The organism is Flavobacterium frigoris (genome assembly GCF_900111075.1).
GTDB classification, from domain to species: Bacteria; Bacteroidota; Bacteroidia; order Flavobacteriales; family Flavobacteriaceae; genus Flavobacterium; species Flavobacterium frigoris.
Genome location: NZ_FOFZ01000007.1, coordinates 1 through 56,651, shown reverse-complemented (window position 1 = coordinate 56,651; position 56,651 = coordinate 1). Strand labels below are relative to the sequence as shown.

Annotated in this window: 64 protein-coding genes, 1 pseudogene and 1 CRISPR repeat array (1 of these 66 running past the window's edge); of the genes and pseudogenes, 22 read left to right on the top strand and 43 right to left on the bottom strand. The window is 34.2% G+C overall.

The genetic code is table 11. The annotated features are described in order from the left end of the window. The 8 genes from BMW63_RS10660 to BMW63_RS10630 all read right to left on the bottom strand — a co-directional run. Nucleotides 1–526 carry the 5' portion of a DUF6046 domain-containing protein gene (locus BMW63_RS10660; RefSeq protein ID WP_074723457.1) on the bottom strand. The gene continues 167 nt to the left of window position 1, outside the view, so only the first 526 of its 693 coding nucleotides appear in the window; it begins with the start codon at nt 524–526; its stop codon lies beyond the left edge, outside the window. Continuing rightward, nucleotides 526–651 (bottom strand): hypothetical protein, encoded by a 126-nt coding sequence (locus BMW63_RS18555; protein ID WP_262488759.1) that lies wholly within the window; start codon nt 649–651, stop codon nt 526–528. Before BMW63_RS18555 ends, BMW63_RS10660 begins: the two co-directional genes overlap by 1 nt. A gap of 59 nt (nt 652–710) precedes the next feature. After that, nucleotides 711–1,031 (bottom strand): hypothetical protein, encoded by a 321-nt coding sequence (locus BMW63_RS10655; protein ID WP_074723456.1) that lies wholly within the window; start codon nt 1,029–1,031, stop codon nt 711–713. 84 nt (nt 1,032–1,115) lie between these two features. Continuing rightward, nucleotides 1,116–1,532 (bottom strand): hypothetical protein, encoded by a 417-nt coding sequence (locus BMW63_RS10650; protein WP_074723455.1) that lies wholly within the window; start codon nt 1,530–1,532, stop codon nt 1,116–1,118. Next, the gene (locus BMW63_RS10645) at nt 1,532–2,776 is read right to left on the bottom strand and encodes a DUF2586 family protein (protein WP_074723454.1); all 1,245 of its coding nucleotides are present in this window, start codon (nt 2,774–2,776) and stop codon (nt 1,532–1,534) included. Before BMW63_RS10645 ends, BMW63_RS10650 begins: the two co-directional genes overlap by 1 nt. Before the next feature lie 20 nt (nt 2,777–2,796). Further along, nucleotides 2,797–3,213: a hypothetical protein gene (locus tag BMW63_RS10640; protein WP_074723453.1), complete on the bottom strand. Its 417-nt coding sequence runs from the start codon at nt 3,211–3,213 to the stop codon at nt 2,797–2,799. A gap of 10 nt (nt 3,214–3,223) precedes the next feature. Next, the gene (locus BMW63_RS10635) at nt 3,224–4,312 is read right to left on the bottom strand and encodes a hypothetical protein (RefSeq protein ID WP_083380445.1); all 1,089 of its coding nucleotides are present in this window, start codon (nt 4,310–4,312) and stop codon (nt 3,224–3,226) included. Between the two features lie 58 nt (nt 4,313–4,370). Next, nucleotides 4,371–5,498 (bottom strand): Clp protease ClpP, encoded by a 1,128-nt coding sequence (locus tag BMW63_RS10630; RefSeq protein ID WP_074723452.1) that lies wholly within the window; start codon nt 5,496–5,498, stop codon nt 4,371–4,373. A gap of 127 nt (nt 5,499–5,625) precedes the next feature. On the opposite strand from BMW63_RS10630, the gene BMW63_RS10625 reads away from it, so the two are divergent. From BMW63_RS10625 to BMW63_RS10590, 8 genes are all read left to right on the top strand, one after another. Continuing rightward, on the top strand, nt 5,626–6,069 hold the full coding sequence (locus tag BMW63_RS10625) for a transposase (protein ID WP_074723451.1): 444 nt from the start codon (nt 5,626–5,628) through the stop codon (nt 6,067–6,069). After that, nucleotides 6,070–7,638, top strand: a complete 1,569-nt coding sequence (locus BMW63_RS10620; RefSeq protein WP_074723450.1) for a hypothetical protein — start codon at nt 6,070–6,072, stop codon at nt 7,636–7,638. Beyond that, complete coding sequence (locus BMW63_RS10615) at nt 7,639–8,076, top strand: phage protein Gp36 family protein (RefSeq protein WP_074723449.1); 438 nt, start codon at nt 7,639–7,641, stop codon at nt 8,074–8,076. 55 nt (nt 8,077–8,131) lie between these two features. Beyond that, on the top strand, nt 8,132–9,490 hold the full coding sequence (locus BMW63_RS10610) for a phage portal protein family protein (protein WP_074723448.1): 1,359 nt from the start codon (nt 8,132–8,134) through the stop codon (nt 9,488–9,490). After that, nucleotides 9,423–10,751 (top strand): PBECR2 nuclease fold domain-containing protein, encoded by a 1,329-nt coding sequence (locus BMW63_RS10605; RefSeq protein ID WP_074723447.1) that lies wholly within the window; start codon nt 9,423–9,425, stop codon nt 10,749–10,751. Before BMW63_RS10610 ends, BMW63_RS10605 begins: the two co-directional genes overlap by 68 nt. Nucleotides 10,752–10,860: 109 nt before the next feature. After that, complete coding sequence (locus BMW63_RS10600; RefSeq protein ID WP_074723446.1) at nt 10,861–12,615, top strand: phage tail tape measure protein; 1,755 nt, start codon at nt 10,861–10,863, stop codon at nt 12,613–12,615. 38 nt (nt 12,616–12,653) lie between these two features. Further along, the gene (locus tag BMW63_RS10595) at nt 12,654–13,133 is read left to right on the top strand and encodes a phage virion morphogenesis family protein (protein WP_175460279.1); all 480 of its coding nucleotides are present in this window, start codon (nt 12,654–12,656) and stop codon (nt 13,131–13,133) included. Nucleotides 13,134–13,149: 16 nt separating this feature from the next. Next, nucleotides 13,150–13,668, top strand: a complete 519-nt coding sequence (locus tag BMW63_RS10590; RefSeq protein ID WP_074723444.1) for a hypothetical protein — start codon at nt 13,150–13,152, stop codon at nt 13,666–13,668. Here the strand turns inward: BMW63_RS10590 and BMW63_RS10585 are convergent. From BMW63_RS10585 to BMW63_RS10500, 18 genes are all read right to left on the bottom strand, one after another. Further along, complete coding sequence (locus BMW63_RS10585; protein ID WP_074723443.1) at nt 13,665–14,612, bottom strand: hypothetical protein; 948 nt, start codon at nt 14,610–14,612, stop codon at nt 13,665–13,667. The genes BMW63_RS10590 and BMW63_RS10585 overlap by 4 nt on opposite strands. Before the next feature lie 69 nt (nt 14,613–14,681). Continuing rightward, the gene (locus BMW63_RS10580) at nt 14,682–14,915 is read right to left on the bottom strand and encodes a hypothetical protein (RefSeq protein WP_074723442.1); all 234 of its coding nucleotides are present in this window, start codon (nt 14,913–14,915) and stop codon (nt 14,682–14,684) included. A 32-nt stretch (nt 14,916–14,947) separates the two neighbouring features. Next, nucleotides 14,948–15,352 (bottom strand): hypothetical protein, encoded by a 405-nt coding sequence (locus BMW63_RS10575; RefSeq protein WP_074723441.1) that lies wholly within the window; start codon nt 15,350–15,352, stop codon nt 14,948–14,950. Between the two features lie 15 nt (nt 15,353–15,367). Next, nucleotides 15,368–15,640 carry a hypothetical protein gene (locus tag BMW63_RS10570; RefSeq protein ID WP_139174229.1) on the bottom strand — a complete coding sequence of 91 codons (273 nt, stop codon included), beginning with the start codon at nt 15,638–15,640 and terminating at the stop codon, nt 15,368–15,370. A 168-nt stretch (nt 15,641–15,808) separates the two neighbouring features. Beyond that, nucleotides 15,809–16,045 carry a hypothetical protein gene (locus BMW63_RS10560; protein WP_074723438.1) on the bottom strand — a complete coding sequence of 79 codons (237 nt, stop codon included), beginning with the start codon at nt 16,043–16,045 and terminating at the stop codon, nt 15,809–15,811. Beyond that, entirely contained in the window at nt 16,035–16,463 is a 429-nt protein-coding gene (locus BMW63_RS10555; RefSeq protein ID WP_074723437.1) for a hypothetical protein, read from the bottom strand. Before BMW63_RS10555 ends, BMW63_RS10560 begins: the two co-directional genes overlap by 11 nt. Beyond that, nucleotides 16,436–16,771 (bottom strand): DUF4406 domain-containing protein, encoded by a 336-nt coding sequence (locus tag BMW63_RS10550; RefSeq protein ID WP_074723436.1) that lies wholly within the window; start codon nt 16,769–16,771, stop codon nt 16,436–16,438. Before BMW63_RS10550 ends, BMW63_RS10555 begins: the two co-directional genes overlap by 28 nt. A gap of 136 nt (nt 16,772–16,907) precedes the next feature. Then, the gene (locus tag BMW63_RS10545; protein ID WP_074723435.1) at nt 16,908–17,240 is read right to left on the bottom strand and encodes a hypothetical protein; all 333 of its coding nucleotides are present in this window, start codon (nt 17,238–17,240) and stop codon (nt 16,908–16,910) included. A gap of 1 nt (nt 17,241) precedes the next feature. Next, nucleotides 17,242–17,487, bottom strand: coding sequence for a DUF3850 domain-containing protein (locus BMW63_RS10540; RefSeq protein WP_074723434.1), 246 nt, complete (start codon nt 17,485–17,487; stop codon nt 17,242–17,244). Nucleotides 17,488–17,788: 301 nt separating this feature from the next. Then, nucleotides 17,789–18,202: a hypothetical protein gene (locus BMW63_RS10530; protein WP_074723432.1), complete on the bottom strand. Its 414-nt coding sequence runs from the start codon at nt 18,200–18,202 to the stop codon at nt 17,789–17,791. 1 nt (nt 18,203) lies between these two features. Then, complete coding sequence (locus BMW63_RS10525; RefSeq protein WP_074723431.1) at nt 18,204–18,821, bottom strand: AAA family ATPase; 618 nt, start codon at nt 18,819–18,821, stop codon at nt 18,204–18,206. Nucleotides 18,822–18,891: 70 nt separating this feature from the next. Beyond that, complete coding sequence (locus BMW63_RS10520; RefSeq protein WP_074723430.1) at nt 18,892–19,131, bottom strand: hypothetical protein; 240 nt, start codon at nt 19,129–19,131, stop codon at nt 18,892–18,894. Further along, nucleotides 19,128–19,772 (bottom strand): DUF3164 family protein, encoded by a 645-nt coding sequence (locus BMW63_RS10515; protein WP_074723429.1) that lies wholly within the window; start codon nt 19,770–19,772, stop codon nt 19,128–19,130. The genes BMW63_RS10520 and BMW63_RS10515 overlap by 4 nt, the downstream gene beginning before the upstream one ends. A 4-nt stretch (nt 19,773–19,776) precedes the next feature. Then, on the bottom strand, nt 19,777–19,950 hold the full coding sequence (locus BMW63_RS18145) for a hypothetical protein (protein ID WP_175460278.1): 174 nt from the start codon (nt 19,948–19,950) through the stop codon (nt 19,777–19,779). Between the two features lie 2 nt (nt 19,951–19,952). Continuing rightward, complete coding sequence (locus BMW63_RS18140; protein WP_175460277.1) at nt 19,953–20,096, bottom strand: hypothetical protein; 144 nt, start codon at nt 20,094–20,096, stop codon at nt 19,953–19,955. Continuing rightward, nucleotides 20,090–21,016: an AAA family ATPase gene (locus tag BMW63_RS10510; RefSeq protein WP_074723428.1), complete on the bottom strand. Its 927-nt coding sequence runs from the start codon at nt 21,014–21,016 to the stop codon at nt 20,090–20,092. Before BMW63_RS10510 ends, BMW63_RS18140 begins: the two co-directional genes overlap by 7 nt. A gap of 10 nt (nt 21,017–21,026) precedes the next feature. Further along, nucleotides 21,027–23,189: a DDE-type integrase/transposase/recombinase gene (locus BMW63_RS10505; RefSeq protein WP_074723427.1), complete on the bottom strand. Its 2,163-nt coding sequence runs from the start codon at nt 23,187–23,189 to the stop codon at nt 21,027–21,029. A gap of 10 nt (nt 23,190–23,199) precedes the next feature. Next, the gene (locus tag BMW63_RS10500; RefSeq protein ID WP_074723426.1) at nt 23,200–23,379 is read right to left on the bottom strand and encodes a hypothetical protein; all 180 of its coding nucleotides are present in this window, start codon (nt 23,377–23,379) and stop codon (nt 23,200–23,202) included. A 118-nt stretch (nt 23,380–23,497) separates the two neighbouring features. Here BMW63_RS10500 and BMW63_RS10495 point away from each other — a divergent pair, with 118 nt between their 5' ends. Then, nucleotides 23,498–24,223: a LexA family transcriptional regulator gene (locus BMW63_RS10495; RefSeq protein ID WP_074723425.1), complete on the top strand. Its 726-nt coding sequence runs from the start codon at nt 23,498–23,500 to the stop codon at nt 24,221–24,223. A gap of 235 nt (nt 24,224–24,458) precedes the next feature. Here the strand turns inward: BMW63_RS10495 and BMW63_RS10490 are convergent, their stop codons facing one another. The 6 genes from BMW63_RS10490 to BMW63_RS10465 all read right to left on the bottom strand — a co-directional run bounded on the left by BMW63_RS10490 (nt 24,459) and on the right by BMW63_RS10465 (nt 27,901). After that, nucleotides 24,459–24,836, bottom strand: a complete 378-nt coding sequence (locus tag BMW63_RS10490; protein ID WP_074723424.1) for a hypothetical protein — start codon at nt 24,834–24,836, stop codon at nt 24,459–24,461. Then, entirely contained in the window at nt 24,833–25,336 is a 504-nt protein-coding gene (locus tag BMW63_RS10485) for a hypothetical protein (RefSeq protein ID WP_016989523.1), read from the bottom strand. Before BMW63_RS10485 ends, BMW63_RS10490 begins: the two co-directional genes overlap by 4 nt. Nucleotides 25,337–25,492: 156 nt before the next feature. Further along, entirely contained in the window at nt 25,493–25,837 is a 345-nt protein-coding gene (locus BMW63_RS10480) for a hypothetical protein (RefSeq protein ID WP_074723423.1), read from the bottom strand. Between the two features lie 33 nt (nt 25,838–25,870). Beyond that, a complete protein-coding gene (locus tag BMW63_RS10475) occupies nt 25,871–26,212 on the bottom strand; it encodes a hypothetical protein (protein ID WP_074723590.1) in 342 nt (113 codons plus the stop codon). Next, the gene (locus BMW63_RS10470; RefSeq protein ID WP_074723422.1) at nt 26,199–27,038 is read right to left on the bottom strand and encodes a hypothetical protein; all 840 of its coding nucleotides are present in this window, start codon (nt 27,036–27,038) and stop codon (nt 26,199–26,201) included. Before BMW63_RS10470 ends, BMW63_RS10475 begins: the two co-directional genes overlap by 14 nt. An 11-nt stretch (nt 27,039–27,049) precedes the next feature. Beyond that, nucleotides 27,050–27,901 (bottom strand): hypothetical protein, encoded by an 852-nt coding sequence (locus BMW63_RS10465; protein ID WP_074723421.1) that lies wholly within the window; start codon nt 27,899–27,901, stop codon nt 27,050–27,052. Between the two features lie 171 nt (nt 27,902–28,072). Between BMW63_RS10465 and BMW63_RS10460 the strand changes: the two genes are divergently transcribed. The 4 genes from BMW63_RS10460 to BMW63_RS10445 all read left to right on the top strand — a co-directional run bounded on the left by BMW63_RS10460 (nt 28,073) and on the right by BMW63_RS10445 (nt 31,198). Then, nucleotides 28,073–28,477 (top strand): helix-turn-helix domain-containing protein, encoded by a 405-nt coding sequence (locus BMW63_RS10460; RefSeq protein ID WP_016989518.1) that lies wholly within the window; start codon nt 28,073–28,075, stop codon nt 28,475–28,477. 131 nt (nt 28,478–28,608) lie between these two features. After that, entirely contained in the window at nt 28,609–28,866 is a 258-nt protein-coding gene (locus BMW63_RS10455) for a hypothetical protein (RefSeq protein ID WP_074723420.1), read from the top strand. Between the two features lie 677 nt (nt 28,867–29,543). After that, the gene (locus BMW63_RS10450; protein ID WP_083380441.1) at nt 29,544–29,939 is read left to right on the top strand and encodes a plasmid mobilization protein; all 396 of its coding nucleotides are present in this window, start codon (nt 29,544–29,546) and stop codon (nt 29,937–29,939) included. Then, nucleotides 29,924–31,198 (top strand): relaxase/mobilization nuclease domain-containing protein, encoded by a 1,275-nt coding sequence (locus BMW63_RS10445; RefSeq protein WP_074723419.1) that lies wholly within the window; start codon nt 29,924–29,926, stop codon nt 31,196–31,198. The genes BMW63_RS10450 and BMW63_RS10445 overlap by 16 nt, the downstream gene beginning before the upstream one ends. A gap of 117 nt (nt 31,199–31,315) precedes the next feature. On the opposite strand, the gene BMW63_RS10440 is transcribed toward BMW63_RS10445, so the two are convergent. The 5 genes from BMW63_RS10440 to cas9 all read right to left on the bottom strand — a co-directional run bounded on the left by BMW63_RS10440 (nt 31,316) and on the right by cas9 (nt 41,418). Further along, nucleotides 31,316–32,338 (bottom strand): nucleotidyl transferase AbiEii/AbiGii toxin family protein, encoded by a 1,023-nt coding sequence (locus tag BMW63_RS10440; RefSeq protein WP_074723418.1) that lies wholly within the window; start codon nt 32,336–32,338, stop codon nt 31,316–31,318. Then, entirely contained in the window at nt 32,335–32,958 is a 624-nt protein-coding gene (locus BMW63_RS10435; RefSeq protein ID WP_245744939.1) for a DUF6088 family protein, read from the bottom strand. Before BMW63_RS10435 ends, BMW63_RS10440 begins: the two co-directional genes overlap by 4 nt. A 169-nt stretch (nt 32,959–33,127) precedes the next feature. Beyond that, nucleotides 33,128–35,657: a CRISPR direct-repeat array (repeat unit 50 nt; unit sequence GTTGTGAATTCCTTTCAAATTTTTGTAGATTTATAAAATATGGTTCCAAC). A 220-nt stretch (nt 35,658–35,877) separates the two neighbouring features. Next, nucleotides 35,878–36,216, bottom strand: coding sequence for a CRISPR-associated endonuclease Cas2 (gene cas2, locus BMW63_RS10430; protein ID WP_074723416.1), 339 nt, complete (start codon nt 36,214–36,216; stop codon nt 35,878–35,880). Further along, nucleotides 36,213–37,103, bottom strand: coding sequence for a type II CRISPR-associated endonuclease Cas1 (gene cas1 / locus BMW63_RS10425; RefSeq protein ID WP_074723415.1), 891 nt, complete (start codon nt 37,101–37,103; stop codon nt 36,213–36,215). The genes cas2 and cas1 overlap by 4 nt, the downstream gene beginning before the upstream one ends. A 4-nt stretch (nt 37,104–37,107) precedes the next feature. After that, nucleotides 37,108–41,418, bottom strand: a complete 4,311-nt coding sequence (gene cas9 / locus BMW63_RS10420; RefSeq protein WP_083380439.1) for a type II CRISPR RNA-guided endonuclease Cas9 — start codon at nt 41,416–41,418, stop codon at nt 37,108–37,110. A gap of 1,814 nt (nt 41,419–43,232) precedes the next feature. Between cas9 and BMW63_RS10415 the strand changes: the two genes are divergently transcribed. Continuing rightward, entirely contained in the window at nt 43,233–43,577 is a 345-nt protein-coding gene (locus tag BMW63_RS10415; protein WP_074723414.1) for a hypothetical protein, read from the top strand. 71 nt (nt 43,578–43,648) lie between these two features. On the opposite strand, the gene BMW63_RS10410 is transcribed toward BMW63_RS10415, so the two are convergent. After that, complete coding sequence (locus BMW63_RS10410) at nt 43,649–44,104, bottom strand: DUF4442 domain-containing protein (RefSeq protein WP_074723413.1); 456 nt, start codon at nt 44,102–44,104, stop codon at nt 43,649–43,651. Nucleotides 44,105–44,308: 204 nt separating this feature from the next. Here BMW63_RS10410 and BMW63_RS10405 point away from each other — a divergent pair, with 204 nt between their 5' ends. The 5 genes from BMW63_RS10405 to BMW63_RS10385 all read left to right on the top strand — a co-directional run bounded on the left by BMW63_RS10405 (nt 44,309) and on the right by BMW63_RS10385 (nt 48,703). Next, entirely contained in the window at nt 44,309–44,764 is a 456-nt protein-coding gene (locus BMW63_RS10405; RefSeq protein ID WP_074723412.1) for a DUF4870 domain-containing protein, read from the top strand. A 226-nt stretch (nt 44,765–44,990) separates the two neighbouring features. Then, a complete protein-coding gene (locus BMW63_RS10400; protein ID WP_074723411.1) occupies nt 44,991–45,320 on the top strand; it encodes a PadR family transcriptional regulator in 330 nt (109 codons plus the stop codon). A gap of 5 nt (nt 45,321–45,325) precedes the next feature. Continuing rightward, nucleotides 45,326–47,041 (top strand): PspC domain-containing protein, encoded by a 1,716-nt coding sequence (locus BMW63_RS10395; protein WP_074723410.1) that lies wholly within the window; start codon nt 45,326–45,328, stop codon nt 47,039–47,041. A gap of 2 nt (nt 47,042–47,043) precedes the next feature. After that, nucleotides 47,044–47,784, top strand: coding sequence for a head GIN domain-containing protein (locus BMW63_RS10390; protein WP_074723409.1), 741 nt, complete (start codon nt 47,044–47,046; stop codon nt 47,782–47,784). Nucleotides 47,785–47,869: 85 nt separating this feature from the next. Beyond that, entirely contained in the window at nt 47,870–48,703 is an 834-nt protein-coding gene (locus BMW63_RS10385) for a GIN domain-containing protein (RefSeq protein WP_074723587.1), read from the top strand. 170 nt (nt 48,704–48,873) lie between these two features. Here the strand turns inward: BMW63_RS10385 and trxB are convergent, their stop codons facing one another. The 5 genes from trxB to aceB all read right to left on the bottom strand — a co-directional run bounded on the left by trxB (nt 48,874) and on the right by aceB (nt 55,172). Then, a complete protein-coding gene (trxB, locus tag BMW63_RS10380) occupies nt 48,874–49,821 on the bottom strand; it encodes a thioredoxin-disulfide reductase (RefSeq protein ID WP_074723408.1) in 948 nt (315 codons plus the stop codon). A 283-nt stretch (nt 49,822–50,104) separates the two neighbouring features. Further along, nucleotides 50,105–51,277, bottom strand: a complete 1,173-nt coding sequence (locus BMW63_RS10375) for a pyridoxal-phosphate-dependent aminotransferase family protein (protein WP_074723407.1) — start codon at nt 51,275–51,277, stop codon at nt 50,105–50,107. A 12-nt stretch (nt 51,278–51,289) separates the two neighbouring features. After that, the gene (rraA, locus tag BMW63_RS10370) at nt 51,290–51,769 is read right to left on the bottom strand and encodes a ribonuclease E activity regulator RraA (RefSeq protein ID WP_074723406.1); all 480 of its coding nucleotides are present in this window, start codon (nt 51,767–51,769) and stop codon (nt 51,290–51,292) included. 93 nt (nt 51,770–51,862) lie between these two features. After that, nucleotides 51,863–53,488, bottom strand: coding sequence for an isocitrate lyase (locus BMW63_RS10365; protein WP_074723405.1), 1,626 nt, complete (start codon nt 53,486–53,488; stop codon nt 51,863–51,865). Between the two features lie 85 nt (nt 53,489–53,573). Then, nucleotides 53,574–55,172: a malate synthase A gene (gene aceB / locus BMW63_RS10360; protein ID WP_074723404.1), complete on the bottom strand. Its 1,599-nt coding sequence runs from the start codon at nt 55,170–55,172 to the stop codon at nt 53,574–53,576. Nucleotides 55,173–55,812: 640 nt separating this feature from the next. On the opposite strand from aceB, the gene BMW63_RS18445 reads away from it, so the two are divergent. The 3 genes and pseudogenes from BMW63_RS18445 (at nt 55,813) to BMW63_RS10350 (ending at nt 56,620) form a co-directional block, all read left to right on the top strand. Continuing rightward, a complete protein-coding gene (locus BMW63_RS18445; protein WP_245744937.1) occupies nt 55,813–55,968 on the top strand; it encodes a hypothetical protein in 156 nt (51 codons plus the stop codon). A gap of 12 nt (nt 55,969–55,980) precedes the next feature. Next, a pseudogene (locus BMW63_RS18725) lies at nt 55,981–56,172 on the top strand (ISAon1 family transposase N-terminal region protein); the annotation flags it as partial. Nucleotides 56,173–56,317: 145 nt separating this feature from the next. Beyond that, on the top strand, nt 56,318–56,620 hold the full coding sequence (locus tag BMW63_RS10350) for a transposase (RefSeq protein WP_074723403.1): 303 nt from the start codon (nt 56,318–56,320) through the stop codon (nt 56,618–56,620). Nucleotides 56,621–56,651 lie beyond the last annotated feature (31 nt).

Genomic DNA, 56,651 nt, shown 5'->3' with positions numbered 1-56,651 from the left:
TGTCAATATCCAATTCTTCAAACTGAGTTCCTATGACCTTGACTACCCCGTTATACTTCCAGTTCTGGTTCAATCTTCTAATTTCATCGGTTGGATACACCCTTTTTTCTAAATCAATCAACAGTCCGTTTATGGTAATATCCCAAGGTTTAGTTCCCCATCGCTCAACGATTATTGGATCATCATCATTTACCTCGGTTTCAATCAAAGATTTCTCTTGAGAAAAACTCATTAACAAAGGCGGTGCAAAAAGACTTCCTTTATCGCCATGCAATACAGTAAAAAATTCCAAAGTATCTACTTCAGGTACTTCCATTTTAACGTATTCAAAATCGCTTGACAGTTGTGGATAGACATTAAAACCGTAATCGTTTTGGGCTGTTTTATCTACAAAAACACGGTCGATTGCTTTTCCTGCTGCCATCATTCCGAAAGCGGCCGCATAACGTGCGGCCAAATCGATGGTGATGTTTTTAGGGAATTCCGTTACATCATTAAAAACTTTACTGTAAGCGTCTATGGCCATTATTCTGCTGTTTTTGGAGCTACTAATCCTTTTTTAATCAACCATTTTACTTGAGCCCATTTATTAATCCAAATGTCATCTGTTAACTTTTCAGGAAATGGAATATGAAGAAAATGACTGATCATCGCATCCATTTTAAAAACAATATCAAATTCGTCTTCATCAATCAGTCCTGGACAATCTTCTAGTACTTTCCCAAACGCACTTCACCAATTGGCATAATTTCAGCAATTGCCGCTACAGCCCCCATAAATAAATGACGGGATGCCATCACCTGATCAACATCAGTATGCAAGCAGTTTTTCACTAAAATCTCTTGAGCTTTCTTTGGATTCACTTGTGAATACTTCATGTATTCGCCTAGAACCACACGATCAGGAACACTTACAATAACTTCTATCTCGACGCCTTTTACTTCATCTTTTAGGAACGCACGTTGTAAGTATTCTACACCGCCTACTTTGTCAATTACGTCTTGACTTACTTCTTTTTTAGCTTTAGCCATTATATTTTTGTGTTTAAATTTGATTTAAAAAAACCCTCCCGAAAGAGGGTTTTCAGAGAAAAATGAAAGAGAGAAATGTATTTTTTAATTTGCGACGTTCAAATCGACTTTAAGAGCGAACAGCGGGTATTCCATCTTTAACCCCATTTCGCCAGTAACTTCGCGACCTTCCTTCATGAATTTAACCAATAGCTTATCCGTTATGATAACATTGTATTCATTAGTAAAAGTGATAATTACATCAAAAGGCTTAATGTTTAAAATTCCTCCTTTGGCTGCCATTTCAAGTGGCGTGATGTCATGCATCATGATTCCTATCGATGCGTTAGGAGTAATTTTTCCCTTACTCCAACTCGTTGCATTAGAGCCAAGCGTCCAGTTCAATTGATGCTCCTGTTCGTTTCCGTAAGTAGCTGATGTCACTTCAAGAGGTACACCATTAATAAAAACAGTACAATCAGCACTATCGTAGGCTTTTCCGTTTCGGGTTATTTTTGCCATTATTGGGTAGATTTCAAGTTAATAGTTCCGTTCAAATAACCCAGTACGCCAGTTGGCTGTACATTGAAGGCTACTTTTAATTCTTTAGCAACTAGAAGATCACTATCAGGGTCAATGGTCGTTTTACCGCCCGAAATTTCGACAGCGTTCTCCATATCATTAAAGATATTGTCGCCAATCGTTTCTAGTGAAACACGCACGCCAGTAGGTAATTTTCCTAAATCGTCAACTGGATAGGTCTTTTTGATTTTGGGTAAATAAGCCGTTCTTAATTGCCTAGCGCAATCATCCATCACACGACCGTAAGCAATAGTATGCTCGTTTAAGTTGCCTTCATCATCAATGATAATTGGGGCGCAAACGTGATCGTTGTTAATGCGAATTCCAGCTAGTCCAGCATAAGACAATCCAAATACATAGCCTTTGTCTTCAAAAGTTTGTAATTGTTCGAATATTTCTTTGTTTTTTTGATGGCTCGATAGTCCAGGAATCATCCAAGCGGATTTTTTTGCATCCATCAAATTAAAGGCTTCATTGTCCCCTATATTTTGATTAATGGCAGCAGCTGCGCAAACACCTAAAACGGTTCCCACATCGGCAAACTTTTGAGCGATACCCGTCTTAGTATCGGCATATTGCCAGTCTTGACCAATTACCATGGTTACCTTTGTAGCAGCTACATTTTCGATTTCTCTCAAGTGAGGCACTACAGAGCTCAAACCACCCAATTGATAACCTTCTAAAAAGATATGTGTTGGCATAAACTGATTGTAAGCCAATTCGGCCATTCCTTGAGCAAATGAAATTGCATCAACAACATCAGGAACTAAGCCATCCACTGGTACACCTGCAACGGTTGGATTTAAAGCCACAGCCAATTGACGCACTTTAAAATCAGAATCAATCAACAAACGTTTTAATTTATCGTTTGTCGTGTCTTGACAAATAGAAACCAAAGTTTCTGTTTGCGGCACGGCCATGAAGTTTAACAAAACGCCTTCGCCAGCATTACGATAAAACTCACGTACATGACGATACACGTTTACATTGTTATCCTTATCAAAGGCTTCAGTAATGCCTTTTTGAGCAGCATCAAACAATCCATAAAATTGAACCGTTTCTTTAAAAGCTAAAAGAGGAATGACAGGAGAACTCACAATGATAGCCGAAACCCGTCTATCATTGTTGAGCCTATTGGCACCTACTTTGCCTTTTTTAATATCTGCAGCATTTAAATTTGCCATTGTTTAAATCGGTTTTAAATTTACTTTTTGTCTTCGGTGTCTTCGTTTCCGTTGGTTCCTTCTTGAGTGCCTTCAGCAGTTTTTACTTCTTGAGAAGTACTAACTTCAATTTTAGCCACCAATTCAGCTGTTCTACCGTCATAAGCGATTTTAACCGTCTTACGTTCATCAGTTTCAAAAGGCTTTAATTCTTCTAGTGATTCTGCTTTTAGAATAAATGCAATGGCATCAGTAGCAGTCATAGGCTTAACTGCTTTATCATCTTCAGTAACTTCTTCAGTACGTTCAAATTTGGTCAATTTCTGACCTGCTTTCAAACTCAAAGTACCAATGTTCTCCGAAGTGAAAAATTCGCCTTTAGGATTTGCCCAAAGGACATCGTGTGTAGTAGAAGCAAACAACGTTGCCGCTGTTTGCTTGTTTGTATCTTTACTCATCTTCTTAGAATTAAGCGTTAGCAGTTACTAAAGCACCAATTGCACGGGCTTTCTTTGGAGATACTAAATAATAGTGACGGTAGTTTACGGCCGCAGCTTGATTTTGAGTATCAGGCTCATCGTAGTACATTTTGGTAGAACCTTCAGCTCTAAACATATCAGGAGCATAAAACACTACTGAAGCTACGTTGTGAATCGCTGGATTAAACACCGCACCAAAAGAAACTTTAGTGTTATCCGCTGCCAAATAGAAAGGCATGGCGTGGTACAAATACACTTTGAAACCGTGGAATAATGGTCTTAATTGACCAGTAGCGATGTTTAAGTAATCTTTGTAGAAGTCTTTTACTTCTTTCACAATACCTGTGTTATGAAGCGTATTCAAAACCAAAATACGGCTACCATCATCAGGTACACCAGCAGCCGATAATGCACCACCTAAATCGATGATATCGTTTACCGTTGCTAATTTTTTACCCGCTACAGTGGCTCCTGTAGTTCCCAGAACTGGAGTAGCTACAGTATGCGATTGTGGAGCTAATGCATGAGTCGCTTTTGCAAATTTCTTTGCCAAAATAGCGTTCTTGTGCTTTTTGTTGACTACAGCAATTTTAACGTACGTAATAGCATAAAGCTCATCATCTGTTACTTTAGTAGCTACAGTCGTAAATTTGTCCAACTGGAAAGCAATATCGCCATTTTCCAATGTAGAGTAACCAATTGGATAGGTTGTATTATTAATTAATACCTCAGGATCTGCGCCAATATCGACTAAGTGAATGACTTGATTTTCTCCGCTAGAAGAAGATGTAACGTGTCTACTTTCGTCTGGAATTTCGTTTAAAAACGAAGCTTCAATTTCGGGTTGAAAGGATTCGACTAATTCGCCAGTCCAAATCTCACGATAGACACCTGCATAAAGTAAACCTTTTACTTTGTTTGGAAAAAGGAACTGTAAGCCAGTACCTAAAGTAAAAATAATCATCGCTACAGCAAAAGCATTTAAGTCGGCTATAAAGCTGATTAATACAGCTGCAATGATGGCTAAACAGATATTACAAAGAATAGCTGGAATTGAAATTTTACGTGTTTTTTTCATAATTATTTATAAGATTGATTTATTCTAACCCGCCAAGGTTGTTTCTAAATGTGTGTTTTTACTTCTTGTATTTTGCGTCATACAATGCCTGCCATCCTTCTGGGTTTTCTCTTAGCAAAGCTTCTAATCCTTTAGAGTCTTCTTTTTGCCATTGATCCCAAGCCCAAGCTTCACGACCTGTAGCAGAACCACTACCAGTACCACCAGCATTTTGCATTTGTGCCTTAATAGGATTACGAGCAGGAATAGCAGATAGTACCGTTTTCAAAGCTTCAATCCCTGAAGTCGTTCCAATAGCTTCATAAGTCGCTTGGTTTGCAGGGGTAATTTTTCCCTCCTTTTTAGCTTGATCCAGTTCCGCAGTAATAGCCGCTTTGCCTTGGTCAGCTAATGCCGTTTCGGCTGTAATTCTTTTAGCAATTTCGGCATCAAGTTTACCTTGTGTTACAGTCGCTTGTGCTTCAAAATGTTTTTTTACAGCTTCAATAACTGCTGTGTCTGAACTTTGCTCATTTACACCTTGCAAGGAAAGAGCTTGAATAATTGGTAGTTTCATATTGTGATCTAAATTTATTTGTTGGGAATTTTTAGGATTGAGTAAAGCCGTGAATTGATAATACATTCCTTGAGCTCCTATTTCTTGTGGATTATAACTGGCACTTATGGTTTCGCTTTCGGCTTCCACAATTTCAGAAATCAAACCTTCCTTTAATGCTTCTTCAGCATCAAACCAGTTATCGCCTACCATCCATTTGGCGATGTAGGCTTTTGATTTATTAAGCCCTTTAGAAAAAGAATTGATTAAGTTAGTTTCAATCGAACGCAAAAGTTTAGCGTTGTTCTCATGATCTAAAGCACCACCATAGGTACTGCCAGATGGAGCGTGAATCATCATAAATCCATTTCTAACCATTTTCGGTTTTTTGTCTGTACGGGATTGACTGATTACTGCTGCCATCGAAGCGGCGATACCAATGATTATAAAATCAATTTCTTTTTTGCTGTTTTGGATTGCATTATAAATCAAATTACCATCGAAAACTGAACCGCCATAGCTGTGCATCTTTACAGTTATCTGACTGTATTTTGCTTCTAATTCAGAGAATAGCGAAATGAACTCCATTCCGTTTCTGTCCCAAATTTCACCGTAGGCTGTGATCGTATTATCCTGTACTTGAAATATCATTTTTAAAACTTTGAAGCAAAGATGTGATGATTGTGTTTCTTAAAAAACATTGTTCGCAAGGGTTGCAACATTTTTAGTTTACACCTTGATTTATAAGGACTTTTGCTATTTAATACCAAAAATTTACATGTCGAAAATGCTAACAAATCAGGCTAAAAAAGTAATGTCCGAAAGAATGTTTGTAGAGGACGGGATGACTGCAAAAGCGATTGCCGAACAGTTAGACGTATCCGAACAAACATTAAGTAAATGGAGAAAAGGCAAGGAAGGCGAAAAGGCATGGGATGATAAACGTGCCGAAATGCTCGCTTCACCCCACAAGATTAAAGAGATCCTATTAAAAGAATTAATCCTTGTAGCAGGCGGCGAAAAATCTAATGTAGATGCAGACGCACTTGCAAAAATTAATAAAGTAATAGAAAGCCTTTCTGATAAAATAAGCGTGCAAGTAGTCTTTTCAGTATTTAAAGAGTTTGACAACTGGATGGCTGACCAAGACCCTAAGACAGCGGTACTATTTACCGAATGGCACAAACAGTTCTTGTTATACAAAATCAATCTCGAGAGTTAAATGACAGCAGCGTTTGAAAAAATATTAAAGCAATACGAAGAGCACTGTAGAAAAGTAAAGCAAGCTACTACCGTAAACATAAATGAAAGCCCAGGCGATAAATTAAGACGCATCAAGGAGCTGGAAAAAGATTATGTGACGTGGTTTGAATATTACTTTCCTATGTACGCAAAATCTAAATGCGCACCATATCATATTGAAATGGCCGATTTGATAATCTCCAATAAAATCATTGATATCTTATTGGAAATATACAGATCAGGAGCAAAGTCCGTACATGCTGATATGGGAATCCCTTTGTACCTATATTACACAGGAGATTTGTTTTTTATGCTCTTAATAGGGCAAACAGTCGATAAAGGAAAGAAACTAATATCAGATGTTCAAGCACAATTGCAGTACAACCAAAGGCTTCTAAACGATTATGGTACCCGATATAAATATGGCGATTGGTCTGAAGGCGATTTTAGCACTATAGACGGAGTAAAATTTGTTAGTCGTGGTTTTCGTCAATCGGTTCGTGGATTAAGAGAACAATCTGAACGCCCTGATTATATCGTGATTGATGATGTTGACAGTATTGAATTATGCAACAATGAGAAACGTTCTCGCAAGGCTTATGATTGGGTTTGGGAAGATTTAAAAGGAACATTTGACGAAGGTTCGAAGCGCAAACGTTTTGTTTGCGCTAATAACAACTTTCATAAAAACACCATCATTAACCAACTCAAACAGGAGTTTGAACGGATTAATGAAAAAGCTAAAGCAGTAAAAAGAAAGTTCAAACACTTTATCATAACGGCCAAAGCGGTTAAGGATTTAAACACATTTGAACCAACATGGCCAGAAAAAACTAATGCTGAATACTGGCGAATTAAGTTTGAAGAAACCCCGTACCGTTCCTTTATGCGGGAGTACATGCACGTGCATATTCAGGATGGCGAAATTTTCAAACCTGAATACATGCAGTACAAAGAAATGCCCACACTAGACAAATATGACGCTTTGTGTTTCTATGGCGATTTAAGTTATAAAGATGCAGGAGATTACAAAGGAATGGGATTGGTTGGAAAAATTGGTAGAGAGTTTCATTTAATATTTTGCTACCTCAGGAAGTCCAGCCGAAAAGCATTAGCCGAATGGCTGTATGATTTAGTCGAAGACCATAAGCTGCTTGATTATAACATCACTTATCAAATCGAAGGATTGTTTGCCATGGATGACTTTGTCAATGATTTTGATACTGAAGGCGATGAGCGTGGATGGTACATTCCTGTAACAGCCGATAAAAAAAGTAAGATTGACAAGTTTGATCGTATTGAAAGCATGGCGGGTTATTTTGAACGAATGAATATGTTTTTTAATGCCAAATACCGAGGTAATAATGACTTTCAAACGATGGAAGATCAATTGTACGCTTTTGAAAAAGGAAGTGGTGCTAATGATGACGGACCCGATTTTTTACAATCAGGAGTATCCAAAGTCAATAAAATCACATTTGTTACCAAATTCGAACCAAAAACCAAAAGCCGAAAGGAATTATTAAGCGAAAAGAAAAACAGATTTTAAATGAGCCGATTTATAAAAGACACCGATTACGCTGTTTTGATTCGTAATGAAATCAAAAACATCTTACTAGAAAACTACAGCGAAACTAAACTTTTGAGTGCCGAACTAATGGCGATAGCTCAAATTAAAAACTATTTAGCTGGACGGTATAATGTAGCTACTATTTTCACACCATCGGACGGGGTAACGGACGACCGTAACGCATTTATTGTTATGATCACTATTGATTGTGCCTTATACCATTTGTATTGCTCTATAGCTCCAAACAAGATTCCAGAACACCGCTCTAATCGGTATCAAGATGCTTTGGACTGGTTAAAGGGAATGCTAGAACCAAACAAAACAGCCGATTTGCCATTACTCACAAACGATAGTGGCGAAACTAAAGGAACGGTTAGAATAAGCAGTAACAACAAATCAAGCAATAACAAATGGTAGTGTTACCGATTTAAAACACGTTTAAACTCAATTCTAAGGCACTATTTTATATTATATGAAAAGGAATTCAATAAACAAACTAAGAAACGCACAGGGGCGTAATTTTGCCCCAGTAGCCAAAACAGAGACACAACCACTACGATCAGGCAAGAAAAATGCAGACGGTATCATTATGCAGATTGCAAAAGCCTACAAAGATAGAAGTCGAAAGGAAATACAAACGTGGCGTTTAGCATTAATGGCTATCGATCACATTGAAACACCACGCTATAACAGATACTTTGATTTGGTAGAGGATTTGCGTACCGATGGTACTTATAAAACGCAATCCCTTTTGCGTAAATCGGCTACTTTATCAGTCGACTTTCAAATACGTAACGGAAAGACTGGAGAACTCAATGAATTAGCTTCAAAACTATTTCAACAACAATGGTTTTACAGGTATCTAGGTACTGATCTGGAATCAAAAATTGAAGGCACTAGAATTCTTGAGTTTTTAAGCTTTGATGGTCACAATATCAAATTTGATGTTATCCCACCTCGTAACACTGTACCGTCTCAAAAGCGCATCTACCCTGACTTAGGTAAGGACAAAGTATTTATTCAGTATGATGACCCTATTCATAAACCTTGGGTTATTGAATTAAACCCTGACAATCCGTTAGGGATCATCAATGATATTATTCCCAATTTGATTTGGAAGCGGAATGTATCCCAATCGTGGGCGGAATTTTGTGAAAAGTTTGGCATGCCAATGGTGTCAGCAACTACTAACAACAACAATTCCGATCATATTGATAAGGTAGAAAAGCAACTACTATCACTTGCTGAAGCTTCGGTGGGTGTGTTTCCTGAAGGAACGACCATCAAGTTTGATGAAGCCAACCGCACCGATGCTTATATGGTCTATTCTAAATTCATTGAGCAAAACAGTAATGAAATTGCTGGGGTTTTGGTTGGATCTAATACGCTAGGTTCTGACGCTGCCAACCGTTCCCAAACCGAAGTACACGAGCGTTCCTTAGACTATAAAATTAGTCAAGCTGATAGAAGGGATATCGCATTTACAGTTAATGATCAACTTTTGCCCTTACTTCAAATACAAGGTTATAGTTATATATCTGACGATGATATTTTTGAATGGATTGAATCCAAAGAAGAAATTGATCTTGTACAATTTTGGACTATTACTCAAGGAATAATGAATCAATATGAAGTAGAACAGGATTGGCTTTCTGAAACTTTTAATATTCCGATTGTGGGTAAAATACAACAATCGCCCACGCAAATTGTAGCACAATTAGAAGCATCAAAAACAATAGAAGCACTACTAAAACGCACTAAAAATGGAACTACCAAGCAAGAAGAAAACAATCCAACCCCTGAATCTTGGAAAAGACCAGACTATTCATAAATGTTGTGGTTCTAGCGCACCTACAGCATCGGCCAGCAATAAAATTCTAGATGAATTAACCAATAAGTTAATCAATGCAATTTGGAATAAAGAAGAAACAATTGGTACTGAAGGGAAGTTAATAGTTGCTGAAGCTCTCGAATTGACCAAAGGTTTAAAATCAGGTTACGGCATAACTACAGGCTATAACACACCTGACACATTAGCCATGCAGTTGATGGAATACAATTTGTTTGAGTTCTCTGATTCTAAAACAGAGGCACGTTTGGCAGCCATGACAGACTTGTTAATTGACCAGGAGAAAAACGAAATTAGATCTGAATCTGATTTTAAGAAACTGGCCAATGAAAGAGTAAAGGATTTAAATCAAAACTACTTAACAACCGAATACAATCTTTCAGTTGCTGTGGGGCAAAATTCGGCAGCTTACCACCGCTTTTTAGCCGAAAAGGATACAGTTACTTCTTTCGTTCAATATGAAACGGCAGGAGACTCGAAAGTAAGAAGCGAACACGCCAAGCTTGATGGTAAAATATTTAATTTAAGTGATCGTGAAGCCATGAAACTGTTTCCGCCAAATGGTCATGGTTGTCGTTGTGAATTCAAGCAATACAACCGTACACCAAAGCCTGAGCAAGTAATGAGCGGGAAACTAGCTCAGGAGATGTTAAATACAGATGATGCCAAATGGTCAAAAAGTCAATTCAATATCAATCGTGGTGATCTAAAGCAGGTTTTTACTAAATCACAATTTTATAGCGACATCAAAGGATTGCCTAAAAAGGTCAACGAAATGACTTTCGATAAGTATGATTTAAAACCGTGGGATTCGTTTAAATCGAATTTAAACAAACTTTCAATTGACAAAACCATTACTGGAGACAACGCTAAAGAACTCTTTAAAACCGTGAATGATGAAAAATTTATGCGGTTTAAAGATTACTATGGTCGAAAAATGATTGTAACCCAAAAGAACTTTGATTTTCATACCAAAGGCAAGTATTTAAAGGAAAGCGAACAAAGACATCAATTGTTTCCGCATATCAAAGACATTTTAAACAATCCTGATGAAGTGTGGTACAATGAGCCTGATTTAGGAGGGAAGTTTCAGTCCAGGTATATGAAGTTTTATAACGATACCATCATCGTTATTGATTGTGAAATGGCAAAAGATGGATTAGTAATCAAGACATGGTATAGAGCAAAAAAAGAAGACCTAAACTTACGTAAAGGTCTTCTTTTAAGGAAAGCGGTAAAATAAAACCCTCAATTAAATGATCCCTTCACGCTGTGCATTCCTTATCTCAGTGAGCGCTAATGTTAGGGGCTTCATCTTACTTGCTAATACAAAGATATAAAAAAATTACAATATGGCTAAAAAATCAAAATTAGAACTCGTTATGGAGTTGAGTGATAAGTTGTTTAACAACAAATTATCACAAGTGCAAGCCAAATTATCAGGTGCTACCGATAAAATGGAAAGCAAACTGCAACGCTTTAATTTAAAGCAAATAAAGGTTTTTTCGAATTTCGGCAAAGCTCTTGACCCAACAGCTATGAATAATATGTCTGAAATAGTTGAAAACCTAAGCCAAAAGTTAGACTTCACAAAAAGCATTACCAACACCAAGACAATGCTTGCACAAATGGGCGTTGAAAATATTAACGAAATGTCAACTAGAATTCACAAACTAGGTAAGGTTTGGGAGGCAAACGACGACGATATTGCCAAATCAGCCAATGCGCTAACCAAACAGCTTGGAGGTTCATTTGAAAGCAATTTGGCTATCTTACAACAAGGATATGAGAAAGGAGCTAACTTAAATGGCGATATGCTTGACCAATTCAAAGAGTATGCGCCACAAATAAAAGAATTAGGCTTGAATGCTAGTGATATGATGGTTATAATGGCTAATGCTGGGAAGAATGGAGTATTCTCAGATAAAGCAATCGACTCGATAAAAGAGGCTAATTTATCTTTAAAAGAAATGGGTCCTGCTCAAATGGCAGCATTAAAAGGAATTGGTTTGGATTTCGAGAGAGACCTAAGAGGTAAAACTTCCTTTCAAGCCGTACAAATGATATCCAAAGCAATGGAAGGAGCAAATGCACAAGCCAAACAATTAGCATTGACAGATATTTTCAAAGGAGCAGGTGAAGATGCTGGTATGGGATTTATTTTAGGATTGAGTTCTATGGATTTAGACCCTAGAAAACTTCCCAACATCAAGCAAGCAGATGAAGGCTTAAAAGGTTTTATTGCAGGAATAGAATCGTATGTATCGGAAAAAGTTGGTGCAATGATGCCTTATTTGCAAGGTGTCTCAATGTCTATTGTCACATTGGCGAGTTTAACAACTGTAATACAAGCATTGACCACAGCGCAATGGTTTTCTAATTTGGCAGCAGCTGCAAGTCCATATATGTGGGTAGCTTTGGCAATTGGCGCAGTGATAGGTGTTGTTGTATTAGCTATCAAGTATTTTGACGACTGGGGTGCAATGGTTTTAGTATTTATGGGACCAATAGGTAGGTTAATAGTTGCTTTAAAATTAATTTACGACCATTGGGATAGTATAGTAAACGCTTTTAAATCGGATGGGATATTAGGAGGCCTAAAACGAATTGGTCAAGTACTTTTAGATGTTATATTAAAACCGCTACAACAAATACTAGAAACTATTGCCAATTTTGACCCTACAGGATTAGCTCAAAAAGGAGCTGAGGCTATTAGACAATTTAGAAGCGAACAAGGATTGATAACAACTGGAGAGGTTGCAACTATAGGTAATGTAGATGCCACAGACCCTTTGGGATTAAAAGGTATCAAAACTCCTGATTTGTGGGGTACGAAAAAAGTAGAGCCAACTTCGTTACTCAAAGCTCCTGTACTAGACGGCAAACTAGCAGGAACAGGAGGCAAAAACAAAAAGCAAGGCGAAGAAATAAGCAAAGTCGCAGGAGAAGCCAACCAAGTTAAAAAGGTCGATATTAGAATCGATGCTTTTAATAAAGGCGGTATCAATGTATCGCAATCAGCTTATGCAGGAATGACTAAGGAAGATGTAGAAGCATGGTTTAAAGAAATGATGCAACGAGTATTAATAAATGCAGAAACTGCTTAAATATGATAAGCCCGGACTTTTTAAAAAAGCTCAACCGCTTGAGTAAATTATATGATAAATTCCCTGAATTGGCGGCTATTGAAGCCGTCAATTTCAGCAAGGAACGATTTGTACGTAAGAACTGGGTAGATAAGGGTGTAACGGCTTGGAAAGCTCGTAAACCATCGCCTGAATGGCTGAGTGAAGAACAAAAGAAAGCCGCTGCACGAGGTTCGTTAATGGTCAAATCTGGACGTTTAAAACGCTCCATTCGTAAAACGAAAGTAACTCGTAACAGCGTAACGATTGGAACGGATGTGCAATATGCTGAAGCGCACAATGAAGGCGCAGTTATCAATCAAACGATCAATATAAAAACACATTCTCGTACTCGAAAGGGAAGAACTGAAACCGTAAAAGCACACCGCCGTAAGCGTAAAATAACATTACCAAAAAGGCAGTTCATTGGAGAATCGACCATCTTGTTACGTAGAATAGAACGACTAGTACAAAGAGAAATAAACGAGATTCTAAAATAAGTTAAACCCGATTTAAATGAAAGCATTTTACAACAAACTAATTGAAGCCTTTGGCACAGGGGAGAACAAAGCCAAATTTACTGATAAGAATATTGCTCCAGTCGAATATATTGATCTATACGCTGGACAAGATCAGTTTGAAGAAAACTTCGAACTATTCTCAAGACCTTCGTTACTTGTAGATTGGGACATCGATCATAGTGGCGATGCACCGATTGCTACAATAACGTTTTATTGTTGTTTTGAGCAACTGAGAGATACAAGTAACATATCACTAAACAAGGATTTAGCTTTGCAGTTCTTAGATTTTATTGATTGTATTGACGAAATCGCACAAACTATTGAAACGGAGAAAACTGGCAAACTAGAAGTTGTTTCTGAGGGTTTTAATAAAATGGATTCTATTGTAAACATCTACTTATTGACTTACGAGTGTAGTTATTCAGGACGAAAAAGCCCTCGAGGCGATTACCAAGAGGGCGATTATGATACGTTAGATTTAAAAGGAGAACTAACTATTGAGTTTGATGATTAAAATGTTTTGTCTGTTGGATTTATTTTAATAGTATAACTTTTGTTTTCTAAAACTGCAATTGTCTTAACATAAGCGGAATAAGTGCCGTTTTTACTATCACTTGTTTTTTCAATTATTAGCTTTTCTAAATCCTCCGAAGGTTGGTTTTTAAAAGCTATTTTTTTACCCGACTTTTTAAAATAAAATACATTTATAGATTCTTTAGGTTTGGAAGCTTCTTCATTAGCCCAATCCAAATGGACTTTAATTGTTTCCTGTTTTCGAGCTATACTGTCAGCTGTATATTGCGCTTTTCTTTTTTTAATATCAGCTTCATAGTCTAATTTTCGCTGTTCGTCTTCCAACTTTGCAAGCATTAAATCTGTTTTAAACTTCTCTTTTCTTTTTTCAAAATCTGTCTTAAATTGAGTACTGTTTTTATAAACACCATTCGTTATTTTTATTGATGCAACGCCATTTACAATACTGTAGATAGCTACATCTTGAGCCATTGTCTTGATGAAACCATTTTTTAAATTTGCACTTTGAAGCTCGTTATTATAAAGATAAATAAATAGTTTTATTACTTGAACTTTGCTTCCTGTAACCTCTAAAGAACTCACCACATAAAGCCCATATACCTGAAATAGATTGTACTTAATTTTTAAATTATCTATTGCACTTCCAGCAGTCGTTTTATAGGTATTGATAATATAATCATCTCCATTTATATCATTAGAATTACGATGTAATTTGAAATAACTATGTATCAAATTTTGCATGTTATTCGATACCCAATTGTATTCGTAATAGGTATTTTGGGCGGGCATATACTTGTTAGTCATAGGGAAGTAATTTGGAAAGAAAGCCCCAATAGGTCTGTTAAAGTCGTATTCCCAATCAGGTTTGTTTTGAGCAATTAAGAATGTTGGTATTAATAGCAAAAAGCATAATAGTTTTTTCATTTTTCTAATTTTAAAGGTTACCAAAAGTAAGAAAACCGTTCAATAAATGAACGGCTTTCTTATAAAACGTTATTTTTTAATAGGCTCTACAGCATTCCCATGCTCATTACACACCTTGCAAGTGATTAGGCGTTGCATAATGGTTTCACCTGTTGCCAATATTATAGCTTTACGGTTTTCGTTAAGAACATGGTCGCAAATTAGCGTAGTGCGTATGTACCAATTGTTTTTTTTTAAGGCTTTGAAATGCTTTGCAAAATCTGCCATATCGGTACTGTTTTTAAAATATTTTGTAGCTCTCATACTGCTAGTTTTAAATTAAACGGAATACATTTTTAGTTAATTTTATAAATAAATAATCCTAAATCATCGTGTATTTTGTTAAGGATTTCACTATCTCTTACCTCAGAGAAGGTTTCTCCAGTCTCGACGCTGTAGGGTATTGCGTAGAGGGTCATTTCTTCTTTCTCGTAGGCAATAATGCAAACAAAATCGCTTAGAATATCGCCAATAGCAGGGAAATCTACTGCTAAGTACACTCGTTTAGGGTTTTTACTGTAATGCTCAGCAAAGGCATGGTAAACCGCTCTTATATCACCACCTAAATCAAGGCTGCACATGATTCCTTTTTCGTCTTTATCCTCTACGTACATCTGAAAAGGATAGAAGCCATAAGCGTTACAATGGTCTAAATATTCAATTTTTACTAGTGTGTCTACAAATTCTTTTAAGTTTTTCATTTTATTGTTGTTTTTTTAGTGATTTAACTTTTCGTATCCTTCTAGGATTTCATTTATTGTATTTCTAATTGTTTTTAACTTTGCATAACTTACATCTATGTACGCATCATTATCTTCAGTCTCAATTTGTAACTGACAGCAATCTTTTTGGATACGAATCATAAATTCACCATTATTATCATTTCCATTTATTTCGATATAATATTCTGTTTTTTTTATATCCATTTCACTACCTCTTTTTAAAATTATGTTTTGGCTTACTAATAAATCTACTTCCTTCATACTCATAAAAAACGGGTTCTTTGTACTCGTTTTGTCTTATATAAATCAAAGGCTCTCGTTCAAATTGCTCAACTCTAGCGTGATATTCTAAATCAATTTTAAACCTCCTTTGTTTCTCTAGTTCACAAAGCCTCCACATCAATGCAAAAAATCTTAATTTTGCTTTATTAATACTCATCGTTGTATCTTTTTTGGCTTGACTAAAAAAACAAAGCTTCTATTCCCTTCGGTTTGTTTTTCTTCTTTCCACCCAAGCTTTTTTAAAATATCATTTCCTCGGACCCAACCGCCATAAGAACCGCAAGCCCAATCGTGTTTTTTGTACCTAATCGCGGTTTCGTAATCCTTTCTGTCTTGTTCAGATAATTTACTTTTTTCCTCTGCCGTAAGTTCCCAGTTATTAATACTCATCGTTGTATCTTTTTTGGTTCAACCAAGTCACTAAATGCGCTTTGGCTTGACCTGTTTTCTTTAAATCCTCGTTGTAATGTTTAAGAGCTGAAAAACATTTTATTTTACTCGTTAAATCCAATTTTTCAAAGGCTTTTTGGGCTTGTTCCTTTTTGCGCTTGAGGTCGTATTTATCCCAAAAGGATTCAAAACTAAAATCGTCTATCTTGAGTTCTATGGTTACGATCTTCTTAAACTTCGCCCAGTCTTCAATCATTTGTACATTCTCAGGAAAGGTTTGCTTTCGTAACAAATTAATGAAGCTCGAGCCTTTTAAATTGATAAAACAATGCAGTATCCCATCTGATTTCCTGTACTGAAAAATCCATTTTTCTTTTGTAGCGATGAAGGTTACTTCGTAGGTGGTGTATTCTTCCATTGTCGTAATTGGTTTAGGTCAAAAAAAACAGGTATGGCCAAATTCATTGCGAGCCAAACCTCTACTTTAGCACCGTTGGAGCTGCTATGGCATGGTAATGCTAGAACCGCATCACATTGCATTAAGGCGGTTACACATAGTTTCATGGCTTCATTCCATTCTGCTTCGGGGTTATTTACAACTTGTACTGGGTTTACAGGTTCTAAATCCATGTCGTAAAGGTTTTTTGATGCTATGAAAAACTTATTTTCTACATCTTGACTAAGTAGTCCTGTAACCTTTCCTGCTATGTATATCTTTTTTCTCATTTTAATAGGAATTTAATCGGTTTGGTGTGTACAAATGTTTTTGATATTAGTATGGCTTCCCCTCTTAATCGATGCTCGGTTTCAAAAATTGTTTCTATTTTTGAAACAGGCCTTTTGTCTTTTACTTTCTTGTGCATTAGGCTAGTTTTTGGTTTAAATCATTGATTGTTTTTTGAATTTGTATTTTAACGTATGGCTCATGAATTTCTTTGATTTGCTGAAGAAGGAGTAACTCTAACATATCGGCTTCATGAAATTTTAAGGAGACATTAATTTTCTTTTTTGCGTCAAAAAGATTCATTTTTGCCTTAATATGAATCGCTTTACCATCCAACTTAGCAGCAACATCAAGTGCAATTGATAAAGTTGATTTTTCCCTTCGCGATATCGCTTTTGAATTATAAACCGCTTCGATTGTTGCAGCTATGATAATGGCGTTTTCAGGTGTTAGACTTAGTTTTATTTTCATTTTAAAGGGGTTTAGAGATTTGCAAAACCACATAATTATGGGCTAAACCCGCTACATCTTTAATGATAAAATCTACTTTCCTGATTACTTGACCACCTGTGTATTTTTGTTTATTGGGGTCGTATTCATTGAGAAGTAAGAGGTCATTTTCTTGGTAATTCCGATTATTCAAACGGACTTCTACTTTCTTTAATCCCAACAGCACATTTCTGTAATGTTCGGGATAGATTTTTAGTTCGTGTTTCATTTAAAAAAGGTTTAATTGATTGTTATTTTGTGATTTTTCGTGTAATTCTCTCATTTGTTTTCTAGCATTTATACCGAGATAGGAGTCAAATGTCCGCTTACAGATATCGAATTGATTTTCGATGTGTAAATGATAGATTTCTTTAAAAAACAGGCCTTGTTTGCGATGATGCAAAGCAATTTCTTGGATTTTTAAAACTCTTTTTAAAAAATTCTTTCTCGTGTAGGACATTTAGCTATCTTTGAAGCTCAAACAACCGCCAAGTTGATAGAGCTTCTGATAGTATTATTAGGGGCTCTTTTTAATTTTGAGAGCTTTGTGGTATTCCTGTAGCATGATGCCATGCTTTGTTTCCTACTTTTTGCGCACTATGTTCATAGTTAATTTCTAACTGTCTAAACTGCTTGTCTAATTCGTCTAGTTCATTATAATCATAAGCATTAAGGGCTTTATGATGAACACTACTAGCTAACATCCAACTATTGAACTTTGTCCAGCTATCGGCTTCTTTTATCCCCGTTCTAGTGGCGATTGTAAGAATGTTGCTGCGCTTGCGTTTCATTGTCAATTCCATTTCTGCTGATATCGATTGACTGCTTACTGGTTTTGATGCTTCGACCTCTCTTTTCTTGTTGTTTTGATAGTTGTTTACCGCACTATCAGAATCACTAAAGGTGTTGAATGTTCTTGGTTGTCTTTTTTTTGGAGTTCCCATATTAAAAAAGTTTTTGTTGTACTGGTGTTGTGTCTTTTTTATCCCAAATAACAAAGGGTTTGTTCCCGCCAAAACGGCTCACTGGGTACGCTTTGAAATTCTTGATTAGAATCTTGATACAAGACATAAATTCGATGTCTTTTGCATGCTGATTACGTGGTTTGTCGCCTTTTGCCCAGCTGATAATAACAAAGCTTTTGCGTGGGAATGTTTTCTTTAGGATTTTGAATTGATCAAGGCTCAATTTGGCATAATCCAAACTATCAATAATGATAATTTTGCCCGATGCTGGACGTTTTAATCGAAGGATTAAATCATCAAAAACACCACCTGAAGTAAACATTACTTTTCCTTTTAAATCTTGCATATCGTTACGCTTAATAGCGTCCTGCAATGATTTAGATATCCCTTGCTCATACGAACAGTACAAAACTTTGGCAAATGATGCCATGTGTTTGGTAAGTTGTATAGCAAATTCGGTTTTACCGTTTCCAGAACCTCCATAAATTGACATTATGAAGTTCTTTTCGGGTTGACCGAAACTCTCTAGCCAATCACCTTGGAAGTCGTAAACTTCAAAGGATTTGTCTAGGAACTGTGTGATTCCAATTGCTTTCATTTTTACTAATTTTTCATTTTTTCGCTCCCACTTACGACTCGAACGTAAGCGTATGCCATTTGGGATGGGTTTAATCTTTTAATTCTGTTATTTTAACAACTTCGTGTTTTAAATAACCATATACTATATTGGGCGGTTTATGCATCATACAAAGTCTTCCTACTTCTTGCGACTCTACAGGTATGTAACCTCCATTCCAAACATCTCCTTGAAATGGTTCAGTTTTTACAATTACTCCATTTGCATTGGTAGTAAAACTCAAAAAATCCTGCCCATTATCCTCTAATTCAATTATAAAACCTGTTATCATAGACTTGAAAAATTAAGTGAAACATCTTTCCATTTGTTCTTTTCGTCTAGGGTGTAGACTCTAATGTACTTGGTAGAACCTACTACGATAAGACAATCATTAAGCTTGTCAAATTCTTCGATTAGTTTGTCATCGCCCAGCTCACGCACTTGTTTGCGTGCTTTGGTTAGAATCTTGACGTCGTATTCGCCTTTGGCATTTTTGATAAGAATACTTTCCAAAAGGTTGTAGAATCCTTTGTTTCTATTTTCGAATTTCTCTCTAAAAATATCCTTGATGGCATTGATGTGAACGATTGCTTCATCATTAAAATCAAAGCGGTCTTGAGACTCGACTATGATTTTGATTTTCTCATTTTTCAGCTCGAAGCTCTTCGCTTCTTTGGTTGGTTTTCCTTCCAGTTCGTACTTCAGGTTATTGAAGTTTTCGGCATGGGCTATGGTTTCCGCTTTTAGAGTAGTTAAGATTGCTTGAGCATCATTGTAACGCTCTAAAACTTCGCTCAAAAAGTGCTCTTTGTCCTTTAAATGAGCCTGTTTTCTTTGGTCTTGTTTCTTGTTTTCTTCAGCAGCTCTTTGTTTCCCTAATTCGATTAGTTCAGCTGATGTCATTTCGTGAATTTGTTTTGTAATTGCTTCCATTTTGTTATATTTTAATTGTTTCTAATTGGTTTTCTTCGAGGTCAATCAATTTTTGTACGTAGTAATTACGGCTTTGTCTTTTGGGAGCATAATCAAAATGATTCCCTTTTTCGTGGTCTAAAAGCCATTGATTAAGTTCTTTTATCTTGTTTTCTAACCATTGTTTGGATACTATCATGTTTAGTTTATTGAGTTAGTAGCGATTTTATTTAAGTGTTTGTGCCAGTATTCAGTAGCTATTGCACCGCCGTAAGCTTTTACTATTTTTCCTTTTTTGTTTTTAACAATCAGGATGCGCTGTGTTGGGTTGTAAATTTTTAGCATGGGTACAATTCGTTTAATAATGAAATAGTTACTTCTTCTTCTGATTTTTCAGCCTCTTCGAGTGCATTTGAAATGATGTTTTTTAAACTATCAAAATCCTTTACCCTTGCTTTAAGCCAGTTTTGAGCGGGTTTGTTTGTGATTCCTAATTCAATACAAATACTCTCAATGTCTTCTCCAATTGCTGGATCTAAGTAAGTCCAGCCAAATGACCAACGGCGATTGGTTTGAATAAAACCGTTTTTGCGGCGTTCGGCTGCTTTGGCTAACATTTTTTGAACGTCAATCCCAATTACTACTACAGCAGCATAATATTGTAATTCATCTGCGATAGTTTTAACCGTTGGAATATTCCCTGCTTTGGAGTTTTCCAACTCATCAATAATGATCATCGGATTACCTCCTAATGTTCTTATTTTTTGACAAACTCTTTTGATGATAGCCCCTTTGGTACCTGTGGTAGCGACACCTACCTCCTCAGCTAGATTGATTGCAAATTCTTTAGAGTTTTCGATGCTAGAACATTTCACTAGGAATACTGAAGTAGGATATTTGCGTTTAAACATCATTGCAGCGTAGGACTTACCGAGTCCTGTATCTCCATCTAATCCTAAACGGATTTTCTTTTCTTTGGCTCTTTCAAACGTGATAATAGCTTGTTTAAAATTGTAGGTGTTAAAGTGATTCCAGTACGTTTTCTCCAATTTAAACCCAATAGCCAATGCAATTGCCTCGTAATATTTATCGGCTATCTTAGCTTTACCAATCATTTCATTTCCTTTTAGGATTTGATTTACATAGGCTTTATCGATGCCTGCTAATTGTGGCAGTGCTACTTGTGTAGTTGCATTGTCGTGTAAATACCTTTCGATTTCATGCGGTATTACTTCTAGTTTCTGAATTTGTGTTAACTTTGCCATAATGAATAATTTAAGCCGACCAATCTGAGCTGTTGAAATCCCTGTCTACTCTCTTTTTGGTCGTGTTTTTAAGGTTAGTATTCTCGTTATTTATTTTATTTGCGTTGTAATTCTCTTTATTTCCTCCAAGTGCCATTGCATGGCTATAGCCTAAATCTTCTATCACTTCATTAAGTGAAGCTTCGAACTCGTCTATAAATTCAGTTTGACGGGCTTTTCTACCTTTTAAATGGCCTAAAGCGTTGGCTTTGGTGTCATCCGTTTCGGCATGAGATTGTGAAGCACCTATTACACGTTTGCAAGTCATGATAAACTTTTGATCAAGCGTGTATAAATCGGCATAATCATCATCCCATACTACCATTACTTCAGCTCCTGAGGTGTAACCCGTTGCTTTGGCGATCATCTCGGTACCAGCACCACCGTATTGTGGTATTTCAAATTGAAATTGTTCGCTTTCGTACCCTTGTGAGCGATACACATTTACATAACCACGCATATAGCTTATGTCTACTTTGGTGTGCTTTGCAAATAAGTAGCGCATTACAACTGGTTCCAATGGTACGCAATCAGTATGTTTGATTGCGAAACGTTCCGCAGGCGATACACCATCACGTAGTTTGGTAGTATTCCAACGAGTGATTAACTGGTGCATTTGTATTAAAGCGTCTTGGTAATTTGGTAATTCGTCAATATCTAAATGATCGGGATTTGATTGTCCTTCTATTCCAGTTCCCCACGAGGTCGAAAGGAAGTTTTTAATGTCTTTTAAACTACGTTTAAACAAACGGAATTGCGTTTCGGCTGGATTCGCTTGTGAGTTACCCGCTTCGATGGTTCTAACCTTGTTAAAGGCTAGATTCAAGAAGCTTTTACTAACTCCTGAAGTGAACGCTCCGTGGTTATCTGATATGAATTCAAACATGGTTTGATTACCACCGTTTTCGATTGCCATTTTTACCGCATCTCTAACCATTTGCTCGGTTTCTTTGTGTGATCCTACTGGAGCGGCTGACCATCCTGCAATTTGTCTACTCGCTACATCGGTAATAAGAATTACATAGAGCTTCATAGTTGACCATTTACCGTTTGGTTTCTTGTATTTGTAGTTGATCGTTCCTGAACCATCTCCTGCAAATAAAGAGTGAGCAAATTCTAAACGTTCCGTTGTTACGTATGTTTGTACGTGTTTTTTATAGTAGTCCTCACCGTGACGTGCTTTTGCTGTTAAAATCGTTTTGTTAAAACGAGTTAAATGATGGCAAAAAGTACGATAGGCCACAGGCTGTAAGTCGAATTCTTTTACATCTTCGAAATAGTCACGTTCCCAAAGTGTGCGGATATATTCCTTAGTTGATCCCCCAGGATTCATATACAAATTGAACATCATTGCTTGATGAATATCGAACTGGTAAATTTGTCCTGTACTCTCATCTACTAAAGGGTATTTACCCACGATTTGAGCGTTGTCATTTCCGTACTTTCCAGAGACAAAGAAGTTTCTTTGTTCGGTCAAATTATTGATCGGAAATTCATTGATTTTATTACGCAAATAAGCTGCTGAATTTACTTTGAATCCTTCCAGTTGTAGCGGTGCAATCATATCGGCACAGATTTGTATAAAATCTCCTTTTTTATTGATCCCTAATTCTTTGAAATTGTCGTTAAACAATTGCTTGTTTAGAAACATACACCACGCTCTAGCCGTAGCCATTTGAAAGGCTTGGATTTGATTGTAACCGACAATTGCATCATACATAAAGTATCGTATATCAGTATTGTCAATGAACGTGTTTACTTGTGATTGAATTAAGCTATTGATTTGATTTTGTTTGTTGTTTTTATCTGTACTTAACAGAGCTTCATACGCTGTAAGAAGCTCGTGTTTTGTACCAAATTTTGAACGGTAATGCGTTGGCTTACGATCAGGTAAACAGTCAAAGTCATAGTAAAATGTTCCGTTTGATTTGCCCCAACGCCATGCGCTACCTGTATTAGGCAAAAAGTCACCGTATTTGTAGCCTTTTTGGATTGATTTTTTATAAAGGGTTCTAGCTTTACGTAAGTAGTCATCTGTTACTTGAGACACTTGTAACACCAAGCGGTGAGAAACCCATAGGGTTTCACCATCTTTATAATTACGTATTTGGATGTCGTTGTGTAACAATTGCATGTACTACCTACTACTTGATTAACATTTTCTCTAACTCATTGAACTTTTCAACGATTAGTTTAGCCTTGTCAGAATCCCTTTTACGGGTGTCTATCATTACTTTTTTACAGTATGATCTGCTAAGTCCAGTCATGTTATGGAGTAGTTCCCATGTTTTAAATTTTCTAGCTTCTAATATTAATTTGCTCATGGCTTTTATTTTTATATATCTTTGTATCGTTCAAGTAGGACAAATTTAAACAAAATGAGTAAACAAAACGCAAAACGAGTAAATAATTTATTCATTTTGCGTAAATTAAATTTAACTTATGAGTATTGAAATTAATAAAACACAGATTTTAAAGGACTTAAGGAGTTATTACGGCTTTAAGTCTGATACGGAATTTGCAGGTTTTTTAGGTATTTCAGTACAAACTTTGTCATCTTGGAAGACAAGAAACACCTTTGACATCGACTTGCTTTATGCAAAATGCATAAATGTTGACGGTAATTTTCTACTAAAGGGAAAGGGTGATATTCAAAAACCAAACATAAAAGATATGTTACCAAATGAAATGGTAACAAAAAGGGTAACATTTTCAGACAAAACGAAAAGTATAAAAAATGTTACTGATTTACTGAGCCAACCACAAGAAGAGTACGGAATCCCATTAATCCCAATTGATGCAATGGCAGGTTTTGGTTCTGGAGGTGTTCAGGTTATGGATTACGATACACAAAGGTATGTAGTACCTGAATTCACAGAGCTTAACGTAGATTTTATGATTAGAGTAAAAGGAAGTAGTATGTATCCAAAATACAATAGTGGCGATTTGGTAGCCTGTAAGAAGCTAGTTTTAAACGACATATTTTTTCAATGGAATAAAGTGTATGTCCTTGATACAGATCAAGGGGCATTAATTAAGCGCATAAAAAAAGGAAGCGATGATCACATACAAATTGTAAGCGATAATCCTTCCTATGATCCGTATGAATTGCACCTTTCTAAAATTCACGCCATAGCTATTGTTTTAGGCGTTATTCGTCTGGAGTAATTAAAGTAATCGCTGTTAAAATGCACCTTTCCTTTGAGTTACCAGACCCTACGGTACTTTATGACCGTGTAGGGGATTTAGAGGCAGAAATTGAGTATATAAAATCAACTATCAAAGCCAAAAATTAAACCTTTTTTTGAATAAGTTTAATTTTTCGACCTTTTTATTAAATAGAAATTAAACCTTTTTAAACCTTTTTTATATTAAAGTCTAATGATTTGGGTGTATGTTTGGTTTAGCCCCTTATACGGTGTTCATTAGTAACACTCTTTTTAAATTGAGCATACTCACTTTCACCATTTAAATACTGATTATACTTTATTATGGAATCAATAACAGAATAATCATTTCCTTCGGCCGAATCAGCTACTATTGTTTGATAATTATTGGTTTTTAAGTGCTTTTCAAAATTGATAGCTTCAATTACCGCATCACTATAAATCTTTGAGTTTAATATTTTAGACTTGACACTCTTTTGAGTTCCTGGGATATGAACTCTTACTCTATACGTAAAGCTTTCAAAATGATTACATTTAGGATTATCTACTTTACATATTCTACAATAAATCTTAATTCCTTTATATTTTTTCTTTGGTAATACTAACTTATTCATTTCATTAAATCATTATATAGTTTCTCATCCTCTATATTCCTTTTCACCTTAGTGGTTGGAACGTAATCTAACTCTCCTTCTAGTTGTAAAACCAATAGTTCATACACATTCTTATCTTTAACCAGATTTCTGTATATTTTTTTCCATCTTAATGGGTATTTTAATCTTAAAGATTTCACAAAAGGTTTATCAATTTCACATATCACTTCGATTTCGTAAACAATATTTTGTTTAGAAAATTTATGAATTCTGATTCCTCTTTTTTCTATCCATTTTTTAGCTGCTTCGCTATTAATTAACTTTAATTTCAGAGCAACTTCTCGAATTGTTAAAATTGACAAATTGCTTGACTTACTTTGATTATTTTCATCATTTGTTTTAGCATTGCGAAATGATTTTTTATCGACTTCAAGAGTTAAACTCTCATTCTCCCTATAAAACAACTCCAAAGCTTTCTCTGGAGTGATTCTTCTTTTTTCATTTTCCTCTTCATTTTTCATCACACATCTCCTTTTTTAAAAGTAAAAGAACGTCTTGAGGGTCTTTCACTAATTACTCATAAATCACACTTCCTTCAAAGATAGAATTGTTTTTTGTCTAAATCATAGTTGAAATATGGTGAGGATAGGAGACAATAGAAATCTACCCTCCAAGTTTTAATTCTCAGGAATACTATCCTGATTTTCCTTTAAAAGCAATTCCTTTGATTTGTCTAAAAATTCTGCTTCTTCATAAGGTAATAGTTGAAGCGCTATTTCTAACATATTCTTTATATTAGTTGGTGGATCCGGTACTTGACTAGAGCACGTTTCATCTGAATCAAGAGCCAAAATGGAGACCTTGATTAAATTAGCAACAGTGAAAAGTAAATCCAAATACCCTTCCACAACTAAGTCAACACTATATAAACCTTTCTTATGGTGGTTTGATCTAAGAGTCTTAAAACTTCTTCCCGACAGTTTGTGCAATTCCTTCAATGTTTTTATGTCATTCGTTTCCATAGTAGCAGCAATTAAATATTAATTTTAAATATATCATTCTTCTAGTATCTCGGGATCTTTTACAAGCATTTGATGTATTTCATCCAAGAATTCAATTTCATCTATTGGAAGCAACTGCGTAACGACTTCCAAGACAACGGCAACATTAATAGAGGTATTTTTGATCGTCTTTGAAATTTCAGGAGCTTCTTGGTCTAGCGCAAGAATACACAACTTCAACATGTTAGAAACAACATAAGTAAGTTCGTAATAATTTAGTACTCTGATTTCAGCAGTATAAATATCAGTTCTATCTGTAATAGGCTTTAACGTGTTGAAATACCGAGCGCTTAATTTTCTAATATTCTCTAAGTTTTTAATCTTATTTGCTTCCATGATCTTTAATTTTTTGTTTTGTTTTTTCAATATATACCTCTAATAATCTTCGAACTTCTTTTTCAACCCAATCCACTTTTGCAGCTGCTGCTTCCACGGTTTTATTACTGATTGGTTCGATTTTTGCATTGAATTGGATTGCAGCACGAGCATTTTCCAGTTCTTCTAAGACGAACCACTCCTCTTCGTTATTTGGGTCAAATGTCTTGCCTAAAACGCTGGAGAACTTACTCAACTCTTTTTGCAGTTTTTTTAGACTGTGTTCTCCTATCCATTCTCCCGTCAGAAACCATGTGGCAAATACAAAAATTAAGCGCAGTTCATGATGTATAGTATAAGCTGCCATAGAATAGTTTTCACATCCTAAATGAAAGTTTCGATCTCGCCTAATAATCCCACTATCTTTAAAATCAAAGCGAAACGTTTCTTCGGTCTTTTTTATAAGCCGTTTGACATTTATTTTTTTTAGGACAACAGTACTACTACTTTCATCAGCACTGTAAACCAATTCGTGCTCACTACAATGCATGATAAAAAAAATATTTCCATTCCTGAGCGACCCCTTTACCCAATTTGCGTTAAAGACTCGAAATGAAAACTCAGGATAGGCTTTAAAAAAATTCGAGCAGTACTCCTCAATATCTTCCCAACTATGCGGATTGTTTTCAGTGACAAGAACCGTGATAATACCTATATTGATTTTCTCATCGATATGGCGTGAGAAATAAATGGCCTCTGTTTCAATAAATTTTATTAAAATTTTGATTATTTTCTTTATTTGACGATAGTTTGGATAGTCTTTCTGAGTTAAAATATTGTAATACATAATTCAAGTTTTTAGAGTTCTTTATTATATAGATTCTCAATACGCTCCATTTCGACTTCTACAAGTTCGCAAGCTCGTTCATGGAATAGCTTGCATCTTTTCGCTAGAAGCTCAGTATCTATTCTACTTGAATTTTTCAATTTAAACCATCGAAGTGAACCTGGATTTGTTTTTAATAAATCAAAGAGTCTTTTATCTTCACCAGTAGTTTGTGGAAATATTTCAGATACAAGTGGCGTGAATATTTCACAGATTTCAAACAAATAAGCTAGTGAAAAATGATTGGGATGATATCCTAAAAATACGTTGATTAGTCCGAGACAGATTTGTTCTACAGCGGTATGAATCATTGCTTCGTGAACCACTGCGCTTTCCAATAAGTCAATTTGATTCTGACTATTTATAAAATTATCAGCAATTATATTTCTATTTTTCCAATAGGATCGGATATAATCAACATTACGTTTTGGAACCTCATTAAAGACAATATTCGGAGGCATGTTTTCACGCTCGTACACTTTATATCCTTTGGTTAAAACCTCATGATAAAAAAATGTTTGATGCGGTGTGAGGTAATTACCCGATTTCCCTTTATGAAGCAACATAGTTACCGTATAGCGACCTTTTGTTCTGTTTTTTATAACATCACAAATATCAGATACAGTTTTAATTATATATTGATCAGTTAAAACCAATAAATAAAAATGGGTATTTCTTTCCTTTTTAGAACTATTTTCTGAAAAAGGATTTAAAACCGATTGGCTTTTCTTTCTCTCTCCAAAACAGTAAACACCACTTGTACTGATACTTTCAATAATAATGTTCTTAACTGTCTTTAATCCTGCGTTGTCAACTGCTTTCATAATTTTAATTTTTTAGTTAATACTAGTCCGAAAAATTGTATTTTTGTTTAATACACAGCAAGTAAGCCATAGATTGTACCGTACCGAACTAATGGGAATTGTATCTTACCAAAGCAATCTTGTGTTTTACCAATATTTTTTTTTTGACAGAATTTTAAATATCTTTGGACTATGAGCACAGCAACAAAACCGAAACATATAGGCAGAAATATTAGCCGAATTAGAGAGCTTCGAGGAATGAAACAAGAAGCATTGGCTATTGCAATTGGCATAAGCCAACAGTCAGTTTCTAATATAGAAGCAAGCGAAACAATAGACGATGAAAAATTACAGGCCATTGCTGAAGTTCTCGGAGTTTCTGCCGAGGCGATTAAAAATTATAGTGATGAAACGGTATTTAATATTATAGGCAATACATACCACGATAACGCTTCATCATTAAACTTCAACTGCACTTTTAATCCTATTGACAAATTGATTGAAGCATATGACGAAAATAAAAAACTTTACGAACGTTTGGTTCAAGCCGAAAAAGATAAGGTCGAGTATTTGGAAAAATTATTGAAGGCTAAATAAATATTTTATAAAAGATATAATTAATTCCAAGAAGAGACCGTCATAAGTCTCTTTTTTGTTTGTATAACAGACAGTAAATCTAAAAAAACTGCGCAATATTTTAAGATTGCGCATCAATAAAGAATAACCCCATGGATAAAACTATTAAGCTAAGAGTTAAAAAAGAAATTGATAATAAAAGTGAGCTTAAAGTTTTGAAATTAAAAGGCACTTTAATTTCGAAAGGTTACACTGAGATTATTCATATTGCAGATGAAAATACAGCGTATTATCTCAACTCATTTTCCACTTCTCCCGACAATACAAAAGAGGTTGAAATTTTTATTTTAGACTATATTACAGAACATGATCTTGCCGACACCATTTCCTTAATTCAAGCAAAAGAATAAATGATTTTTGATTGCGGTAATTTTTTTCAAATCATGTTCAGAAACCTTCCTGAAAACAGTCAGAATTTTGAACATTAATTAAAATATATTCTTTTGAAAAAGTACGCTCCATTATTCAAGATCTAATAATTATTTAGGAACATTTTCTTCTATATTGGCACAAGGGAGCGTACACTTTCAAAGACCCCTAAAATAAATATTCCTACAGCTTTAATATACCTTAAAGACGTTAAAAACATCTCGATAAAAAATCATAAAAAGGTCAACCAAGGTATTGGACATTCATCAACTACGTGCCCATAATGTCACCACTCATTCTTCGCTGTGCCACCCTTCGGGACTTATAGCACTACGATTGATGTATATCCAATTTTTTACTGCTTTCTTTTTTTTCTTTTTCTTTTGAAAAATTTACGGGCAGTCTGACTGATTCAAGTACTGCTATCTCCTTTCATTTATCGAAGTGCTATCCTAGCCGAAATATAGCTATGATTGTTTATTTCGAGTATTCGCTTTAAATTAGCCTCAATCCTTTAAAAAGCTAAGAAATTGCAACGTTCCTGCAATTGGCAAGATGAACGGTTGTTAAACAACCGGATCTTGCTGCCCCACACTCGGAACTCGTGGGCAGTGACACTGAAAGGATAAAAAGAGTTTGAAAACAATGAAAATGATAGATGATGGAAGCCGAGAATTCAAACAGGACGCGCATAATAGGGCTGCGCCTAACTCCCGAAGAATATGCAAAAATTGAACGCAAATGGAAAGCCAGTACGTGCCGAAAATTAAGTGACTACGTCCGTAAGCACCTTTTCGATAAGTCAATTGTAACTACCTATCGCAACCAATCGCTGGACGATTTTATGGAAGAAACTATAGTACTCCACAATGAGCTGAACGCCATTGGAACCAATATTAATCAAGCTGTAAAAAAACTACACACTTTGCAGCAGATTCCTGAATTCAGGAACTGGATAATTAGCTTTGATCTGGATAAAAAAATCCTTTTCAACAAAGTAGAAGAAATCAAAAAACACATTCAAAAAATTTCGGACAGATGGTTACAATCATAAAAACTAGCCATTCAATCCGCAGTATTTTTAACTACAATGAGAACAAAGTTAAAGTTGGTGTAGCTGAGTGTATCTCGGCAGGAAACTATCCTGTCGATGTTGACAAAATGAGTGATGCTTTAAAGCTAAACCGTTTTATAAAACAAATAGAATTAAACGAAAATGCAAAACGGAATAGTGTGCATATTTCCCTAAATTTTGATCCATCAGAAAATCATTCCAAAGAAAAGCTAATAGCTATTGCCAATACTTATATGGAGAAAATCGGTTTTGGAAAACAACCATATTTAGTATACCAACATCGCGATGCAGGACACCCTCACCTACATGTTGTAACCATAAATATTGAGAGGGATGGTAAGCGGATTGATTTACACCATTTGGGAATACGGAAATCCGAACCTGCCCGTAAAGAAATTGAAGAACTCTTTGGACTCGTTAAAGCGGAAGGAAGAAAAAAGAAAGAGGAATTTATATTGCAGCCTATTGCTGTAGGTAAGATTCAGTATGGTCGCATGGAAACAAAGAAGGCCATATCGAACGTTTTGAATGCCGTTCTCAACCAATACAAGTACGCAAGTATTCCTGAACTAAATACAGTTCTAAAACAGTATAATGTAATGGCTGATCGAGGCAGCGAGAATTCAAAAATATTTTTAACAAATGGATTGGTATACCGAATTCTGGATGAACAAGGCAAACCAATTGGAGTTCCAATTAAAGCAAGTGATTTTTATAGTAAACCAACTTTAAAATTTCTAGAAGAAAAATTTAAGCATAATGAAGTTAGAAGAATACCGGACAAAATACGGCTAAAAAACGCAATTGATATTGCACTACTAAAGGAGCGAACAATGTCAACAAACCAACTGGCAAAATATTTGGAAAAAGAAGGAATTTATACTGTGTTTCGAAAAAGTGCAGAAGGCCTACTTTATGGTATTACCTATGTTGACCACAAGACTAAAAGTGTTTTTAATGGTAGTAGTTTAGGGAAAGAATACAGTGCGAAGGCGATTCAAGAACGTTGCGGATTAAAAATAACTGGTGACGAAAAAAGAAATCAGAGTCATGAAAAACTTCCCTCTAAGGAATCATTATTTCATCACCTTCAACAGCAAAAAGATTCACTCACTATTCCTGATTTGGTGAAAGTATTGGATATGCTCATTCAAGCAGAATATGCTACAGATTATTTGCCAAACCAACTGAAAAATAGAAGAAGAAAGAAAAAAAGAAAGGGGCTGTCAGATAATTGAAAATAGCATACAATTTCTAAAACACCTTTTGATATTATAAGATTTCGAACTAATGATATAAGCACAGTCACTCTCTTGAAAATCATAAAATCTAGTAGACATTATAATAAATTATTTTTATTTTACTATGTCAATCCTCCAATCAAGACTATTAATTTTGTTTTGGAGTTCTAATAATTCTAAAATAATGGTTTCGAATGAAGGAGAATCTCCATAAATCATTTGTTCTTGCATAGTTTCATAATCTGCTTTCCAATACTCAATAATTGAATCAGAAGGAATAATATTGATAGTCTGAGGTTGGTGCAAATTATAATCAACATCCCCTATTTTCGTAAACTTAAGACGATGCTGTACGATTGTTTCATATAGCTCTTTGTTGTGTAATGCTGTTCCTGCAAAATCTGTCCTTGACAATTGACATACATCATAAAGATGCCTACTCAATCTTTCAAATCTTATTTTGCCTTTAGGCTTACTGAATTCTTCGTGAAGTAAAAATATTTTCTCCAAAAATGTTCGCTCCGGATTTACCGTTGGAATACTACACAGTCCTTCAGAAAATACAGCATCAGGAAATTGAGCAGTTATTAAAGAAGTAATTTTTTGTTTGCTAAAAGGCTCTCTAAGTGACCGACACCCTATTTCTATTTGAACTCTCGGTAATATATATCCTGGCATATCAATACTATGAGGATAATAGAGATTAATTATAACAGGATCTTGATCAGATTCAATTGTTTTTATGATTTCCCACCTCAAACCTAGAAATCCTTTCTTTATGAATTCCGATTGTAATTCAATATAAAAAATTTCAGAAATATAATTATTCGCCGACTTCCTTAAAGCCGTAATTTGCTTTTTTGAAAGTCTACCTTCAAAACCTAAAAATTTCCTATCGATAGCCAAATCAACATCTTCCGAAAAACGATCTATTAGATTCCAAGCTTTACTTAATGAAGTTCCACCTTTGAAAACCAAATGCTCTCCAACTTGCATTTCAAAAATAACAGCTAATGTTTGTACAACCCACCAATCTTTTTCTACCGCAAAAGGAGCTAGCCCTTGAATATTACTGACTTGCTGTATTATATTTATTTTTTCAATTTCGGGAAGGTTATGAAAACTTATTTTTGTCATTGGTCTGCTTTTTTCATGATTTTTTGTATCCAAACGGGAGCTAATGTAATATCATGTATTAAGTTGCTCTTTTTCTCTTTTTTAAGTAATTCTATTATCATTTTTTCTTCATCAATGGTAATTTTATCTATACCAATTTCTCTTAAAGCTTGTAAAACTAGACTACTAATTTCTCCTTTTGCCAATAAATTTTTAGGAGTTGTTTTTTTAAACTTAATAGTTCGTTTACCTATTTTAATTACTCTTGGAGCACCATCTGTGAGATATACTAAGTTCATAGGCACTTGCGTGCTTAAACCAAGTGCGTTTAATGCGTAAACACCTGTAGGGACAATTTTAACTCGATCTCTTTTTGCAATGCCTAAAGCTACCTCTTCCGCTGAAGGTAATACCTCGCCAATATACTGACTTATTTTTGGCCTCACGTAAATACCTTGTGCTATTCTAGTAATTATTTTTTCTTTTTCAAGACGATGCAATACCAAACGTACTGCTTCTGAAGACCCTAATTTGCTAAAATCTTCTGGAAACAACAAACTCCCTCGTTTTATTTTTAAAATCTTAGTTCTTATATTTTTATCAACACTTTGAGCCATTAAAAACAGTATTATTTGTAACAAATATAGAAAAAATTTGTTACAAATAACAGTTAAATTACTTAATCCAATTTACCTTTATGAAAAGGGATTAATAGAATAAGTTCACATAAATATATTTTAAAATAAATTCGAAATAAATGAATTAAATGATAATTTCACTTAATGTAAAACATTTCACTATACATATACCGTTATGAATTCCTTTCAAATTTTTGTAGATTTATAAAATATGGTTCCAACACCATTGTTGTAGATAATGTACCCTTTCTAGTTGTGAATTCCTTTCAAATTTTTGTAGATTTATAAAATATGGTTCCAACTTGCCGATTCTATTAAAGCTGATGCGATGAGTTGTGAATTCCTTTCAAATTTTTGTAGATTTATAAAATATGGTTCCAACAGTTTGATTAATCCGTTCATCGAAATTACTGTTGTGAATTCCTTTCAAATTTTTGTAGATTTATAAAATATGGTTCCAACAATGACTGCTAATGTATCTGATAAGTTGTTGTTGTGAATTCCTTTCAAATTTTTGTAGATTTATAAAATATGGTTCCAACTTTTTGTAAGATACTATCACTTACGAGTAAGTTGTGAATTCCTTTCAAATTTTTGTAGATTTATAAAATATGGTTCCAACAGCAAATGTGAAATTTTGCTTTTTATCTCCGTTGTGAATTCCTTTCAAATTTTTGTAGATTTATAAAATATGGTTCCAACAAAAATAACAAACAATGAAAATGCTTTCCTGTTGTGAATTCCTTTCAAATTTTTGTAGATTTATAAAATATGGTTCCAACGTGGATGCGAAGTTTATAAACCTATTTACTGTTGTGAATTCCTTTCAAATTTTTGTAGATTTATAAAATATGGTTCCAACGTATCGTAAGCATTTACCCTTATCCATTCAGTTGTGAATTCCTTTCAAATTTTTGTAGATTTATAAAATATGGTTCCAACATTGTTCTTTGCGTCAACACCTCCTATATAGTTGTGAATTCCTTTCAAATTTTTGTAGATTTATAAAATATGGTTCCAACGACTTTTAAAAACTAAACGTTCAACTTGATGTTGTGAATTCCTTTCAAATTTTTGTAGATTTATAAAATATGGTTCCAACGCAAGGTAAAAAAGGAAGTTATGAGCGTTCGTTGTGAATTCCTTTCAAATTTTTGTAGATTTATAAAATATGGTTCCAACGTGGATGCGAAGTTTATAAACCTATTCACTGTTGTGAATTCCTTTCAAATTTTTGTAGATTTATAAAATATGGTTCCAACGAATTATGGTTATTGTAGATTGTATCTTGGGTTGTGAATTCCTTTCAAATTTTTGTAGATTTATAAAATATGGTTCCAACATGGTGCTCTTTATTTGCACTTTGCTTTATGTTGTGAATTCCTTTCAAATTTTTGTAGATTTATAAAATATGGTTCCAACAATAAAAATTCAGAGTTAGCAAATCGCTCTGTTGTGAATTCCTTTCAAATTTTTGTAGATTTATAAAATATGGTTCCAACTATGGCGCGTGGATTTCCGACCGTTTGGTCGTTGTGAATTCCTTTCAAATTTTTGTAGATTTATAAAATATGGTTCCAACATTAGCAACTGAATTTAAGTTGCCAGTTTCGTTGTGAATTCCTTTCAAATTTTTGTAGATTTATAAAATATGGTTCCAACCGTTGATTTACTAGCTATTTCTAAAACCTTGTTGTGAATTCCTTTCAAATTTTTGTAGATTTATAAAATATGGTTCCAACGTCGCCCTCACTTTCCAAAATTAATTGCTTGTTGTGAATTCCTTTCAAATTTTTGTAGATTTATAAAATATGGTTCCAACTAAGATTTTTGCAAATATCATTCATTTTATGTTGTGAATTCCTTTCAAATTTTTGTAGATTTATAAAATATGGTTCCAACTGGTCTAGTTTCTGGAAACATTCCTATGTTGTTGTGAATTCCTTTCAAATTTTTGTAGATTTATAAAATATGGTTCCAACATGTCTATTGTGGTAACTCTACTCATACCCGTTGTGAATTCCTTTCAAATTTTTGTAGATTTATAAAATATGGTTCCAACGATAAGGAATGGCTGAATGTTATTGCGATGGTTGTGAATTCCTTTCAAATTTTTGTAGATTTATAAAATATGGTTCCAACTTAGGTTTGAAAATATAAAAGCGTCAAATGGTTGTGAATTCCTTTCAAATTTTTGTAGATTTATAAAATATGGTTCCAACAATGCAGTTTCTTGCTTCACAGCAACATCTGTTGTGAATTCCTTTCAAATTTTTGTAGATTTATAAAATATGGTTCCAACTGATCGTTTAATAAGTGCCAACGATTTTATGTTGTGAATTCCTTTCAAATTTTTGTAGATTTATAAAATATGGTTCCAACTCACCACCTTATAACATGAATCTTAGGATAGTTGTGAATTCCTTTCAAATTTTTGTAGATTTATAAAATATGGTTCCAACTCGAAATTCTCTTTAATGGACACCCCTTCGGTTGTGAATTCCTTTCAAATTTTTGTAGATTTATAAAATATGGTTCCAACTACTTTAAATCAATACAAGGATATTATACCGTTGTGAATTCCTTTCAAATTTTTGTAGATTTATAAAATATGGTTCCAACAAAGAAAAGTAATACCACCAACAGATTTATGTTGTGAATTCCTTTCAAATTTTTGTAGATTTATAAAATATGGTTCCAACCTCAGAATTTCTCAATAAAATAGAGGATTGAGAAGGAAATCTACAAAAGTAAAAAAACTAAAAAATGCCTGATAGAACAATTGTTCCCAGGCATTTTTCAATTGTACTACGGCCGTAATTTTATTTTGATGGTCTCTCATTTTACTAGAGTCCGATGTAATCTGACCTAAAACAACAGATTTCCTCTGTGCCTAAGTGGGCTTTTATAGAAATAAATGACTTAAAACAACTCCAATTGCTGAGGAATATTTGGCAATTCGGTTTCCTTTTTAGCAAAAAATAATTCCATCTGACCAAATTGCTTATCAGTAACACATAAAATTCCTACTTTTCCTTCTGGCGGCAGATTCTTTTTAGTTCGTTTGATATGTACCTCAGCATTTTCTTTACTGGGACAATGTCTCAGATATATAGAGAATTGAAACATCGCAAAACCATCGTCTAATAGGGATTTACGAAATCTAGTAGCAACACTTCGCTGCTTCTTCGTTTCTGTCGGCAAATCAAAAAATACCAGTACCCACATAATTCTGTATGCATTATATCTACTAAAACTCATTTAAACAATGGGTAATGGATTACTCGACTTTCACCCATAAAACATTTGCACAACGAACTTGTTGTGATACTAATTGCTGTCAACAAGGGACGTTGCAATCCGTTTATATAGACATCGCGAGTTGCCAACTGTAATAGATGCGCTTTTGCAGCTTTGTCCAACTCATGAGAAGCTTGGGGCATTTGCATCCATTGAACTACCAAATCATCGACATACGGCCGGTATGGTTCCATAATGTCATCCGCCAAACAATAAGCATTATATTTATTCCGGTGAAAGATACCGATAGTTGGATGCAATCCACTACTTACCAAAGCACGAGCTACCATACTACGCAAAACTGCATAACCGAAATTAAGAAAGTTATTGGGCGCATCTCCTTTTCGCTCTCTTATAAAATCGTCAAACAATCTTCTCCAATAATATTGCGCTGCAATTCCCTCCATATTGGTAATATCACCCGATTTTACATCATTCATATATTGGAGCATAGAATCATGTTGTAGATTAAATTTCCTAAGTACTTCCTTTTGCTGAAATATTTTTGACTCGACGGTTTGTTTCCACAATTGCTTCCGCAAAGGTTCACTAACATTTATCTGATGCCTTAATCGCTCCGAATGTTCAACGTGACCACTCATAGGCAGCATTAATCCCAATGGCAAATGCGATTCGTCGCAACTGATAATAGCCACATTTTGCTGCTGTAAAGCCAAAATTACTGGATGCGAAATCGTAATTTGTGGATGATCAAGCACTAGAAAACCGATATCTTCTATAGCAACAGATCCCTTAAGTTCTTTGGTTTCTGCATCCTCAATTTTAAGTTGATTGTTCTTTAACTTCAAATATGTTGGATTGCCTATGTATATGGTGCGTTTAAGCATATTATTAGGCTTTTGAAATGTTACCAAGTCGGTCCACCTCTAATTTTACGCATATATCTTTAATCATAATACCATCAACAGATCTTTCCATTTTATTCAGTGCGGAAAATTCTATTTTGTTAACAATAGAGACAGCCATATTATGTTTAATAAAAAATAGTTGGCTTCCACTAAAACTAACAACTTTGTATAGATCTTGTTCTTTGAAGCTTTCTATTTCTGACAAACAAACCAAATCATTCGGCGATAAAGTAAAAAGCAGCTTCTCACCCTTGTCATTTTCTTCCGGAACTGAGTTTAAACCTTGTTTTTGTCTTTCTACTACCAAATTTAAAGGAATCGTCTGAAAGTTTCTTTTCCCATTATTATCAGCATAAACAGCAAAAAATAAGTTAGTGCCCTTTGCTGCTTCAACATATTTGTCAGTTTTATTACCTGTCTCCCCCAAAATGAACTTGCTTCCCTGCTCAAAAACCCTAACCTTTAGAATAGGTTGATGATCTTTTCCATCATTAAAATGACTGATATTAAGGTTCATTTCTTCCACTCCTTCAGGAGAAAATGCTATCTCAGAATTGCCTTCTTTATGTCGCAAATAATTGAGTAAAATTTTCTGAATTCCTGTGTCTGTGATTGTAGCTATTACTTTTTCATTAAAAGAAGTATCAAGCATTTTTCGCGTTGCTGTCAAAATTTTGCCCTTTGCTACTTTTATTCTGTCCAATTTTATCTTTCCTGAAACAGTCTCTTTATGCAACGGTTTTCGAATTGCCCAATTTACACCTTCCTGTTTTACATTTTCTTTTGTCAGTTCTCCATTTTTATCAACCCATTTTTCATAATAATTTGTCGCTTTATTTATCACTCGGAGATTTTGCTTAAAACTAATGACAATATTTCCTAGTTCTTTTTTAGCATCATTAGTAAAAGTACCCCAAGGTTTTAAAAAATCTTTAGCAACTTCACGTTCGATTCTTTCTCCAATTCTAGAATCATTATAAGCAACTTTCTCAAACTTGCGGAGCTTACGATTCAGATCATATCTCTTTGAATCCGATTTTGCTGATTCATTATTTAATAAGTTAATATGATCTCTAGTTGCACAAGCAATTACTAAAGCATCCATTGCATGATGTCTGTGATCAATTCGTTTTTTTGAAAAGCCTTTCGATAGTTCGAGCGGAACAGTTGGGAGAAACTTTTGATGGTTCTCATTATAAGAAGTAAAATCAGACGAATTGGTTATTTGATTCATTCGTTCGAATCTTGGCAGAACTAAATCATTCCAAACATCGTTTAATCCCCAATCTTGCTTTAGACGGTTTGTTATTTTTCCGTTTCCAGGAAGAATGTTTTTTGAATTATACCCATCATCATTCACATCAGATCGGACAATGTTCGACAATAAATTAGAAATATATTTACTAATATATCTGGTGTCATTTAATTGCCTTTCTATCATCTTTTCAGGAATGTCATCCATGAGTAACTTATTTCGTTTACTCCTATTTTTGTTATAATGGAGCTTTACAAAATTTTCATATTCATCTATTTCAAAGATTTTTGTACCATTAGGCATTTTATAACCATGAAAATTCTTAATAAATTCTAATCCAATTTGATTGTCCTTTAATTTATTTACCGCAGATTCGCAGATAATTTTATTGCTAAAACTATCATCAAAATAGCGACTTTGCGGAATGATGTGCTCAATCTCATATTCGGAAGTGAATAATTTATTCAAAGGTATAATCTGTCCTGTATATGGTGATTTATACTTTTGTTCTAACCATAGTTTATATCGTCTTAATTCTGAACTAGAGGGCTGTGCAGTCTTACTAATTTTCAAAATATCTTCTTCAATTTCTATATCAGACTTCAAAATACCATCTTCATAAATTTTCAGGATTTCAGCTTGCATTGGAGAATAGGCACGTACGTTATCTACAGCAATATCAGAAGACATTTCTGCTAACAAAAGCTTGATGCGTAAGTTTGTATTTTCGTTATCTGTAACAATATTGGTAATGCTTTTTCTTTCATCAGCAGTATTCTTCATGTCTCGTCCTAACTCTACGTGGATTTCATCAAAGAAATTAGCAGCTCCTTTTCCATACTTCTTCCAAATATCCTGTACTACACGAAGTGTTTCTGTAATTATTTGTTCGACAATCGGATTTCGCAAGGAATGTTGTTTAAAATCTTTTATAAAATCTTCTAAATCTTTAACAGAAGTCCACTTACCAGCCAACGCCGCTTCTGAATGTCTGCCATACATAATATATTGTGCCAACCAGAGAGGTAAATTCTGAAAGTCTTTCTCCTTGTTTAATTTATACTTTTCTGCTTTTTCTCTAATTTGAGTTTTGATATTTTCATCAAACTCTCCAGTAATAATCTTATCAATTCTACTTTGCGCATCAGTATTTATCGATTCCCATGACCAAGTTTTTCCAAAACGCAAAAGAGGAAGTAGGTTTTTAATTGCTTTCTCAGAATAACTACCATAATCACTATTAAAAGGTGGAATTTTTTTGAAGGCATCTACAAAAGTTTCCATCTCCAATCCATTCTTTTTTGAAAATGTTTTCAAAGCTTTTTCATATTCTATTTTATCAGTTACAGAATAAATTAGATGCCATAAAGCCATCTCTTTCTCAAAAGTTAAAAAACCATCCGAAGTACTTCTCACTTTATCCAATCGTGATTGAATCATATGTCGAGTTTCGTTGCAAGGGTATTTTTTATCTTGCACATAGTTCCAGCGATATTTTTCTATTTCCGCAGTTAATGCTTTACCCTTAAAATCTTGATTTTCTAAAAGAAACTTTATTAAAAATTTTTGTTCAATCTCTTTTCTTTGATTTAAAAATTCAAATAGCTTTTCTAAATCTTCAATACTATCCCAAAAATCTCTAGTAACGTTCACATCATCATTTTTCCTATAAATAGAAAGATTTTGAATCCATTGTCTCAATCTAAATTCTTGATAATAAGGATTCGATTTTGCGATAACTTTTAAAGGTCTGACAATTTCTTGCCCCTTCTCATCTTTTGAAACTCTAAACTCTAGACTACAGGTGCCGATATTTGATTTCTGACTCCTTAAAGGTCTTTGATAAAATATAATATCATTTATAAACAAGTACAGTAAATCTTTTGAAGCTATCATTTTTTGATGCAGATGATTACTTCGATATAATTCGCAAGCACAATCATTTAGAACTGAAGAGTCTTTGAATTCATTGTGAAATTCAGCTTGTTTACTAAGAATTTTATGTAACTCTTCTTTATAAAACTTTCTCTCAATGGTGCGAACGAGTTGTCCTTTTATCTTTTGTTTTGGGTGCGCTAACAAGTGGTCATAAATAAATGTTCCAACCGTTTTATCAGATTCTTTAATTTCTTGCTCAGTTTTCTTTTTCATTAACGTCCAATCGTCCGGACTCGGAGCACGAAAACTTCGTTTAACATTACCATCTTTGCCTATCTTTTCGGTTCCATCATCATTCAAATCTGTTGAAACTATAAAATCACGAACTTTATTTTTCCAATCATCTAACGGAATTTTACTGGATCTTCTGTACACCCAGCCATTCTCCAATTGTAAGGAGTACCAAAATTCACCCTTATTGTTTTTTTGCTCATCAGCGACTACATCAACAATTCTTAAAGAGTGAAATTCAACTAATTTATTTGGGCTTTCCTCTTCTTCTTCACCCCTTAGCTGATAATAACCTCTTTTCTGATTGAAGTTTAAAATTATCCACGAAAGTTCTTCTTTCTCTATTTTTTGAGTTAGCGCTTTTTTTCTCAAATAATAAATTGTCCAATCATAAGGAACTAAACTGTTTTCTCCTTTTTTATTTAGTAAGAATCCTGGTTGATGAACCTTAAAATCTTCTAGCATTTCATTAAATGACTCTTTAAATAAAAACTCATTTTCGAAATAAGCGATTTTAGGTTCAAAGTCCCTTTTAAATTTTCCTAAGCGTTGAATAAAATCTATTTGTTGGTCATAATGTTTAGGTAAAAAATTTAGAATATGCAAAACTCTATGCAAGCGTTCACGTCTCAATAAATGGCGTTCACGTAATCTTCTAACTCCTCTGTACGCAGTTCTATCTGCTGTTTGAGAAATAGAATTTCCTTTTCCAAAGTCTCCAATAATATCTTGCGACATCGGAATAATTCTAGATCCCATTCCAAGAATCTCGCCTTCTTTATTTTTAAAATCTTGTTTTACCAACGCCCACCCAATACTATTTGTCCCTAAATCTAAACCTAATATATTTTTACTCATAATTTTCAACATTATTTATTCAGAAATATACGAATAAAATTTAAAAAAAAATATTATGAATCAACTATATTATTTACAAATAACTTTGTATATTTGTCTTGAAAGGAATTCACAATAAGGATTATTCCGTTGTGAAAACATTTAGTGCCTCGACTATCTTCGGGGCTTTTTTATTTTCGATAGCTTCCTGAAAATCAAGAATCATTCTAAAAGTCTAACCAAACGGTCACCAATATCTTTAACTTTTTCAATATCCTTTTTTTTTGTTGTTCGATAGCTTTTTTTTACTCATTTCCATTTGCTCCTTGAATGTTTTTAATTCGAATTCGAACTGAAGTACATATTTATTATATCTTTCAAAACCAAAATTTGAGTTCTCAAAGTTTCGGCCGTCCAAATTCTATCTTTCCGCTACTATTTAAGGTTGTTAAAATTCTTCCCCTACAACATTCATCCCTTCCTGTAAAAAGTTTCATTGAATCTCATTATTTTCCACTTTGACAAAAACAATTATTACATGTTTATTGGAAGTATTATAACCATAATCGGATTCGAACCAATTTTAATTTAAAATCAATAATTTCATATTTTAATGAACTTCTATAAATAAATTTTCGGCGAAGCCATTATTTCATACTAGTAAATTGTGAAAACAAGATGTTAAAATCACAATCTCAAATCGAGAAATTTAGATTAATTTATTTTAAAAATGATGTTTAATACAAGTAATTCTATAATTACCTTCCAGAAATTCATTATATTTTTCAAAGATTGACCTCTGATTTATAAAACTACCAAAAGTAATATTCGGTAAATTTTGAGACAAAAAAGAGTGAGGAAAAAGAGTGAGGAATATTCAAAAAAAAAACAAATCTCGAAACATTCAAAATTCGGTAAAGTCCTATAAAATGACAAAGTAAGAGTGGATATAAAAAATATAGCAATTTTCATAACCCTGAGGTCACAAGTTCAAATCTCGTACTCGCTACAGAAAAAAACCTTAAACAGCAATTGTTTAAGGTTTTTTTAATTTTTGATAAAATCTAAATAACAACACTGATTTTTAAAAAATGAGGAATTTGTGCAAGGAATTTTAATTTTAACAGGCTGCTTTAAATCATTTAGGAATTATTTTTCGATTTTTTGGCCTTTTTTTTCGAGGACTAAACGTATCGTGCCACTACATTCTCCAATATTCCTATTATAAGGAGTGAATCACGTAACTAAAAGAGTAATTGCTTAGTATTGACAAAATAACTATTAACCTTAGCTGCCTAAAATTTTTTGATTCTTATTTAACAGTAAACACTACTAATTTAGTAAGTAAAACATCCTTGCAATAGTAACCGCAGCCAAGGATTCTTCGTAGATTCTAAAATAGACCCTGCTATCTCTGCGAATACAATAATTCATTCTCATTGCAATATGTGAATAAAAAATTGAGGTTTTTGAATGTTAAATTAGAGGAATGCATAGTACCTTTCTTTACCAAAAACCCTCAAATACTTACCCTCAAAATAATTTTATTGACGTTAAGACCAGCCAATTCTTCTTTCTGCATATTAGGTGAAAATCTAAAGCATCAGAATATTTCACTAAACAAATGATTATTCCTTAGACATCTCGGCACAATTTTAAATAGAACACTTACTTAACATACAGTTTTAGGTATATAAATAATTTTGAAGTAAGAACGTCTTTCAAGCAGTAATCAAAAAAAATAAGCACTTAGGTAAATATTAACTTTGCGAATCAATTTTAACCAAATTAATATTTTTATATTTGGCCACTTAATATATGTTTTTCCAAACATAATACCCTAAAAAATGAAAAAAATACTTACCCTTTTGGCAATAGTCTTGCTAACTATTAGTGCTAGCGCACAAGAAAAGAAAACTGTTGCTAAAGAAGTAGCAAAAAAAGAAAGTTGCTGCGCGAAAAAAAAATCTGCAAAAACAATGACCGCAGATGAAATTGCAAAATGCCAAATCAAATGCAAAGCGGAAGGAAAAAAATGTGATGTTGCAATGGCCGATAAAAAATGTGGTTCAAAAGCAATGACTACTGCTGAAGTTGCAAAATGTAAAGCAAAATGCAAAGCTGAAGGAAAAAAATGTGATGCTACTATGGCAGGAACAGAAGAAAAAAAGTGTTGTACTAAAAAAGCATAATTTACTTTTTATATATTAAAAAATGTCTCCATCTGGAGACATTTTTATATTAATATAAGGTTCAAACTGATCTATTTTTTTATTCGAACACTCCATTCGAAATCCATCTCAGATACTTGAACTCCTTTTTCGTCAGTTCCTATAGATTTCATCCAGAAGGTCTGCCCCTCGCCTGTTGCTATAGATTCTTGAATAGCACGCTCTATTAAATGACCGTCTTTACAAACAAATGTTATTCTCCCTGTAGCTTTTTTTGTAAAATTTCCTTTATTATTCGCGACCAACATCGATATTTTTTTTCCACTTTTTTGTATTTGATACATCACCAAAGCTCCTGTCGAAAGTTCTGCAGCCATGGCTTGAACTGCAAAATACATCGAATTAAACGGGTTTTGGTTAATCCAGCGGTGCTTTACTGTCACAACACAATCTGTTTCATCAATTTTTTTTACACGAACTCCACAGATAAATGCGGAAGGCAATTTGAAAAATAAAAATTTATTTAGTTTAGACGCTGTAAGTTTCATTATCACTGGTTTTTTTGCTAATGTACAAAAAAATACTATGCGTACATATAATATTATTTTGTTAAAAATATGTTAACTTTTACTACTATGCGATACAAGATACTGTCTTTTAGATATATATTTGCATAAGAAATTACTAGGCACTACTGTTCAACACTAACTGAAAGTTTCAATCATCAACCAAAAAATCAAAAATCAAAAAAAATGGAAGCAACTACTGAAAAAAACATCGCCACTTTTACGCACCTGAGCGCATTAACACAATACTTTATTCCTTTTGGGAATTATATTTTTCCAATCGTACTTTGGACTTCAAAAAAAGACAAGTCGGAATTTGTAGATTACAGTGGGAAACAAATACTAAATTTCCAATTGAGTGTGTTACTATACACCATAGCACTCGCACTTATCGCAATTCCTATTTTGATTATAACCATCTTTAATAATGTCTCTTTGAATGCCATGATTCACGAGGAAAGTTTTGTAATCAATCATATCAATTTTGAAAACAACGTAGCATTAATAACACTGGGGTTAACAACTGTATTTGTTTTTATTTGTTTAAAAATAGCCGAGTTCTTTCTAATCATTTATGCTTCTATAAAAACATCTAATGGTGAGAAATACAAATACCCAATTACGATTCCTTTTATCAAATAGGGAGTCATTAGCCCGGATGGAAGCGGCATCCTTTTTTGTCTTTAACTTGTTTCAAGACAAAAAAGATATAGCGGACAGCGGGACACGAGCGAAGCGAATTGGCGAAGCAAATAGCTCCAGAAGAAAAGAGTACTAGGTAATATGAGATTGCTTCGTTCCTCGCAATGACAAATCATCAATCAAAAAATGAATAGTTTAATCAACGAAAAAATCAAAAAAACGAATTATGAATATTGAAAACACAAAAGCCCAGATGCGCAAAGGTGTTCTCGAGTTTTGCATCTTATCTGTATTGAAAGAAAAAGATGCCTACACATCGGAAATATTAGACACTTTAAAAAACGCAAAATTACTAGTGGTAGAGGGAACCATTTACCCGCTGCTTACCAGATTAAAAAATGACGGACTGTTAAGCTACCGTTGGGAAGAATCAACTTCGGGACCACCTAGAAAATACTATGGTCTTACTGAAATAGGACAAACATTTTTAAACGAACTTACCACTACTTGGACTGAATTGTCTGATGCTGTAAACCTAATCACAAACCAAAAATAATAGCCATGAACAAGACTGTAAATATAAACCTAGGCGGAATGTTCTTCCATATAGACGAAGATGCATACCTAAAACTAACACGATATTTTGACGCCATAAAGCGATCGTTATCTAAATCATCTGGACAAGAAGAAATTATAAAAGATATTGAAATGCGCGTTTCGGAACTACTGACCGAAAATCAAAAAACAGACAAGCACGTTGTAGGTCTAAAAGATGTAGATCAAGTAATTGCCGTTATGGGGCAACCAGAAGACTATATGATAGAAGAGGATAACCACGCTTCACAAAACTATAACAGTACTACAACAAGAAGAACAAAAAAACTATACCGAGATACTGAAAAAGGGATGGTAAGCGGAGTTTCTGCTGGACTAGGACATTATTTTGGAATTGATGCTGTATGGGTTAGAATCATCTTTATTCTCTTAGTATGGGGAGCGGGAACAGGAGTTCTTGCTTACATTATCTTGTGGATCGTTGTTCCTGCTGCAGTGACAACGTCAGAGAAACTGGAAATGACTGGAGAACCCGTTAATATTTCGAATATCGAAAAAAAAGTAAGGGAAGAATTTGAAAATGTTTCCGACAAATTTAAAAATGTTGATTACGACAAATATGGCAACCAAATAAAAAGTGGAGCCGAAAAAATAGGAAGTTCTTTTGGTGATTTTATTATGACGGTTTTTAAAATTTTCGCTAAATTTCTTGGGGTCATCTTAATTATGACTGGCTTAGCCACATTAATGGCCTTATTTATAGGAATGTTTACTTTAGGATCTTCGTCTTTTATCGACTTTCCTTGGCAAGGTTTTATAGAAGCAGGAAACTTCACTGACTACCCTATATGGGCTTTTGGACTTTTGATGTTCTTTGCAGTTGGTATTCCGTTCTTTTTCTTGACAATATTAGGATTCAAACTATTGGCTCCAAATATGAAATCTATTGGAAATATTGCTAAATATACTTTGTTAGCACTATGGTTGATTTCAGTTGCATTAGCTATTTCTATAGGTGTAAAACAAGCAGCTGCATTTGCAGCTGACGGAAGAGTAGTTCAAAAAGAAAATATTATCCTAAAACCATCAGATACGCTTTACATTAAATTCAAGCACAATGATTATTATGCTAAGAATGTTGATGATCGTGATGATTTCAAAATCGCACAAGATGTTACAGGAGCAGATGTAATCTATTCCAATGACGTTAGATTTAGAATAGAAAAAACAGATGAAAAATTACCTTATATTCAAATTGAAAAAGAGGCTAAAGGAAAGTCTCTATCTGAAGCAAGAAAAAGAGCAGAACAAATAAAATACAGCTATAAAATTGAAGGAAATCAATTAATTTTAGACAACTATTTAATTACCGATTTAAAAAATAAATTTCGTGATCAAGAAATAGAGATTACTTTATACTTACCAAAAGGGACATTATTAAGACCAGACGATTCTATGAAAAACTATGATCGTACAGATGAGGATTACTTTTTATGGAATCCAAATTCTAGCAATGAAATCTACAGAGTAGAAGACAATAAGGTAAGATGCTTAAACTGTACTGATGATGAAAGTGAGTACTATGATGAAGATAACGAGAACAAATCAATTAAGATTACTGAAAATGGTGTTTCTATTACAGATGATAGTGTCAACGTATCCAATAGCAATATTAAAGAGTTGAAAATAAACAAAGATGGTATAATTATAAAAACAAGATAATCATGTTAAAACTCATCACAATAATAACTAAATTCATTCTGGTAGCATTAACTGCATTATTATTTGCATCCTGTAACCATTCGATAAACATAAAATCCATCATAGGAAGTGGTCATGTTACTACTGAGAACAGGACGGTTCAAGGAGATTTTAAAAGTATAGAAGTTAGCAATGGTATTGATCTAATAATTGAGCAATCAGACAAAACGGAGATTACCGTTGAAGCTGATGATAATTTACAAAGAAGCATCACTACTACAGTCGAAAATGGAGTACTTATCGTTGCTTGTGATTATAATTCTTTTATAAATATCGAGTCAAAAAAAGTAACTGTTAAAATGCCTGTTATTGAAGCTTTGAAAGCGTCTAGTGCTTCTTCGATAAACAGTACAAACACACTAAAGAGTGAAAATATTATTCTTAGGACTTCAAGTGCTGCGTCAATGAACCTAAAGGTGAAATCAGACAATATAAGTTGTAAGTCCAGTAGCGGGAGTTCCATAAATATTGAAGGAATGGCACTAAGTCTCGAGACTACTGCTTCCAGCGGAAGTGATATTGATGCAAAAGACCTACTTGCTAACGAGGTAAATGCAACAGCATCAAGTGGAGCAACTATTAGCGTTCATCCTATTGTAAGTTTAACAGCCAAAGCTTCGAGTGGTAGCAATGTTGACTATAACACTACCCCAAAATCAATCGAAAAAAGAGCGAGTTCTGGAGCAAGTGTAGACAAAATTTAACTTTTTATTTGTCAATTAATAACTGAATCATCCATCAAAAATGGATGATTTTTTTATATTTGTAATAATCATAACAAAAAATAAAATGAAAAAATATATAGTCATCACGCTACTTGTACTGTCAACCACTCTGATTTCTGCACAAAAAAAAGAAAAAATAAAAGGTTCAAAAACCGTTACGACTGAATTAAGAGAAACTGGAAATTTCGACTCCCTTGAACTAGAGGATAACCTTGAAGTCTATCTTGAAAAAGGAGAGAAACCAGGAATAAAGATTGAAGCAGATGATAATCTTCATGATATAATCTCAATGGATTTAAGAGATAAAACCCTTCGAATTTACACTTCTAAGGAAGCGACAAAATATAGAAAACTGATAGTAAAGGTTACTTATACTAATGAATTAAAAAGTGTCTCTTCAAAAAACGATGCTGTTGTAAACGCTATACAAGAAGTGCAATTGGACTCTATTACTTTTAAAAGCATCGATTATTCTAAACTGTTTTTGAATATCAATACAAAGAATTTCGTTTTACAAGCGGATGATAAATCAAAAATGGAACTGAATGTAAAATCTGAAAAGGTAAAAATTGTATTGAGTAAAAATGCTGATTTAAAATCCTTAATTACTACTACTAAACTAACATGTGATTTATATCAAAAATCTAAAGCAAACATAGAAGGTAGCGCTACGATTGGCGTCATTCGTCTGGATAACAATTCTGATTTTAAAGGAGATAAATTGACTGTTAAAGAATTAGAATTAATTGCTGAGAGTTACTCTAAAGCTAGTGTAAACGCACAAACATCTATAAGCATAAGTGCTGGAGAGAAATCTGAAATTCAACTATATGGCAACCCAAAAATTGAAATACGAAAATTTGCTGACGAAGCCAAGTTACTTAAAAAGGTAAAATAAAACACCTCGTGCAGAGCCCACGAGGCATTAAAATTCCAATAAAATAAAACGAGGCATCGCGTGGGGATATTACAGTCCGAAAGAGAAATAAAAAGGCCCCATTACATAAGTAAATGGGGCCTTTTTTTATTGAAAACTTGTTCTTTCGAATAGTAATTGTTCTTTCGAATTTAGTCCTTAGAAGCTAAATATCTTTCTGCATCTAGTGCTGCCATACAACCTGTCCCTGCAGCCGTAATGGCCTGACGATACACATGATCTGCTGCGTCTCCAGATACAAAAACACCTTCAACATTTGTTTTTGAAGATCCCGGAGTATTAATGATATAACCAGTTTCGTCAAGAGAAATAAAATCTTTAAAAATATCAGTATTTGGTTTATGTCCAATCGCTACGAAGAAACCAGTTGCTGGAATCTCAAATTCTTCATTTGTAGTTTTGTTCAACGCTTTTACACCGGTAACTACTTGTTCGTCTCCTAAAACTTCAACGGTATCGTGATTCATCAGAATCGTAATGTTTTCTGTTTTACGAACACGAGCTTCCATTATTTTTGACGCTCTAAATTTTTCACTTCGAACTAACATCGTTACTTTTTTACAAAGTTTAGACAAATAATGCGCTTCCTCGCAAGCTGAATCTCCAGCTCCTACAATAACTACTTCTTGATTTCTATAGAAAAAACCGTCGCAAACTGCACAAGCAGAAACACCACCACCCATTTTCAAATAGTGCTGCTCAGAAGGTAAGCCTATGTATTTAGCGGATGCTCCGGTAGAAATAATTACAGTTTCACAATGCAATTCTTTAGTTCCATTAATCCAAACTTTATGAACATCTCCCGAAAAATCAACTTTAGTTGCCCAACCGTCACGTACATCAGTACCAAAACGCTGTGCTTGAGCTTGTAAACCCACCATCATTTCTGGACCAGTTATCCCTTCAGGATTTCCAGGCCAATTTTCCACTTCATTAGTTGTAGTTAATTGACCTCCGGGCTGCATTCCTTGGTATAAAACTGGATTCATATTTGCTCTTGCAGCATAGATTGCAGCAGTATATCCTGCAGGACCAGAACCTATAATAAGGCATTTTATTTTTTCGATTGTATCAGACATAGTGAAATTTTATAATTATTTTAAACAGTACAAAAATAAGTCTTATTTAATGGAATACAGAAACGGAATAATCAGTTTTTGCTATTCTACAATAAAAAAATCCTAACTGTCGAAACAGAGAGGATTTTTCATTAGGCAGAAAGGGGCTAAACAACTCCAATATGTTATTAAAAATTAATTTGTTACTATTTTAATCGCACTATTAATAATTCATTACGCAACTTCTTCTTAAAGAAATTTTATCGACCAGATAAATATTAAAAAATAAGTTTTAAATGCCTAATTAATTTGATTTTAAGAGTTCATTTTGAAAAGTCTGCAAACTCTTTCCAACTTCTAATGAATGCCCTAATTCTGATAAAGCACGCTCCAAGGCTCCTAATACAGCTAAAAGATCATTTGGAGAAACCGAACCCATATGACCTATTCTAAAATAAGTGGTTTTTATTTCTGGTAGTAATCCCCCTGCTATAATTACATTACTATCCACCATTTTAGAACTTAATGCGGCTCCGTCTATACCTTGAGGATAATATACTGCTGTTAAGGTATTGGCAGCTATTTCAGTAGTTTTAGGTAATATAGTTAGGTTCAAGGAAGCTATTGCGGCTCTAAATGCTTTTGCTAAACTTTGATGCCTCTTCACCCTTTTTTCGATACCTTCTTTACATATAATTTTCAAACTAGTTTCTAGAGCTACAATTAAATTAACTGCTGGTGTCCCGAAATACGAAGGTCTTCTTTCTTCATAAGCTTTCATTATGGGTAACCAATTGCTCCAATCTGCATAATAATTAGGCACAGGCGTTTTTCTATTTTCCCAAGCTTGCATCGCTTTTTCTGAAACCATCAATAGCGCAAGTCCTGGCGGTACACCAATTGCTTTTTGAGATGCTGTTAAGACAACATCAAGCTCCCATTCGTCCTGATTTAACTCTTCACCCGCAACCGAGCACACACCATCTAAAATACTTAATGTATTATATTTTTTAGCTAATTGGACTATAGGTTTCGGATCTACTATTATCCCCGTAGAAGTATCTACATGCGTAATAGTCAGCGCTTTATATTGTTTGTTTTTTAGTTCGTTTTCTATGACTTCAAGAGGAACAATTTCACCTAATGGCGCCTCTAAAAGCGTTGTATTTGCACCATAGCAATCTAAAATATCTTTAAATCGTTTACCAAAATAACCTGAAGAAATTACCAATACATTATCTCCTCGTTCGATGAGATTGGCGGCAGCCATATCCATAGCCAGTGTACCAGTTCCTGCAACAATAAAGGGTTGTCCCTTTGGAGACATCCAAACTTCTCTCATTAGCTCAAGGCTCTTTCCGAAAATTTCAATAAAATCTGGAGCTACATGACTTGTCGTAGGTATTCCCATTGCTTGCAAAACTTCTGGTTCAAATTCTATAGGACCAGGAATCATCAGTAATTTTCTAGCTTTCATTTGATTTTTATTTTATTTTAATAAATTATTTTTGCTTACCAATATTCCATCGCCATCTGCATAGATATAGTCCTCTGGAATAAAAGTAATTCCTCCAAATTTAACTGGAATATTGATCTCTCCTAAATTACGCTTCACACTTTTGACAGGAGAAGTGTTTAACGCTTTTATGCCAATATTCATTGAGTTAATGACAGCACTATCACGAATACAACCATTCACAATAATTCCTTCCCAATTATTCTGTATTGCCAAAGCAGCTAATTGATCACCTATTAATGCGCAACGTAAAGAGGCACCACCATCAATTACGAGCACTTTATCTTTTCCGTCAGATTCTAATTGCTTTCGAACTAATGAGTTGTCTTCAAATAACTTGATAGTCATAATTTTTCCTGAAAACATCTTTTTGTTCCCAAAATGATTAAAAATAGGATCCACACAACTAAGAAGTGTTTCATACTTATCCCAAAGATCAGCTGTTGTAAACATATTTTCTAGTAATAAATTAAGAATTGTTTAGTTTATAAAATTTGAAAAGGCAACATGCGTACATGTTGCCTTTATCAATAAATAGAATAAAAATTATTTTTCTAAAACAAGTTCTTCTTCTGTAACATTTTTTTTGATTTCAAACTGCTCACTTGTATTCTTCTGTCCACCAGCTTTTAAAGCTTTGTCTCCAGCAAAGAATGTTTTATGATCATCACCAAGATCTGAACCTGCCATACGTTGGTGTTTTACACAAGAAACACCTTTGCGAATTTCTTGTCTCTGAACCCCTTTAACATAAGCCAACATGCCTTCTTCTCCAAAATAGCCTTGTGTTAAGTCATTCATATGAAGTGCTGTAGTGTGGTATGTAGGTAAGGTAATTAAGTGATGGAAAATCCCAGCTTCTCTTGACCCATCTGCTTGGAAAGTTCTAATTTTATCGTCTGCACGATGACACAATTCAGAATCATCATATTGTGCATCCATTAAATTATTTCTATCATAGCCAGTCATATTGTCTCCTTCTGCAAGCATTTCTTCATACACTTGATTACGGAAGTTTAATGTCCAGTTGAAAGATGGAGAGTTATTATAAACCAATTTAGCATTAGGCACAACGGCTTTAACTCTATTTACCATTTGAGCAATTTGCTTAACATTTGGAGTATCCGTTTCGATCCATAACAAATCTGCTCCGTTTTGTAAACTAGTTATACAATCTAACACGACTCTATCAATGTTTGAGCCATCTTTAAATTTATATAAACCATTTGCTAATCTCACTGGACGTACTAATTTACCATCTCTTTTAAGGAGCACATCATCTTCTTTGGCATCATTAAGAGCTATTTCATCTGCTTCTACAAACGCTAAATATTTAGAAGCTAAATCTCCAGACTCTTTACTAACTGGAAGCTTTTGAGTTAAACCAGCACCTTCAGAATCTGTTCTAGCTACAATAATTCCGTCTTCGATACCTAATTCTAAGAAAGCATATCTAATTGCATTTAATTTATCAATAAAATCTTCATGAGGTACAGTAACCTTTCCATCTTGATGTCCACATTGTTTCGCATCTGAAACTTGATTTTCAATTTGAATAGCACAAGCTCCAGCTTCAATCATTTTTTTAGTTAACAAATAGGTAGCCTCTTCATTCCCAAAACCTGCATCAATATCAGCAATAATAGGAACTATATGTGTTTCAAAATTATCAATTTGATTTTGCACATCTTCCCCGTTTTCAAGTCTTCTAAATAAATCATTTAACTCAATAGCATCTGCTTGACGTAAGAAATCATAAATTTCTTTGATTAATGCTGGAACAGCCGTTTTTTCATGCATTGATTGATCTGGTAATGGTCCAAATTCTGAACGTAATGCAGCAACCATCCAACCGGAAAGATAGATATATTTTTTACTTGTTGTTTTATGATGCTTTTTCACAGCTATCATATTTTGCTGAGCCACAAAACCATGCCAAGAACCTAGTGATTGTGTGTATTGAGATGAATCTGCATCATACTGTGCCATATCTTTTCTCATAATGGCTGCAGTATATTTAGCGATATCTAAACCTGTTTTAAAACGATTCTGAGTTGCCATTCTAGCCGCACTTTCAGGATTTATTGCATTCCAAGTTTCTCCATACTTTTTTTTAAGGTCTCTCACAGTCTCTAATGCGGAACTGTAATTGCTTTGTGCTAAATTTTTCATAATTTTGTTTTTAATTATTAAGGTTGTTCTAGATTTTTATAATTAAGTCTCGTATACTATTGGAGTAGTTGCGGGACATTTTTTTTTAAATGTATTGATAGGCTGGAAGCGTTAAAAACTCTTCAAACTCTTCGGAAATTACTAGCTTATTAAAAAGCTCGATAGCTAATTCAAACTTGCTATTCTTTATGTTTTCTTCGCCAAACTCGGTAATGAGTTTTTCTATTTCATCATCAAAAATGTCTTTGTACAAAGTCATATTAAAAGTTCTTCCGTCTTCTATAACAACTTCATTATGTAGCCATTGCCAAACTTGTGTTCTTGAAATCTCTGCTGTCGCAGCATCTTCCATTAAATTATAAAGAGCAACAGCGCCATGACCTCTTAGCCAAGCTTCCGTATATAAAATACCAACATTAATGTTTTTTCTAATCCCTTCTTCAGTTACCGTACCTTTAGGTATTTCAACCAAATCTTGTTCTGTTATGTTTACATCATCCCTAGTTACATGCAACTGGTTAGATGTTGGCATATGTTTGTTAAATTCTGCCATAGCTACTGCTACCAATGCAGGATGTGCAACCCAAGTACCATCATGTCCATTTTTCACTTCACGCTCTTTATCTTTTCGCACTTTTTCTAAAGCAGCATCATTAGCTTTTTCATCATTTTTAATCGGAATTTGAGCAGCCATTCCGCCTATCGCAAGTATCCCTCTTTTATGACAGCGTTGTATAACCAACTTTGAATAGGCATCCATAAATGGTGTAGTCATGGTTACTTGATCCCGATTTGGAACTACAAAATTTGCATGATTTCTAAATTTTTTGATGTAAGAAAAAATATAATCCCAACGTCCACAGTTTAAACCAACAATATGATCTTTAAGTTCGAAAATTATTTCATCTAACTGAAAACTTGCTGTAATTGTCTCCACTAAAACAGTTGCTTTAAAAGTACCATTTGGTACTCCTAAATATTCTTGCGCAAATTCAAACACTTTGTTCCACCAACGCGCTTCTAAATAATGTTCTAATTTTGGTAAGTAGAAATACGGTGCAGTTCCATTTTGCATCAATGTTTGCGTATTATGGAATACATACAAGCCAAAGTCGACCAAACTTCCAGAAGCTCGTTCATTGTTAATTATAATGTGTCTTTCGTCTAAATGCAGACCTCTTGGCCTAACAAGTAAAACAGCCGTCTCTTGATTTAGTGTATACGATTTATTACGTTTTATATCAACTAAGGAAATTGTTTTTCTATTAGCATCTATTAAATTTTGTTGTCCTTCAATAGTATTTTTCCAACTAGGAGCATTACTATCTTCTAAATCCGCCATAAATGTTTTGGCTCCAGAATTTAAAGCATTGACAATCATTTTTCGCTCAACAGGACCAGTAATTTCTACACGCCTATCCTGCAGATCTTGCGGAATTGCACCTGCGGTCCAATTTCCATCTCTTATAGCTGCAGTTTCTTTTGGAAACTCTGGAAACTTTCCGCTATCAAAAATTGTTTGTTGTACAACTCTACGTTCTAATAGCTGCAATCTCTCAGCATTAAATTTCTCATGCAGCGCAACAATAAATGCTAGCGCTTCATCAGTTAGAATTTCTGGATAGTAATTAGTAACCTCTTTAGAAAAGTTAATTTTCGATTGTCTTAATAGCGTGCTTTCCATAGTACTTATATATTTATAGTACAATAGTATAACAAAGTTTTTAATAAAACAAGCGAACGTTCGTTAAATTTTGTTTTTCTCAAAAAAATACATGTTCGCAATAAATTTACCGCCTGCTTTATATGGAAGATCCTTACACTAAATCTATAATTGAATTATGTCACGAACCTATCATTCGCCTTATGTTTACGCTTTTGCTCTAGAAAAATAAAACAATACATGTGAATAGTAAAATCGTTCTTCTGTGTTCCCGAAGGTCGCGGAGCTTTCAAATACTCTTTATGCCACTTGATGAGTTCAGCAACCGATTATCGATTTTCTTTTATCTCTGAAAAATGTGATAACAGAGCTCCACTTTTCGCTGGCATTATTGCTACCAAAAACAAATCTAACATCAGCATTTTACAATACAAAAAGAACTTATAAGACAAAATTTCCTTCTCCAGCCTCTGATTTAACAAAAACCAAGTCTGAGATTACCCTATAGAGACTTATAAAATTTTAAAACAACTGCAGTTCCTTCAATTACAATAAAAAATAATACTCACTGGGGATTGTCTTGATAAAAACGATTCAACAACGAAACCTGACGAAGAAATTTCGGAAAAAATTTAAAAATTTGTCGATCTAACAATTTGTGATGACTTCAATAGACCTTTTGAAATTCATGCTACCTGATTTTTTAGTTAACCACTTTGAGGTAGTTTCTGCTAATAACACAGAAGAAATATTGCACCTATATTTTGATGAGAAAATAAAGCCTCCAAAAGAGTTTGATACCCTTGAAATAGTATAAAAAGGCTTCTATGACGAGATTACACTTCAGGATTTTCCTATTCGCGGACATCAGGTATATCTTCATATTACTCGCAGAAGATGGCTTAATGAAGATACTGAAAAAGTGGTTTTTAGAGATTGGAATTTAGTAGCGGACGGAACTCGCGTAACACAGGAGTTTGCTTCTTTTTTAAAAGAGATCAATAGATTCCAGTCTAAATGATTGTAATGCTATTGCCTATCTCTACGGGGTTTCTTGAAGGAATTTCCGATATCAGTACAAAGATTATTTAAGTGATTTTAAAGCTTGGAAACAAAAGACGCACGCAAAAAAATGGCTTGTCTTTCCTCAAAATATTGGGAAACGTTTGTCGATAGATGCAAAATCCCTCTCCAATGGAGAACTCTATACTATTGTAACCAACAAAGCTAGTAAAGGCAGAAAGGGCACTATCGTAGCCCTAGTTGCTGGAACCAAAGCAGAGACAGTAATTGCTACATTAGAAAAAATACCGCTAAAACTAAGAAATTCAGTTACCGAAATAACACTCGATATGGCAGCTAATATGGGGCTTATTGCTAACAAATGCTTTTCAAACGCAGTAATTGTATATTCCAGTCATGATGTGCCACTAATTCCGGTCATGATGTGCCACAAAATAATGAGCTAATTTCTGTTCAAATTTACATTTTTTTATTGAT

What these genes read in the sequence shown, in the direction of transcription:
- BMW63_RS10580 (WP_074723442.1), bottom strand. Translation starts at nt 14,915, where the DNA reads ATGAGAGCTACAAAATATTTTAAAAACAGTACCGATATGGCAGATTTT.
- BMW63_RS10515 (WP_074723429.1), bottom strand. Translation starts at nt 19,772, where the DNA reads ATGGAAGCAATTACAAAACAAATTCACGAAATGACATCAGCTGAACTA.
- BMW63_RS10620 (WP_074723450.1), top strand. Translation starts at nt 6,070, where the DNA reads ATGACAGCAGCGTTTGAAAAAATATTAAAGCAATACGAAGAGCACTGT.
- BMW63_RS10460 (WP_016989518.1), top strand. Translation starts at nt 28,073, where the DNA reads ATGAGCACAGCAACAAAACCGAAACATATAGGCAGAAATATTAGCCGA.
- BMW63_RS10650 (WP_074723455.1), bottom strand. Translation starts at nt 1,532, where the DNA reads ATGGCAAAAATAACCCGAAACGGAAAAGCCTACGATAGTGCTGATTGT.
- BMW63_RS10600 (WP_074723446.1), top strand. Translation starts at nt 10,861, where the DNA reads ATGGCTAAAAAATCAAAATTAGAACTCGTTATGGAGTTGAGTGATAAG.
- BMW63_RS10385 (WP_074723587.1), top strand. Translation starts at nt 47,870, where the DNA reads ATGAAAAAATATATAGTCATCACGCTACTTGTACTGTCAACCACTCTG.
- rraA (WP_074723406.1), bottom strand. Translation starts at nt 51,769, where the DNA reads ATGTTTACAACAGCTGATCTTTGGGATAAGTATGAAACACTTCTTAGT.
- BMW63_RS10465 (WP_074723421.1), bottom strand. Translation starts at nt 27,901, where the DNA reads ATGAAAGCAGTTGACAACGCAGGATTAAAGACAGTTAAGAACATTATT.
- BMW63_RS10485 (WP_016989523.1), bottom strand. Translation starts at nt 25,336, where the DNA reads ATGAAAAATGAAGAGGAAAATGAAAAAAGAAGAATCACTCCAGAGAAA.
- BMW63_RS10450 (WP_083380441.1), top strand. Translation starts at nt 29,544, where the DNA reads ATGATGGAAGCCGAGAATTCAAACAGGACGCGCATAATAGGGCTGCGC.
- BMW63_RS10480 (WP_074723423.1), bottom strand. Translation starts at nt 25,837, where the DNA reads ATGGAAACGAATGACATAAAAACATTGAAGGAATTGCACAAACTGTCG.
- BMW63_RS10575 (WP_074723441.1), bottom strand. Translation starts at nt 15,352, where the DNA reads ATGAAAAACTTAAAAGAATTTGTAGACACACTAGTAAAAATTGAATAT.
- BMW63_RS10530 (WP_074723432.1), bottom strand. Translation starts at nt 18,202, where the DNA reads ATGGGAACTCCAAAAAAAAGACAACCAAGAACATTCAACACCTTTAGT.
- BMW63_RS10400 (WP_074723411.1), top strand. Translation starts at nt 44,991, where the DNA reads ATGAATATTGAAAACACAAAAGCCCAGATGCGCAAAGGTGTTCTCGAG.
- BMW63_RS10365 (WP_074723405.1), bottom strand. Translation starts at nt 53,488, where the DNA reads ATGAAAAATTTAGCACAAAGCAATTACAGTTCCGCATTAGAGACTGTG.
- BMW63_RS10505 (WP_074723427.1), bottom strand. Translation starts at nt 23,189, where the DNA reads ATGCAATTGTTACACAACGACATCCAAATACGTAATTATAAAGATGGT.
- BMW63_RS10375 (WP_074723407.1), bottom strand. Translation starts at nt 51,277, where the DNA reads ATGAAAGCTAGAAAATTACTGATGATTCCTGGTCCTATAGAATTTGAA.
- BMW63_RS10635 (WP_083380445.1), bottom strand. Translation starts at nt 4,312, where the DNA reads ATGAAAAAAACACGTAAAATTTCAATTCCAGCTATTCTTTGTAATATC.
- BMW63_RS10610 (WP_074723448.1), top strand. Translation starts at nt 8,132, where the DNA reads ATGAAAAGGAATTCAATAAACAAACTAAGAAACGCACAGGGGCGTAAT.
- BMW63_RS10405 (WP_074723412.1), top strand. Translation starts at nt 44,309, where the DNA reads ATGGAAGCAACTACTGAAAAAAACATCGCCACTTTTACGCACCTGAGC.
- BMW63_RS10630 (WP_074723452.1), bottom strand. Translation starts at nt 5,498, where the DNA reads ATGATATTTCAAGTACAGGATAATACGATCACAGCCTACGGTGAAATT.
- BMW63_RS10410 (WP_074723413.1), bottom strand. Translation starts at nt 44,104, where the DNA reads ATGAAACTTACAGCGTCTAAACTAAATAAATTTTTATTTTTCAAATTG.
- BMW63_RS10655 (WP_074723456.1), bottom strand. Translation starts at nt 1,031, where the DNA reads ATGGCTAAAGCTAAAAAAGAAGTAAGTCAAGACGTAATTGACAAAGTA.
- BMW63_RS10510 (WP_074723428.1), bottom strand. Translation starts at nt 21,016, where the DNA reads ATGGCAAAGTTAACACAAATTCAGAAACTAGAAGTAATACCGCATGAA.
- BMW63_RS10640 (WP_074723453.1), bottom strand. Translation starts at nt 3,213, where the DNA reads ATGAGTAAAGATACAAACAAGCAAACAGCGGCAACGTTGTTTGCTTCT.
- BMW63_RS10395 (WP_074723410.1), top strand. Translation starts at nt 45,326, where the DNA reads ATGAACAAGACTGTAAATATAAACCTAGGCGGAATGTTCTTCCATATA.
- BMW63_RS10490 (WP_074723424.1), bottom strand. Translation starts at nt 24,836, where the DNA reads ATGAATAAGTTAGTATTACCAAAGAAAAAATATAAAGGAATTAAGATT.
- BMW63_RS10615 (WP_074723449.1), top strand. Translation starts at nt 7,639, where the DNA reads ATGAGCCGATTTATAAAAGACACCGATTACGCTGTTTTGATTCGTAAT.
- BMW63_RS10390 (WP_074723409.1), top strand. Translation starts at nt 47,044, where the DNA reads ATGTTAAAACTCATCACAATAATAACTAAATTCATTCTGGTAGCATTA.
- BMW63_RS18145 (WP_175460278.1), bottom strand. Translation starts at nt 19,950, where the DNA reads ATGATAGTATCCAAACAATGGTTAGAAAACAAGATAAAAGAACTTAAT.
- BMW63_RS10520 (WP_074723430.1), bottom strand. Translation starts at nt 19,131, where the DNA reads ATGATAACAGGTTTTATAATTGAATTAGAGGATAATGGGCAGGATTTT.
- BMW63_RS10415 (WP_074723414.1), top strand. Translation starts at nt 43,233, where the DNA reads ATGAAAAAAATACTTACCCTTTTGGCAATAGTCTTGCTAACTATTAGT.
- BMW63_RS10475 (WP_074723590.1), bottom strand. Translation starts at nt 26,212, where the DNA reads ATGGAAGCAAATAAGATTAAAAACTTAGAGAATATTAGAAAATTAAGC.
- BMW63_RS18555 (WP_262488759.1), bottom strand. Translation starts at nt 651, where the DNA reads ATGATCAGTCATTTTCTTCATATTCCATTTCCTGAAAAGTTAACAGAT.
- BMW63_RS10550 (WP_074723436.1), bottom strand. Translation starts at nt 16,771, where the DNA reads ATGAGAAAAAAGATATACATAGCAGGAAAGGTTACAGGACTACTTAGT.
- BMW63_RS10525 (WP_074723431.1), bottom strand. Translation starts at nt 18,821, where the DNA reads ATGAAAGCAATTGGAATCACACAGTTCCTAGACAAATCCTTTGAAGTT.
- BMW63_RS10500 (WP_074723426.1), bottom strand. Translation starts at nt 23,379, where the DNA reads ATGAGCAAATTAATATTAGAAGCTAGAAAATTTAAAACATGGGAACTA.
- cas2 (WP_074723416.1), bottom strand. Translation starts at nt 36,216, where the DNA reads ATGAGTTTTAGTAGATATAATGCATACAGAATTATGTGGGTACTGGTA.
- BMW63_RS10625 (WP_074723451.1), top strand. Translation starts at nt 5,626, where the DNA reads ATGTCGAAAATGCTAACAAATCAGGCTAAAAAAGTAATGTCCGAAAGA.
- BMW63_RS10645 (WP_074723454.1), bottom strand. Translation starts at nt 2,776, where the DNA reads ATGGCAAATTTAAATGCTGCAGATATTAAAAAAGGCAAAGTAGGTGCC.
- BMW63_RS10560 (WP_074723438.1), bottom strand. Translation starts at nt 16,045, where the DNA reads ATGAGTATTAATAACTGGGAACTTACGGCAGAGGAAAAAAGTAAATTA.
- BMW63_RS10495 (WP_074723425.1), top strand. Translation starts at nt 23,498, where the DNA reads ATGAGTATTGAAATTAATAAAACACAGATTTTAAAGGACTTAAGGAGT.
- BMW63_RS10470 (WP_074723422.1), bottom strand. Translation starts at nt 27,038, where the DNA reads ATGTATTACAATATTTTAACTCAGAAAGACTATCCAAACTATCGTCAA.
- BMW63_RS10555 (WP_074723437.1), bottom strand. Translation starts at nt 16,463, where the DNA reads ATGGAAGAATACACCACCTACGAAGTAACCTTCATCGCTACAAAAGAA.
- BMW63_RS10545 (WP_074723435.1), bottom strand. Translation starts at nt 17,240, where the DNA reads ATGAAAATAAAACTAAGTCTAACACCTGAAAACGCCATTATCATAGCT.
- BMW63_RS10440 (WP_074723418.1), bottom strand. Translation starts at nt 32,338, where the DNA reads ATGACAAAAATAAGTTTTCATAACCTTCCCGAAATTGAAAAAATAAAT.
- cas1 (WP_074723415.1), bottom strand. Translation starts at nt 37,103, where the DNA reads ATGCTTAAACGCACCATATACATAGGCAATCCAACATATTTGAAGTTA.
- BMW63_RS18445 (WP_245744937.1), top strand. Translation starts at nt 55,813, where the DNA reads ATGACTTCAATAGACCTTTTGAAATTCATGCTACCTGATTTTTTAGTT.
- BMW63_RS10445 (WP_074723419.1), top strand. Translation starts at nt 29,924, where the DNA reads ATGGTTACAATCATAAAAACTAGCCATTCAATCCGCAGTATTTTTAAC.
- trxB (WP_074723408.1), bottom strand. Translation starts at nt 49,821, where the DNA reads ATGTCTGATACAATCGAAAAAATAAAATGCCTTATTATAGGTTCTGGT.
- BMW63_RS10455 (WP_074723420.1), top strand. Translation starts at nt 28,609, where the DNA reads ATGGATAAAACTATTAAGCTAAGAGTTAAAAAAGAAATTGATAATAAA.
- BMW63_RS10540 (WP_074723434.1), bottom strand. Translation starts at nt 17,487, where the DNA reads ATGAAACACGAACTAAAAATCTATCCCGAACATTACAGAAATGTGCTG.
- BMW63_RS10570 (WP_139174229.1), bottom strand. Translation starts at nt 15,640, where the DNA reads ATGAGTATGAAGGAAGTAGATTTATTAGTAAGCCAAAACATAATTTTA.
- BMW63_RS10585 (WP_074723443.1), bottom strand. Translation starts at nt 14,612, where the DNA reads ATGAAAAAACTATTATGCTTTTTGCTATTAATACCAACATTCTTAATT.
- BMW63_RS18140 (WP_175460277.1), bottom strand. Translation starts at nt 20,096, where the DNA reads ATGCTAAAAATTTACAACCCAACACAGCGCATCCTGATTGTTAAAAAC.
- BMW63_RS10590 (WP_074723444.1), top strand. Translation starts at nt 13,150, where the DNA reads ATGAAAGCATTTTACAACAAACTAATTGAAGCCTTTGGCACAGGGGAG.
- aceB (WP_074723404.1), bottom strand. Translation starts at nt 55,172, where the DNA reads ATGGAAAGCACGCTATTAAGACAATCGAAAATTAACTTTTCTAAAGAG.
- BMW63_RS10605 (WP_074723447.1), top strand. Translation starts at nt 9,423, where the DNA reads ATGGAACTACCAAGCAAGAAGAAAACAATCCAACCCCTGAATCTTGGA.
- cas9 (WP_083380439.1), bottom strand. Translation starts at nt 41,418, where the DNA reads ATGTTGAAAATTATGAGTAAAAATATATTAGGTTTAGATTTAGGGACA.